This is a genomic window from Cylindrospermopsis sp. CR12 (genome assembly GCF_001432185.1).
In the GTDB taxonomy this organism is placed as follows: domain Bacteria; phylum Cyanobacteriota; class Cyanobacteriia; order Cyanobacteriales; family Nostocaceae; genus Raphidiopsis; species Raphidiopsis raciborskii.
The window spans coordinates 1-56,668 of record NZ_LMVE01000120.1; the positions used below are offsets into that span (position 1 = coordinate 1).

A 56,668-nucleotide genomic window follows, 5' to 3' on the forward strand; every position below is an offset into this window, starting at 1 on the left:
CGTCCTGTATTTGCAAAGCGGATAAGTTCTAATAATTGACCTGATAAAATAGCTTCGGTAAGTTGATCTAGTTTCTTGTAAGCTGCGTTGTCTGACAATTTTTCCAGATCAATACCGGGACTATCAGCGATCGCTCTCACTCGGTAATCATCAGTATAGTCCTCAGAATCGGTTTGAGTAGAATCCTGAGACTCTGATTCACCAGGCTCTTTAGAATCTGCTTTTTTGTTCTTCTGAGGACGCAATATTTGACTTAATTCTAACTTTTTCTCAATCCCTTCATAAATAGATAAAGAAATAGGATCATCTAAATCTTTAGCATGAGAACGAAGCACTTTATAAACCTGTACCAGTTCATGTTTATTTAAAATTGCATTGCCAACAAAATAAGCACGTTTCATAATATCCTTAGGTAATATTTTATAGGGGTGTAAAACTCTTTGAATATCTTTACGCAGTGTGTCTTGACTAAAACCAACAATATATTTTTTCAAGCTTTCAAAAAATATCTCTTGAACTGTTTTATCCTCGTCTTCCTCATGGCGAAAACAAGGGAAGTGTACCAAACAGCGAATAATTGTTATTAATCGTAAAAAGGCATCACTATCAGAATAGGTATGTGCCTCAAATTTATCAATATTTCCTGTATATTCACCAACCAAAATTTCTGATGCTAATCCTTGTTCATTAAGAATTCCATTTTTTTCTAACCATTGCAAATCATTAGCTAAAGCTTCGGGTTGAGCATAAATAGAATGATACTTACGCGACATTAATGCAGATATTTCATCTAAAGAATCTGTTATAGGTTGAACATTACCAACTAACTCCTTTTGTAAAAGATCAGGATTAATTTCATGGAGTAAACCCAACCCAGGGAATTTAATAATTAACGAAATCAAATACATTAATCGTTCAAAATCAATTAAACCAGAATAGTGATGTAAAGTTTTCTTCTGGCTACAATTACGACGATTAACAATAGAACGAGGTAAACTTTTAATCTGTTTTGCAACTAGAGAAAAGTCATATTTGCCATTTACCATTGGCACAACATTTACTTTAGCAAAACCCTCTGCTTCAATGGGTTCAAAGTTTATTAACTGCTTGTTGAAACTCTCAATTATGTTTTTACCAACTTGCCGTTGTCGCTGTTCATTTCTGCGGCAACATTCATCTAAGGGTATTTTTAAATACCAACCCATCCAAGTTTCTGCACCTACACATGCAAACTTTTGCAATATATCCATACGTTGCGATCGCTTAAAATTTGTAGCATCATAAATTACAGAACGACCAGAAGCAACAGCAACTTTAACCCTATTCAATACCTCCTGTTCAATTAAATTCCAATCACCTTGTATACTTTCATCACCAAACAACTCCCCCCGAATTGTATCTGTAGAGATTATTACACAATTAGGATCATATTCCACCCACTGACGAGCAAAGGTTGACTTTCCGGAACCAGGAAGACCGATAAGACAATGACAAATTGGAGACATAAAAGTAATGATTAAAAATCAATAAATATATATTAGGCTAAATTACTAATTCTTAATAATACTTAACGCGAATCACGAAAAATACCTTGAAGATTCCCAAATTTTCATTACCTAAAATTACCAATTACAACAAATCTATAACTAATCGTTACAACTTTTAATTTTGTTGTTCGCGTCAAATTAACACTGCTTAGGTACTTTGATGTTATAAGGAATTCAAACTAGACGCTAACGTTTGTGGGAAAGCTGAAAACCCCTCTCCTGTCTGGATAGCGGATTTAGGTAAATATCAAGTAGTACCAGTGTTTGGTCTTACTGACAACAACAACCCAAGACATAAATTTGTACAAACATTGCGTAATGGTACATCCACACAAGAATTTGCTCAAATTTTCCCCCTCCCCTAGCTTTCTGTTGTTCGCGCCAAGAGGATTTAATTTTGACGGTCGCGTGAAGAATTAGACAAGTAGGCTAGGGGTAGCCATAATTATAGCTATCAACCCAAGAAAAGATTGATTGCACAGTACACGATTGGAGAATTTATCAAAGTTATCATAAGGAGTCTATTATGGAAAATCGTTTATTTGTTTTCTCACCCTGTGGCACAAGTTTGTTGACCAATCAAGCAGCTCAAGAAGAAAGAGGTTTAGTCAGTAAACATGCTAATGCAAAACACATTGAAGAAATACCCTCAGAAGATAGCCTGAAACTGCGATCGCTTGCCAAGAGAGTAGAAGAAAAACTAGCATCTGCTGATCTTGAGTTAGCAGGTAAGATGTCAGCGGAGCTAAATGGCATTATTAAACTTTATAGAAGACCCTGAAATCTTTGAGACTGCAAAGGCTCAAGGAGTAATTTTTATAACGAAAGATAGTGATTTCGTAGATTTAGTTGAGCGACTGGGATCACCACCACAAATTATCTGGTTGACTTGCGGTAATACATCAAATGCGAGGCTAAGAGAGATATTGAGTTCAGTTCTACCAGAAACGCTAGAGTTGCTACATTCTGGTGAAAAGTTAGTAGAGATCAGTGGGATGGCATAACAACTCCAATGCAGCAGTTGACGACTTTTATAGACATTGAGGTCGAGTGTTAGGGCGGGAATACACCTCTACAAATGGAACATTTACTTTTCAAGTATATAAGCAAGTGGATTCATAGTTCTCTAATTCCCTAACTATCTCCTCGTGGACTTGATACATAATACTTGCATCTTCCAGAGAATTAAATTTCTCATCTGTAATGAAGTTTAAACAGCATAGAACTCTTTTCTCCCAATGATCTTTTGTTGTTGTTTCCCAAGCCTTGAAGACTTCTTCTTCAGATAATCCAAGTATGTTGTGAAATATTTTATTTCTTTGGGTTTTTGTAACTTTGTAAAATTTTTTCATATCGTCATTCTTATTTATTTCTAATTTTTTGATTGTCTGGAAAAAAAATTTGTGATCAATTCTTTTTTCAGGTAGCTCCTTTTTATTTTGTTTATCAAAAAACTCTCCTTCTATTGTTTTTCGAATATTATTTGGTAATTTTTCGATTATGCTTCTCTTAAATATTAAACCATTATTTTCAATAATATCATCAGGGTATTCATTTTTAAGCCAGTTAACGATTAGTCCTTCCACAGATCTGAAACTGTGAAATAGTGCTTCCACACTGTTTCCTTGCTCTATTCTTACCACAGCTAAATAGGCAGCTTCATATGCTGGCCACCAGTAATATTTCAATCGCTCTTCTGCTGTTTTCTCAAACTTTGGTAGCTTTTTTAATTCCTCAATAAAACCTTCGGCTTTAGAAGTATTTGATTTAACTTTGAATTCAGAAGTATTCCACTTAATAGCTGCACTTAATAAATTTTTAATGTTATCCATTTTCTCATCCTGGTTATTAGGATCGTCTAATAAATCATCTTTTAACAAATCCAGGACACCTGAATAATCAAAACGTTTCAGTAAGATTTTTGCCTCTTGCAGTTTAAGTCCCCGCAAATAATTGGAAGTATTTATGATTTTTGTACTTTCACTTTTGTATTCATTGGAAACCAAAAATTTCACTTTTTTACCGAATCTTGATAAGCTGAGAAATTGAATTGCAGATGAAATAGCAGGTGTACCAGCTTGATGACTTACATATATATTATTCAAATCTTGATCTTTCATTAGTCCGAGTATACTTGAAGAATTAAATAGTTCTTTCATGATCAGCTTGGGCACTTGATCCCAGCTATCTAAACTTTCTGATTCTGATTTTGGTTGAATTGTGACATAATTAATCTCTGACTGAGGAAATTTACTTTTCAAATATTTCTCGATTATTGGTTTCAAAGTACAAGTATCTTTCCAGTATGGGCTATCTAAACCAGGATCGCCGTCCTCGCAATTCTCCCTAATAAATCTCTGATCTGTCAAAATAACAATTATTTGATTAATATCCTTTTTTTCTTGTTCTAATTTTTGAGAAAAATTATCCAGTAATGGAAAACATAGGTGTTCATGTATGGAATAACCTAATTTTTCGCCAATAGCCATTCCCATAGCTCTTGCTGGAACTAAAAACATATCTTTTTCTTTATCTTCTTCCCCAAATTCATGAGGAAGTTTTTTGGATAGTTCATTCCATCGACATATTCCAGAAATTTTGAGTTGAACATCACTGTTACCGGTTGTCAAGATCCAAATATTACTACTCATAAGCTTCAGTCCTCTCCTATTCTGTATTCCAACCTGTTGTTTTTTTATCTACTGATTACCAACTGTACGTCAAAAGTAAGTAAAAAATGTCTCCCCTACTATAGCACTTTAACTGCCCCAAAGTTTTTCAAAAGTGTTATCATTTTCTAACAATTTGAAGAATTCTGTTTTCAGATCTGGGTTATCTGGAGCAAATATGGTTAATATTTCTACGTATCTACACTTTGTTTGTTTACAATCATGTACTATTTTATCGTTCCGTATAGTAGTATATAGAGGATACATTCTGTGCCAAATTTGACTGATTTTTCTCTTTCCAGAATCAACATATCCGGTTAAATCTGTTCTTTTGATATTATCTCGATGAAACCATTCAATGGCTCTACTATCTTCTCGACCTTCTGCTATTCTTGCCCATACCTGTACATTTTTTGGGTGCCAAGATTCTCGCCATGTTTCTACATATGGACCTGTGGTTCCGGATTTAATATATTGAGGAAAGTATCCTCTTACTGTATCTGGAAGATCGGATAAAAATTTCTTTATATTATTCAATTTTCCATCGTTTACTGTAATGCAATATTCTTCCAATTGAAATGATTTTTGAAAAATCCAATGGCAACCAATTAGTATATCTTTCCTATATGCTGGATAAAAGAGTTTATGATCTGATCTGCGCCATGATCTACCAAAACCACCTAGCAGCATGGAGAACTTAATTAGTAAAGCTAGAAATTGCCGTTCATTTTCTGAACAGCGACCAGCTAAAGTTGAATTAGTATTACTAATTTCTAGTAAACCTTCTAAATCATATCTAATTTCTTGATCAATATCATATTTAAAACTAACACCAAATTTACCAACAGTTGAACCTTTTTTATGAATGTCTGAAGTAATCCCACCCCATAATTCTTCACTTATCTTTTGCACTGTGTATTCGTCAGTTAACCCTGCTAATAATCGTAAAGTATGACCTCTTAATGTCGCTTTAAACATATTAGGACGAAATTCCGAAGAGGCGTTTTGATTTAATAACCTAGAATTTATTCCTTTTCCTTTTAAACCGACCGATATAACAACTTTATTATCAGTCAAAAATACTGTTTCCGAATTTTGAGAATTTTGAGAATTTTTAAATTTACCGTATCCAGCACTGGTTCTAGAACCAATTCCGTTCGATAAAGCATGTTCCCAAATTCTTTGAACTAACTCCCAGTCTAAATCATTTGAATGGTTATATTTAATTTCTGAAATACCAAATATAAAAGTTGTGCGGTACAGTGAAATTTGCAAATTAGCTTTAGTTTTTATGTCATCATACATAACCTGAAATTTTTGTTGACTGTGAATAATATCAAGCAAGCGATCACTATTTGCCCAGGACATATCTACAGGATAGCCCCCATGAAAACGTAAAATTCCTGGCTTTGTTGTTTTTCCGCCAACACATTTTTCTTCCCCACCACAATAATCTAATACTTTGTCTGGTTCAATCTCTAAACAAGCTCTCAAAAAAGCTCCCTTCATACTAGTTCCTGTGTAGTAAGGTACACCTTTTGCACCGATAACAGGTCGAATTATTCCGTCGTCTTGTCCTGAATTTGTAACTAAACGCCAAATTAGTGTATATTCCCACGTATGGACATTTTGTCCAAACTTAGGTATTCTTATTGTTGATGGCTTCTGTTTCCATTTCGGCAAGACTTCATCTGATTTATTAGGTATGGGGGGACATCCTTTGAACCACTCCTCTATCCACTGTTTTGCTGCTGATTTATTTCCAGCATATTGAATCATTCCCCTATCTTTAATTTGAGCTTGATACATTAATGGTACTGAATTATGACTCATTTTTTTGTCCTCACCTATAACTTCTCTCAATTTTTTAGCCACCTAAACTATCTAAATTACCTTTGCTGTAATAATTTGGTTCATTCAATTCTCTTGATCAGTTTCGTTACTTGCTGTAGGTTTGTATCTTTGTGTCCACCAAACCATATAATCACATAGTTGTGTTAGTATTGAAAGTGTAACTTTTCGATACGCTAAAGGAAATTTTTGTGAATCCCATAAATCTTCCGGTGTTCGAGGTACTTGGATACTAGCTTGATGCATAGTTATGACCAATTTGTCCCAAGTATCTGCCCAATATTGAGATTTCTTATTATTTTTATCTTCTTTTAATCGCAATTGTTCACCCCAGAACCTTTCTAAACCATAGTGAACCGTAGAGCGCATTTTGTAAACTTGCTTTGATGCTTCATCATCTTTATATTTTTTGACTAATTCGTGAGCAATCTTGTCTAGATTAAAATCTTCCCAGGACATACTTACCTCGTAATATAACTAACTTTGTAAGATTATTAAATACTAACAGTTTTATTGGATAAATACTGTGACTTCACAGTACCCAAAACCTACGGACTCCAAACCCCCAAAATAAATATTAGCCTTATTAATTCTAGGCTGATCTTGTTCATACTCTCCAGCAAAAGGTTTCCATGTTTCAGGTTTATTTTGACCGTTCTTTTTAATACCAATAGGAAAAACTAAAAAGGTTTCCTCTGGTAATGCTTCAACTCCAAAAAAATTCTTACTACACTTTTGTTCCTTTTCTAAAGCAACACGACTTTGACGGTAGAGTGCCATATCATGAATCATAGAAATTTCATTGTCACGTACTATTATTGCTGGTAATTTTTCTTGATTCGGAAACCAACAGTCATCTATATATTCGTTGTTCTTAATACTCAAAAAACCAAAATTGAAGAATAATTTGTTGTTTGGTAAAGGTACAAGGTTTTTGGATCTAGAATATTCACTAGGTAGAGGTTTTTGCAATCCAGTGATTCTCTTGTAACGCTTCAACAAACGTGGACAGCTTACCCAAACAATTGGTTGACCTGGACAGAATACAGGTAGCCAAATGATAGAAGCATAGTCAAACTTTACTAATGATTCAGTTATTCTACTGTAAATAGCAGAATCGTCTGTATTATTCTCATCATTACGCTCATCTGTGTAAGTGAAATCATTTCCATACCATTTTTTTACCTCTGTTTCTTTTTTGTCTCCCGAGTGATTGTACCGCATTAAAGCTCGGAATCTACCACGAATTGAGCTGCCAGGAATAATACCAGTTTGAGTAAATTGATCTCGAAAAATTAGGTTGATATTTCCCGTTTCTTCTCCCGCTGTTGCTCCTACATGTAATGGTGCTTCTGTTTTAATAATTCCATAACCCTGATGATACATAAACTAAATTCTCCTAATTTTATTATTTACTACTTGTCCACACGAATGAAATAGCATAATCTGTTGAATCAATGAAAACTAGTTTTTTTCAACTCTAGTATTATTCAACACCCTTAATTTTGATTGGTAAACATAAACCACATCCTAATTGTTTAAGAGAAAAGCCCTCAGTGGGGAACCATTCATTAGGAAACCCTGCTTCATTTTCGTCCCCCCACCAAGATTTATTTAAAGGCTCTTCAAATACATAAACACTCCCTGCTGGAACTGCGTAACGTCCTCTTCCTAATCTTCCTCCCCCTTTATTATCTCCCACTCGATAACGGTAAGGTGAAGGTCTATCCGTCAAAATATGGCTAGGTTTAGGAAAAGTTGTCTGATTTGGGTCTGGGTAGCGACGTGAAAACCGATTTGAACCCCAGACTCCCGGTGTGATCAGGGCAAAACTACGCTGAATTTTTTCTTTTAACAGACCTAATATCACGTGATTTGACAAATCCTGTGATTCAATTTCCACCAAATGACCCTCACCTCCAAAACAGTACCACCCCTTCGGTATTTCGTGAGTTGATAAATAAACTAAGCAAAATTCTTGATCATTTTGTATAGCATTTTCTAGAAATAATCCGCTTTCTTCAACACAACGCTCATTTTTAAGTAACCTGGGATGTAGTATAGATACGTATCTCCATGGATCTCCTTTGCTGTGATTCATAATGTCTTTAACACGATTATACCGCCAATAATGAATATCATGCCATTTACAATCAGGCTCCAAAGATTTTTGATCACGATACCACTTGTCATTTTTTATTTCCCACTCATCTGACTTATTGCTTTTTTGATTGATAATTTTTGTCCAAGGAATGGGGATGTAGAAGCGGTGTGGTTGGTCTGGTTTTGACCAAAAAGGTCCGGCCAGATGTAATTTCTTGAGTTCTTCATGCTCAATAAATGGGTTAGTCTTATTGGCTGCAAAGAACAAGCCAGACAAGGTATAAGCGTCTGGAGGAAACTTTGAACCAGAACGTCCTATCAGATTTTCTGATGATAAGAATGCTCCCGCACTGCCATATAAAAATCCTAAAGGGTTAATAATAATTAGATATTTGTACATATTTGCCACCCTACATTAATTAGATCGTTGATCCAAATAATCATATCTATATCTTTCACAAGTGTGTTTCTTTCACCATAAAGAATTGTTGCGGATTCTGTCTGTAGATGTCTTTCGTCCTCAAAATAAATATCAAACAAGGACATTCCTAATAGATATTTACTACGATCTTGACTCGATTTATGTAAATCAATGGCATGACGGGCTTTGAGTTCAGCAAGATCACTATAAATATGATTCCAATTTGGTTTACAGTTATCCTTCCTACCTCTACATTCCCATTTTGGGTAAGTTTTACCATCCCTGTCCCGGTATCGTTTTAAAACATATAGATAATTCCACGGACAAGTCCATTGTACATATTGTCCACTATTAAACACAACTCGAATAGTCACTCTGTCCTTACCAGAAGATTTTGCTATCTTCTGTGTTTCTCGACAATGCTGTAACACATCTCGCTGAGGTACACCCCCTGCTGCCCAGACAAAACCAACACTTAAAGTTATCTTTTGTTTATGCTCATTCCATCGGTCATTCAAAGTCATTAACCATTCATAAACTTCCAACCCTATCTTTTTGTCCGTCTGTTTACTGTCTGAAGTCTTTTTTTCAGTTTGTCTACCATAAATTACCCCTAGGAAATCATCGCCACCCGCATAAATAACTCTCCCTTGAATATTCGGATTGGGATATCTGTTAAAGTCTTCATAAAAATCCTCCCCCCACTTTAGCATTGCTCTACTAAATCTACTTAAACCCACATCTCCTTCATCTTCTGCAATATTTTTCAGATGCTCACCAACGTTATCTCCATCTCCCATGAACCATCCTGTCCACAGATACTCTGTTTTACCATTAAAATTCGATTGACGCTGGATTTCTGTAAATCTTTCTACCACCGACATGCCCAATTCTTCTGCAATACTGGGATACGTAACTAAACGTTTAGTCAGTTCAGGAATACTCAACTTTTCTCTAGGGTCAATAAATTTACCTTGAATTTCTGATGACGTTGGCTCTTCAGTTATTTTTGCCAGATCCGTATAGAATGTTTTAATTTGTTTATTTTCTTCTTTATAGTTGGTATGTTTTGGATTACGCCCTGTTCCACCTAATCCTGGGAAAGCGATTGCATCACTACCACTTAGACTAGAACTTTCTCCAACCCAATTTATTGCAGTCCAATCACGACACAGTTTTTTGGTTTCTAGTTCTTTCATTACGGATATAGGAGAATCTGCCTGAGCCCAAAAGATTTCCCAAGTATGATTGGCCCAATGATTCCATTCATCATCCCAATAATAAGGTTCTAAATGTCGCAGATTACTGGTCAACCATTCCTTACAACAGTTAAGAACTTTTTTCCAAGTTTGTAAAATTGACTCTCTTGCTTTATCTTCTGGGAAATCGCCTTTAAAAAGAATTCGATTAGGAATTCCTCTTTCTATATTAGGAGATCCAGGTGAAATCACTTTGATAGTAGATATCTCCCGCTCAGCAGTATCAATTATATGTCTACTTAGGTACGAAAGAATTTGTGATGCACCATATAAGTCTCGTAACTTCCGAGACTTTTCTATAAATCCTTGTACAGGTGCAAAGGTGACAGCAGTATATATGTATTTTTCTTCGTCATCCATTCTTTTTTACAGCCTCAACAAATGTAAACAAAGACACTTTAGGTGATTACAATCTTTCCCCGCATCTATCTTAAGGTAGATATTTAAAACTTGGAAAGAAATGCGATCGCATTTCTTAATACCTATAGATCCCAGCCTTGAAATGGGTTATGATGTCCACATACCAAGTCTAATCAACAATGATAACCTAGCCTTATTGTTATAGAAAAGGCTTTTACAAACCTTAAAACAAACTCGGAGGGGCAAATTTTCCATGAAAGGGAAACAAGTTTTACTAACAGGTGGAACAGGTGGACTGGGCTTAGGGGTCACACCCACGATTTTGGCTCAAGGTGCATATCTCACCATTCCGTACCGCAATCTTACTTATGTCGAAAGATTAAAAACAATCTTACCCCCTGCGGATATGGCCAGGATTCAATTTATTCCCGTAAATCTTGAAAGCGATTCTTCCGTGGAAGAACTGGTTAATAGCATGACCAAAGTCGACGTCTTAATTCATTTAGTCGGTGGTTTTTACTATGGCAAAACCCATGAATGCAGTTTTGACGATTGGAAACATCAATTTGAATTAAATGTTTACACAACTTTCTTAACCTGCAAATATAGTTTAAAAAGAATGCTAGAGAATGGTTATGGGCGCATTGTTACTGTTAGTTCTCGTGCTGGTTTAGAGCCTGCTGCCAATCTAGCAGCTTATTCTGCATCTAAAGCCGCTGTGATAGCTCTAACTAAGGCTATAGCTGATGAAACTAGGGGCACTAATATCACCGCAAATACGGTTTTACCCAGTGTTATTGATACACCCACTAATAGGGAGGCAATGGGTGTGGAAAAAGCTGGCGAATGGGTCAAACCCGAATCCATTGGCCAGGTAATTTGTTTTTTGGCTTCGGAAGCTGCTGGGGATATCCGGGGTGCTACTATTCCCGTTTATGGCAATATTTAAGGAGAGCGATCGCATGGTTTGGGGATATTTTTTAAAAACCCCCCAATCCTCTCGAAGCAATGTTGAGTGGAGTATCTAATCCAGGCGATCGCATTTCTTAACACATATTTAGATGCCCGACCTAATGATTGTTATTCTTTACATCTTTAAATTTACAGATATGATTAAGTAGTTAACTAAATTATTTTTTCACTACTTGAAGTAAAATTAGTATCCACATTTAGTTGATTCATCGCGCAAATATACAACGCTAAGTTATGTTGAAGCAAGAAGCACAATGGCTAGGAAAAATGATTTATTCTCTTGATCAAGATAGTATTTTTCCATTATTAAATCTTGGAAGTTCCAGTCAAAACTTCCGAGAAAAACAACAACCTTGGATATATCAATTCTTGTTTAAACCTGCTCAGCAATCCGCTGTAGTTTTAATTCCCCACGCCCTGGGTATCCTAGAAGATGTGGAAATTGGGCTTTAATTCCTCTAGAAATAGCGATCGCACAGCCAAAAACATTTTGTTGAACTATCCTTTCTCCGGATTGGTTAGTTTAATAACAAAATTTCTCAATACTTTCAACATAGCCAAATTAACTTCATGTCCCGCATCAAAGTGATGGTACTCAACAGGAACTCCCAAGGATTGTGCAACCTGTTGGCTTTTAATTGCAGCTGAGAGGGGAACAATCTGGTCTTGGGTTCCGTGCATAATCAGAGTTGGGGGGAACTGGCGTTTTTCTATAGTGGAGACTTGAGGATGTAAATAGCCACTCATGACTGCTAAACCGGCTAAGGGTAAGTTGAGACCCACATCTAAGGTCATGGCACCACCCTGGGAAAATCCGGTCAAAATAGTTTTAGACAGGGGAATTCCTGTGGTGGTTGGTAGGGATTGCAACCAGTCTATTAACAATTGACGGCTTACTACTAGTCCTTCATACATTTTGTCGTCTCGTAGATCATACCATGCTCTACCATTATCGCTATAGGGATAGGGATAGGGAGCATTAGGAAGTAAAAACTCATAATCATGTAAGTTAACATGCGGTAATAAGGATGCTACGTCCTCAGCATTGGCACCCCAACCGTGTAAGGTGACAATTAGTCCCAATGGAGTTTTTGTGGTTTGGGCGGAAATTTTAATAAAATCTAAGGTCATATAGACAATCAGAAAAATTAACTGTTATTAATTTTACGTAGTTTTGTCTCCCATAGCAAGACTTTTTTTTATCTGTTCTGCTATAATTTTAGGATAGTTCTATGGATGTCTAAAACTATGAAGTGGCGAGTCATACTTGAACCCGATCCAGAGACCAGGGAATGGGGAATTTGGTGTCCAGAGTTGCCTGGATGCACATCTGCTGGTATCACACAAAATGTTAGTGGTCTCAGGACAAAAGATTGATTTTCAAATGGCTTAAAATTTTCTAAGTTTAAGCTATTTAACATGATAAAATCTCCCGAACTATTTGGTTAATTTGCTCAAACCTATATATAACCTGATCACTGGCTTGAGAAATGGATTTCTCAAAGTTGGCATCTGTTTCAATTTTTTTCATAAATGTTTTATTTAACAAGTCTTTATAATTTATCAATTTATCAATTTGCCCCGGTGTTAACCTACTCAAAATAACTGACCATGCTTCAAACAGAGATTTATTAACAGGGAACCTTGTTTTGCCATTTTTGGGAGGTTTACGGAAAGCGTTACTGCTAAAAATGCTATCTGCTGCTCTCATGGATTTAATGAAGTCTCGTTTCATATCCTTGAGCCTAGTATCCTCTAAATTATTTAACTTCGACATGGCACTATTTAAAAACTCATTTCTTCCTTGAGTATAATCATGATAATCTATCAACCAAAATGCAATAAAACCTATAATATATTCATGATCGTCCATTCTTTTCCTTCTTTTTTCACTGATGTTTATCAACTTCTTAAACTCTGCTAATTCTGAAAACTCCTTCAGAATCCTCAAGGACTTTCCAGGGTACATAGCTTGACGCAGCTCCTGGTTATTCAGTGATACACCACCAGTATTAATTCTTTGAAAAATATTATATTTTACTTCCGGGGGAGTTCCGGACTCAACTAAGCAGACTATTAACTCTGTTTCTTCTATCCTTCTTTGGTGATGACGAGACAATTCATCATATTTTTTGTGTTCTAAATCCCTCAGAAATTGTAAATCAGTTAATCTCAGTTCCTGGTCAAGAATGAATTTTTTAAATGTATTAATTCTTTGAATACCATCTATCACTAACCACTTATCATCAGTAGTTGCATCCACATAAAATGCTGGAAGTGGAATCCCAATTAAAACAGATTCAATTAAACGACTCTTATTTTTGTCATTCCAAATGTCGGCATGACGTTGAAAATCAGGGGCTAAATCAATTTCGTCATGCTGAATTCTTTTTAGCAATATATCTATTGACATCATCTTAGTCTTGATCCTAATTTTTGTAGGATCAAACGGTTCTAGGTTTTCAATCTCATCCTCTTCAACATCTTCATCACTGTCATCATATATCTCCCTAATTGGCAGTTCCATTTGTTGAGTGTTAATACCCTTAGTAATTGTCATAAATTGACGCTCCTATCGCTAAAAGCGAGGGATTCCCTGTTCATCCAGTTACCTTATCTAGGAGGCTTTCACCTAATAGACAGTGGGTAGTCTGTCCGAGGGCTTGAATTTCTGTCCGCCCGACAGTATTTGCTTTTTGAAGTATGTTTTTAGCGGCGTTTTCATCCCTATCCAAAACACAACCACAAGAACAAATATGTGTTCTTACAGACAACGTTTTCTTAACAATATTGCCACAAATAGAACATTGCTGGCTAGTATATTGTGGGTTTACCGCTATTACAAACTTCCCGTGTATTTTCCCAAAGTAGTCTAACCAATCGGTGAACATTGACCAACTTGCGTCATTAATAGACTTAGCAAGTTTTCTATTTTTCACCATATTAAAAACCTTCAAGTCTTCATAAACTACCAAATCGTTAGATTGGATTAACGCTTTTGCTGTCTTTACAACAAAATCTTTACGTTGTCTGGAGACTTTTAAATGAAGACGGGCTACTTTTGACTTTTGTTTTTGACGCTTGTTGCTCCCCTTTTTCTTTAAAGTCTAAGGCATTTATTCCGAATAAACTGCCCTGTTCTAATAGCTTCCAGGATAGCTACTTGTTGCCTTTGTGTCGCTTTGATTTTAAACTCTATGACTCGCATTGAACCGACCTCTCAATGTGTTACATTATAATTGTATCATCTCATCGGTAAAACCGAGAGCCTTCAAGCCGACATTTTAGGTAAAAAGAATTCCAATTTACCAATTTCTCCACCCACCCTGGGTTTGATCTCGATTTTCCAAACCCTTATTTCCCAGGAGATTATGGTACTCAACACTGCTAGACCATCGATCAATTTCCCTGGCCCGCAGAACAGGTACAGGATGACTTAACTGAGCTGTGTGAGCATCTTTAACCATCATACCCAATTCAGTTTTGCTTATTGCATCATAAGCACGAGCTTGGGCAACAAAAGCATCCAGATTTAATCGGGGTGCTAGGGTTGGTGAACCACCAGCTAGTTTCATTAATACTGACATTACCACTTTCGGATTTTGAGTCGCTAATAATGCAGCGCGATCGCAAGTGAATTCAGCACAGCGCACCCATTCTAATAACTGGTTTTGTAGTGACTGAGCTAAAACAACGCCAATGTTGGGTAAAATAGAAGTGGCTAATATTAACAGGTTAGCTGGTGTTAGATAAACACTGTGGTCACATTTAAGGTGTCCGAGTTCGTGACCAATTACGGCTTGTATTTCCTCTGGTGTGAGCATATCAACCAGGGAAGTGTGTAATACTATAAAAGGTTTTTTACCCCGCATGGCAAAAGTATAAGCATTGGGACTAGGATGCTGACGGATATATAATTGTGGTAGCTCAATATCCAAATTCTTACAAGCATCTATTAATAGATAATGTAAATCAGGTAGTTGTTTTTCGCTCACCAAAATACTGGAGGCTATATTTTCTGCATAAAATACCTGTTCAGCAACTGGGCCAAGCAAATTTCTGACCATAATATCTATTCCTGGAATTTGCCGAAGAGTTTTTGTTGCTTCCAAGTCTAAAGGGTGACGGAAAGAGTCTGCTTTTAAACCAATAAGTGGTTTTTTTGCTATTGCTTGTACTGGTGTTTTAACTAAAGACATAGATAGAAAAGAAAATTAACTATTATTAATTTTAGGTACTTCTAAAACTATAGCACCCAGAAGTCCCTTGCGAAAATCACTAATGATAGTCCTAGCAGTACGTTCCACATCTCCTTGATAACGACTTGCTGCTAACACCTCTAAATATGCTTCTCCTGTATGAATAATAGAATCAACACCATAGCGAGAAAGTAGTGGATGGGGTGGTAATAGATGGGGGGAAGTTTCTTGAAACTGATTGACCATATCCACAAAAGCAGCTGCTATTAATTGATTATCGTAGGATGCTTCTCCAATATCATCACAGATGGCTAATTTCACTGCTGCTTGTTGATCTTCTAATCGAGAAGGAATAATTCCCGGTGCGTCTAACAACTCTAAATGTTCAGAAATTTTCACCCAGCGCAATTGACGGGTGACACCCGGACGAGCAGCACTTTCCACAACTCTTTTCCCTAACAACCGATTAATCAGTGCGGATTTTCCCACATTGGGAAAACCAATCACTACTGCACGCACGGGACGAGGTAACATCCCCCTTTGTTTTCTCCTTTCATTCAGTTCTGTTCCTGCTATTTGTGCTGCTTTAGCTATGGCTGTAATTCCTTGACCTTGTTGAGCATTGGCAAAATAGGGCACTTCTCCTTGTTTTTTAAGCCATTCTGACCATATTGATTTCACTTGGGGCAAAATCATGTCTAGTCGGTTAATCACTAGTACCCGTGATTTATTACCTATCCATTCTTTAACTTGGGGATGGTGTGTAGATAGGGGAATACGTGCATCCCTAACTTCTAATATCACGTCTACCCTTTTTAATTGCTCTTTAAGATTTTTTTCCGCCTTAGCAATATGACCAGGATACCATTGGATGATATTTAATTTGTAGTTTTGTGTTATGGACATTGTTTATCAATATTGCTACTGCTGTACAAAATTAAACGATTACCATCTGGATCCTGGGCATAAATCTCCTGACCATGGGAAGTTATGGAAATCTCTCCCGTGGGAGGATAACCTAGAGATTTCAGATCAGAAATGGCATTTTCTAGGTTGCTCACCTCTATACATAAACTTAGCGGATTTTTGCCATGAACTACAAATTCTGATTCATGATCTTTTTGTGGTCTGAAAATACCTAATCTCAGATGGTCAACTTGCCACTCAACATAAACACTAGGTATAAATTTGGTTGGTGGGCTTTCTAGTAACTGCATATAAAAGTTGACTAACTGATCAAAATTTACCGTACCTATCGTTACTAGTATATAGTTATATTTCATCTATGTTGAATGTTGTCGTTTTTCTACTATATATGAACTGGATGAACTTGCCAAATACTATTACCTTGTCTAGACTATTGGGCATACCATTTTTACTGTATGGGCTATATATTCCCACCCAGGGTGCTAGATGGATATGCTTAATTATATTTTTAATAGCAGCACTAACAGATTGGTTAGATGGGTATTTGGCCAGAAAACTGAACCAAGTTACGGATTTGGGCAAATTCCTAGATCCATTGGTGGATAAGTTATTAGTTCTAGCACCGTTCTTGGTATTTGTAGAACTGGGTAAAATTCCCGGTTGGGGAGTATTCATCATCTTAGCAAGAGAATTAGCTATAGCAGGTTGGCGAGTTAATCAAACCACAATTAGCGGAGCTAATATTTGGGGAAAATTAAAAACCATCACCCAAATTCTATCCATAGCTCTACTGATTGCACCATTACCCATAACTTGGCAAATCTATGCTAAATCTGCCTTCTGGCTATCTGTACTTTTAACGGTGATTTCTGGACTAATTTATTTGTTACCAGTGTTAACACCCAAGGATGGAAACTGAATATTTTTGAGGCGCAACTTCCTATTCCAGATCCTTTTCGGGATCGTTCATCCAATGACCAAAGTCCGTTAAAAAGCGATTCTGTAAAATAGATTCTCGAATTGCTTGAGTAAAGCGAATTAATTCGGTAATATTATGAATACTTAGTAAAGTGTATGCCAGAATTTCCTGGGAACGGACTAAGTGAGACACATAGGCACGACTGAAATTAGAACAGGCGTAGCAGTGACAAGTCTCATCTATGGGTGCAAAGTCCTCTCTAAACTTGGCATTTTTCAGGTTCCATCTTTCCCCTTGAACCATAGCAGTGCCATGTCGCGCCCATCTAGTAGGAATAACACAGTCAAATAGATCCACACCTGCTGCAATGGCAATCACCATTTCCCGATAGGTACCCACACCCATCAAATATCTGGGTTTGTTCCTGGGTAATAGGGGAGCTGTAGTCCTAACTATCTGGGCCATTAATTCTGGTGGTTCACCTACACTCACACCACCAATAGCATATCCTGGCATATCTAACTTGGCTAAATCTGTTGCTGCACGGGTGCGCAGGTCTAAATAAACTCCTCCTTGTACAATAGGAAATAATGCCTGGTCTAAACGTTGGTGTGACTTAATACAACGTTCTAACCACCGATAGGTTCTATCCGTAGCTGCGGTGACTTCCTGATAAGTAGCGGGATAGGGGGGACATTCATCAAATGCCATAATTACATCCGCCCCCAAAATATTTTGAATTTCTATGGATTTTTCGGGGGTTAACTTGATCATTTGTCCATCATGAGGCGAACGAAATACTACTCCTTCCTCAGTAATTTTCCGCATTTCACTGAGACTAAATACCTGAAATCCACCGGAATCAGTTAGCATGGGACCATCCCAGGCCATGAATTTATGCAGTCCACCACCACCAGCAACTATTTTCTCTCCCGGTTGCAAGTGCAAATGATAGGTATTAGATAAAATCATTTGCGCTCCCGTATCTGCCAATTGAGCCGGGGTAACAGTTTTAACATTAGCCAATGTTCCCACGGGCATAAATCTGGGAGTTTCCACAATCCCATGGGGGGTAGAAAACACCCCTGCTCGAGCTTGGGTTTGACTACAGTTAACCACCAGTTGAAAAGAAAAATTAGACATGAATATTGGGGTTACAAACAATCAGAACAATCATCATCGATTTCCACATCCCATCTGGTCGAAAGCACTTGGTCCATCATAGCTTCTATCACCCCGTTATTGAACTGGTCATCACACCTTTCTTCTGGAGGGATGAATAAAGGAATCAGACGTAGACAATATTCTTCCTGAATTAGGTCAAGGTAGGTTTCTTGTGCATCGGACTGCTTCAATTCCAAATAGTCAAAACTATATATGTTGAGATATAGCGTGTTATTGGCAACTAATGTGGATCTTTGGGAGTGGGCAAATACCTCCATAACATCTCCATCACCCTCACTGAGTAATTTATCTCCTTGGGTGTAGATGTAATGAACTCGACCTAAATCGCTTAAAAGTTTGTGAATATCGAGTTTATTCACAATAATCCCGTTGTTTACAATACAAGGGGCGGGTGTCCGGATTTCGGGTAGATGATTATTCATAGGGAAATAGGGATTGAGGAAGGGTAAGAATTAGCAATTGGCAATCACACAAAATGTGATTCTTTGGTTGCATGTCTGACCTTTTTACCAGACAACAACCTATACCTCCAAAATATCAACTTTATATGCTAATCGTCCATCTATATCTCTTGATTCTCTCCCCTGTTTTTTGTTAAGTTTTAATGCCTTATCTAAAGATTTCTTTTTAAAATGGCAATTCTTGAGCAAGTTTGGCAACTTTGTCAGCGACAATTTTTATGTGTGATTGCATCTGTTTTGTTTTACACTTCCATCCCACTCCCCCATCTTCCAGGCCTGAAATTCCAAAGGGTAGCCCTTTTTGCTCCTGCTATAGGTTTGCTAATTGGTGCTATTTTGGGTCTTTTGGATATGCTGTTTGATTATTTAGGAATATCAGCATTAACACAAAGTGTTTTGATAGTCATTATTTGGATAGGGATCACAGGAGGTCTACATCTAGATGGTGCTATGGATACTGCTGATGGTTTAGCAGTGACTGATCCCCAAAGAAGATTAGAAGTCATGACCGATAGTGCTACGGGTGCTTTTGGTGTCATGGCAGCTCTGGCTATTTTACTGATGAAAATGGCTGCTTTGACGGATATTTCCCAAAATCGCTTTTTTCTTCTAATGGTTGCTTGTGGTTGGGGAAGATGGGGACAGCAATTGGCTATTTTCCAATATCCCTATCTGAAATCTACTGGTAAGGGAGCATTTCATAAACAGGCCATTCGTCATCAGATGGATTTATTGCCTAGTTGGGTTTTGCTTTTGGGTTTTAACTTGCTCACTTTGGCTTTTAACCAAGGTAACTTTGTTTTGGTTCTATTTACCCTAATTATTGGCAATATTATCTCCTTTATTGTTCCCGCATGGTTTAACCATAAACTGGGTGGACATACCGGGGACACCTATGGTGCAGTGGTTGAATGGACTGAAGCTCTCTTCCTATGCTGCATGAGTAGTTTAACATAGGTAAGGTAGGGGATTATTAGACATTCCCCAACCCTAAACCACATATACTATGGTGCAAGTGCATTACCACGTAATAAACTGCCAATGGTCTTAGCCGTAATTTTTAACTGGGTGATTGGATTAGCTGGAACTACGGTTTTATATAAATAGCTGTCAAAAGTCAGCTTTTGAACATCCATGTCATCACACATTTCTACAAATGCTTCTCTGGTAGCATCTGAGCGGTAGAACACGGTTTGTAACAGGTCCAATACTTTATAGGTAAGTCCGTATTTTTTATCCCAACGCTTAATATAAAGTTTTAATTCCCTTTCACTAGGAATGCGCGCTCCACTATTGGATATTTCTACAATAGTCTCCGCACACATTCTTCCAGATTTAGCAGCAAAGTAAATACCTTCGCCCGAGGATTTGGTGACGTAACCAGCAGCATCACCTACTAAAGCAATTCGACCTACTACCCGACGTGGACGGGGATGTTCCGGTATGGGATGGGCTTCTACCTTAATGATTGTACCTCCAGCCAATTTTTCCGCTGCACGGGCGCGAATACCAGCCTGTAACTGTTTAATACTGGCTTTATTCACATGCATGGTTCCAGTACCCACAGCTACGTGGTCATACTTGGGAAAGATCCAAGCGTAAAAATCTGTGGAAACATCATCTCCTACATACATCTCCGCTAGGTTGTTATAGTATGCCATTTTATCTTCAGGAAGACGAATTCTCTCCTGAAAGGCGATCGCATAATTATAGTCCCCAGCATCCATTTCTTTGGCAATACGGGAGTTGGCACCATCTGCACCAATAATTAAATCCACCTTGAGAGTTTTGGCCACGCCAACAGATCCACCCTCATTGTGATCAACATAATGAATTGTATAGGGGTCAGAATTATTATTAGGTATATCTAATTTATGCACAGTGGCATTAATTAAGTTAGCACCCAATTTAGCGGCCCGGTTTCTTAAAAAACCATCTAGGACCTCTCTGCGACACATTCCTATATATTCTTCTTGGTTGATCAGATTGATATCAACCTCCCGGTTAGAGGGGGAGATCATCTTCATATTCCGTACCCGACGGTCAATAATGTCCGCTGGTAGATCAAACTCACTAACCATACAAAGGGGGATAGCACCACCACAAGGTTTAGCATTATCCAACTTACGCTCAAATAAATAAGTTTCAATCCCTGCTTTAGCTAAAGTTTCAGCAGCAGATGAACCAGCTGGGCCAGAACCCACAACAGCAACTCGTAATGTCAAAGGTTTACTCCTAATCCTTCAATTTACCAGAGAATCCTAGCACACACCTTCCTGGGTTCGACCTTTTCGCTCCTAGGTTTTCACATAATTGCAACATTCCTTCATACTTCGTCATAAATACCTACCCCCACTCCCAGCAAAATTGACCAGTAAAATTGAGAAATTGTGATATGGATATGTGATATAAATAAAATTACATTAATCCTAGTTGCAAACCGTAGATTAGTAAGAGAGGTATCAAGCTAATGGGTATAGTAGTAGAGAACGTGTCTAAATACTTTGGGAGTTTTCATGCTGTTGAGGATGTAAGCTTAGAAATTGCCAGCGGATCACTAGTAGCTTTACTTGGACCCTCTGGGTCTGGCAAGTCCACATTATTGCGACTAATAGCAGGACTGGAAACACCGGACCAGGGTAAAATCTTTTTAACAGGTAAAGATGCTACTTATCAGAGTGTGCAGGAAAGAAACATTGGCTTTGTCTTTCAGCACTATGCACTATTTAAACATTTAACTGTCAGGCAAAATATAGCATTTGGGTTAGAAATCCGCAAGTTGGCAAAAAAGAAAATTCAGGGTAGGGTAGAGCAATTACTAGATCTAGTTCAATTGAGTGGATTAGGAGAGCGTTATCCCTCCCAACTTTCTGGTGGACAAAGACAAAGAGTAGCTTTAGCAAGAGCATTAGCGGTAGAACCTAAAGTGCTACTGCTAGATGAACCATTTGGAGCCCTGGATGCTAAAGTGCGTAAAGACCTACGTGCTTGGTTGCGTCGTCTCCATGAAGAAGTTAGTGTTACCACTGTTTTTGTCACCCACGACCAAGAAGAAGCTATGGAAGTTGCTAATAAAATTGTGATCATCAATCAGGGTAGACTGGAACAAATGGGAACCCCCGCAGAAATTTATGATCATCCCGCATCCGCTTTTGTTATGAGTTTTATTGGTCCTGTCAACGTTTTGCCCAGCTCTGCTCAAATATTTCAAGGTAGTGGTTTTGACTCACCTAACCCAGAAGTGTTTTTACGTCCCCAAGATGTGATTATAGAAAAAGCTGGTAATGGAACCAATACAACTGCGATAGTTCACCGTATCATTCACCTGGGTTGGGAAGTGCAAGTGGAATTGACTTTAGATGATGGACAAACTTTTACTGCCTATTTAAGTCGTGAACGATTTGATGAATTAAGTTTGGAACCAAAAGAACGAGTATATGTAAAACCCAAGGATGCCAAATCTTTTCCTCTCTATTATTCAATTTGACGTATTTTAGGGTGTTTATTCTCCAGCATGATAGGAACTACGTACTAGGGGACCAGATCGCACATGGCTAAACCCCATACTTGTTGCTAACTGACCCAATTGTGCAAATTCTGCTGGAGTCCAATACTTTTGGACTGGTAAATGTTCCCAGGAAGGACGCATATACTGACCCAGGGTGATTCTATCACATCCTACAGCTCGTAGGTCTAGCATAGTTTCAACTATTTCCTCTTGGGTTTCTCCATGGCCCAACATTAAACCCGACTTAGTAGGGACAGCAGCATCAATTTCTTTAACCGTTGCTAATACATTTAGAGAACGGTCATATTTAGCGCCCCGACGCACGGACCCTGTTAAACTGCGTACTGTTTCCACATTGTGATTATAACAAACAGGTTTAGCGTGAACAACAGTGGCTATTCTTTGCTTTTGACCTATTTCACCCACACCTGCACCACCCCAAAAATCCGGTGTTAAAACCTCGATTTGGGTTTCTGGATTAACTAGACGAATGGCCTGCATAGTCTTGACAAAATGTCCTGATCCTGCATCCGCTAGGTCATCACGAGCTACAGAGGTGAGTACAACATACTTCAAATCCAACAATTGTACTGCTTCAGCCACTTTTTGGGGTTCTTCTGTATCTAGGGGCATAGGTGAATGGCCTTTATCTACTTGACAAAAAGCACAAGCTCTAGTGCAGGTAGGTCCCATGAGTAAAAAAGTAGCTGTTTTTTGAGAGTAGCATTCTCCGCGATTAGGACAGCGTCCCTCTTCGCAAATAGTATGAATTTGACGCTGTTTAATAATACGCTGTACGGTAGAGATTTCACTAGCTTTACCCAGAGGAGGACGTAACCAACTGGGTAGGGGGATAATTTTTGATTTTGGTTGACTACAACCTGCACTACTCATATTGAAAATCCTCTATAATAATAGATTAATAGTTCATGTTTATTTTAAATCTATTTCCTGTTCCCCAGACCCACTTGAGTTGAAATCATCAGTTTTTGATCTTTAAGTAGGTGGGTGGAATTAAATATAAGATGAACGTAGGTTGGGTTTAATATGAAACTCAACACCCCCATCGGTTACGCCATCGCCCCTACAAATAATTGTGCCTCCCTACTTAAACCAAACCATGACAGTAAATCATCCTACAATTTTAGCCCTGGACTTTGATGGAGTCATTTGTGACGGACTCCTTGAATACTTTGAGGTGGCGTGGCGCACCTACTGCCAATTTTGTCCATCCCAGGAAGAAATAATACCGGATGATTTAGCTTTGAGATTTTATCGTCTCCGTCCTGTGATTGAAACCGGTTGGGAAATGCCTATTTTGATTAAAGCTATAATTGATGGTTTTTCTGATGATCAGATCCTACAAGACTGGCCAAAAATTGTCCTAGAGATATTAAAAACATCCCATTTATCATCTCAGGAAGTTGGTAAGAAACTGGATGGTTTGCGTGACCAGTGGATATCCACAGATTTAGACGGGTGGTTGGGATTACATAGATTTTATCCAGGAGTGATAGAACGATTAAAGGTTACCATTGATAGTGAAGTGGAATTATTCATTGTTACCACTAAAGAGGGACGTTTTGTCAAGCAATTGTTAGAACAAGAGGGGGTTAATTTACCAGAAAAGGCAATTTTTGGTAAAGAAGTAAAACTTCCTAAATACGAAATTTTACGAAAATTAATTCCTGCAACAGAACATCAACCAGCAAGATTATGGTTTGTGGAAGATAGATTGAAAACTCTACAACTGGTTCAACAACAATCGGATTTAGACAAGGTGGGGCTTTTTTTAGCAGATTGGGGTTATAATACCCAATCAGAAAGAGAAGCTGGACAAAATGACCCGCGCATTCAGTTGCTCCCACTTTCTCGCTTTGTGCAAGATTTTTCTAAGTGGTTAATATCCAGTTCCTGATCCCACCACCTCTTGATGTGAATAATGTTAGATTTAACAAAACTAGCTGGGCAAATGCAGGGTTTAAGCCAGCACCTTTGCTCTGAAGTAGCTGAAAGTAACCGTAAGTTGGAATTAGCAAAGGAAAATTTAAAAAAGGCTTGCGAGTGTCAAGAAGAAATAGTCAAGCGTCAGGAAAAATGGCGCGATCGCATTACTTTTGCCAATGCTACACCCATAGAACCTTTAGACACCTGTATTCAAATTTCTACTCCCCCAAAAGTACATACTATAATTGCTACGGACGGTTCTCAAATTGCTCCTAACCATCATGAAATTGCCTATTGCTACTTACTAAATATAGGGAGAGTGGTTTTATATTATGGACAAAATCGTCATCCCCTGCTAGACAGTTTACCAGAGATATTTTACCGAGAAGAAGACCTATATATTGCTCGTCAATGGGGTTTAAAAACCGAAGAATGGATGAGTCATTGTCGAACTACTTCGGAAATTACGGTACTTTCTGACCTAGCCTGTAGCATAAAAAACGAGCATCCTTCCCTAGCGATGGTAGATGGCTCCCTAATCTATTGGTTTTTAGAACAGCTACCACTAGAAGCCAGAGATCAAATTTTACCACCTATCTTAGAAGCTTGGGGAAAATTACGTCAAGCAGGAATCCCCATAGTTGGATATCTAAGTGCAGCTCGTAACAACGAAGCGAAAAATCTATTGCGTTTATTAAACTGTCCCTATCCTGTTCCCGACTGTATTAACTATTGTCCAGATCAGCTTGATTACGTTCCCTGTAAAAAATTTGAAGGTTTGCGAGACACCACATTATGGGCCACCCAACTCCAACCTGGTCAAAGGAGCGCATTATGGCGAAGCAATTCCCGGATTCTACAATTATATGATGATCAAGTCATTTACTTTTGTTACTTGCATGTAGGCACAGAAATCGCCCGAATTGAGTTTCCAGCATGGGTAGTAAATGACCCTGGGATGATAGATCAAGCTCTGGGACTAGTATTGGCACAAATACAAAAGGGGTATGGCTATCCAGTAGCGATCGCGGAAGCACATAATCAAGCAGTAGTTAGAAGTGGGGATAAAAATCACTTCTTCGCCCTTTTAGAAAGGGAGATGATTAAAGCGGGAATTAAAAATGTTAGTATTTCCTATAAAGAAGCCAGGAAGAGGGGGAGTATTGCTTAACATTGTCCCCATTTCCACCTCCCTATCTAAACATTAAATCGGAATAACATCACATCTCCCTCTTGCACAATGTATTCCTTACCCTCACTTCTGACCAGACCCTTTTCCTTAGCAGCATTTATAGATCCATAGGTAACCAGATCATCATAAGCAACGGTTTCTGCGCGAATAAATCCCCGCTCAAAATCAGAGTGAATGACACCCGCTGCTTGAGGTGCGGACATTCCTGCATGAATAGTCCAAGCGCGGGTCTCCTTGGGTCCAGAGGTGAAATATGTCCGTAGACCTAAAAGAGCATAGGTAGCACGAATCAAAGATTTGAGACCACCCTCTTGCACACCTAAAGATGCTAAAAAGTCAAACTTATCTGCATCAGGTAATTCCACTAACTCAGCTTCCACCTGAGCGGAGACTATTACCACTTGAGCATTTTCCTGTGCTGCAACTGCTCGTACCTTCTCCACAAAGTCATTACCTGTAGCTAAGTCATCCTCAGCTACATTAGCAGCATAGATAATCGGTTTACTAGTCAGCAGTCCTAGGTTTTTAATCACCCCAGCTTCTTCTGGAGTTAAACTGACTTGACGAACCAATTTACCTTCGTTGAGAGCTGCTACTAATTTGTCTAAAACCGTAATTTCAAATTGTGCATCTTTACTAGTCCTTGCCAGCTTGCGTGATCTTTCTATGCGTCTTTCAATTTGAGCTAGATCTGACAAACCTAGTTCCAAATTAATAATGTCAATATCCCGTACTGGATCCACCGAACCACTAACGTGAATAATATCATCATTTTCAAAACAACGGACCACATGCACTATAGCATCCACTTCCCGGATGTGAGACAAAAATTGATTTCCCAACCCTTCACCCTGACTAGCACCCTTCACCAGACCAGCAATATCCACAAATTCAACCCGTGCAGGTATAATTTGTTCAGAGCTGGCCAGTTTGGCCAGGACGTTTAACCGATCATCCGGTACTGCAACAACGCCTACATTCGGTTCTATGGTGCAAAATGGAAAGTTAGCAGCTTCCGCTTTAGCGTTAGCGACTACAGCGTTAAATAGAGTTGATTTTCCGACGTTGGGAAGTCCAACTATTCCAGCTTTTAGCATTGTAGATTTGTAGATAATTAAGGTAAAAATTCCCACAACTGGAAGCTGGAGGATTTTTGCTTCCTGGGAACTTTTATGAGTTCCTTTTGTAACTATATCCCCAGCAAGCATTTTTAGGTTTGATATTCCTGTGATCTAGTTTATGCTTTATTTAACCCTCTAAATATTTTGCTTTTAATTTTAATTTCAACTACTATGATTATGCCATCACCCATTAACCTTGGAACTATTCTCCAAAATCGCTACCATATTATTCGTCTTTTGGGACAGGGGGGATTTGGTAGAACCTATCTAGCAGAAGACCAAGGACGTTTTAACGAACTTTGCGCTATCAAGGAATTGGTTATTTTAGAACCAGATTCATACGAGGGTAAAAAAGCTCAAGAATTGTTTGATCGGGAAGCATCCATACTATATCAAATTGATCACCCCCAAATTCCTAAGTTTCGAGAAAAATTTGCCCAAGACCAACGGTTGTTCCTAGTACAGGATTTCGTGGGAGGGAAAACCTACCATACTATCTTAAATGAACGTCGTACTCAAGGTCAAAGTTTTACTCAAGCAGAAGTGCTATATTTATTACAATCCTTATTACCGATTTTAGAGTATATTCACAAAGCTAAGATCATTCACCGGGATATTTCCCCCGATAATTTAATCTTGCGCAGCACAGACCAAAAACCTGTGTTAATTGATTTTGGTGTTGTTAAAGAAGTAGCAACTAAATTGTCAAATTCTTCAACTCATCAGGCTACTACAGTAGGTAAACTAGGATATTCCCCCATAGAACAAGTCCAAACCGGAAAAGCTTATCCTAATAGTGATTTGTATGCACTGGCTGTTACAGCTATAGTTCTCCTCACCGGAAAAGAACCAGCAGATCTATTTGATGAAACTACTTTTGTTTGGAAATGGCAGCACTGGGTACAAGTTAGTCCCAAGTTCGCTCAGGTGTTAAATCGCATGTTAAGTCGTATGCCAGGCGATCGCTATCAAACTGCTAAGGAAGTTCTTCTTGATTTAACTAATTTAGAAGTCTCAAGTCCGTTAAACCCTGGGGATCCTAATCTATCCTATTTACCTACTCTTGCTATTAGTCATCCATCTCCCACCCCAACTAACTCACCTGAACCAGTAATATCACCTCATACTAATAGTTCTATTTTAGACAATACTTTGGCCATGGTCGCCATTGGTGGTTTTGTAGTTATTTTGGCGGGATTTAGTTCCTGGTCCCTAGTTAATTACCTTCGTGGTCAAAGGTTATCTCCCCCCACCACACCCCAGAATTTTGATTCTCCTGTAATTCCCAGATCTACCCCCAATTCCACATTTACACCCACACCTAGCAAAACGGAACCACGGAATTTAGCATGGGATTCATCTAATAATGCTAATGAAGAAGGAATAATCAAATTTGGGGAAGTAATTGAATACAGTTTTAGAGGTAGTCCAGGACAAAAGCTCACCATAGCAGTTAATGAGGAAAGTGGCGTTTTATTAACTATTCTTACTGCTGACGGTCAACCCCTCAGCACCGATGCTCAACAAGTGACCAGCTATGAAAGAGTCTTGACAAGTAGGGGTAGGTTAACCATCCAACTTACTTTGTCTACAACAGTTTCTGAAAGTAACTATAGTCTATCTGTCGCTTTAGAAAATCCCATTAAACGAGCTCCTATTCCCCCTAGAAATACCATTCCTCCCAGAACTACCATTCCCACCCCCCTGGAAACTATTATTCCTACCCCTACCCCTATTCCTACGGAAACTCCCGTTCCTACCCTAACCCCCGCTCCCTTAGAAGATCCTATTCCCACCCCCACAACCACACCTATTCCTACACCCATTCCCACACCTATTCCCACAGAAGAACCAACAATTGTGCCAACTATTAGTGAGGATGGGGTTTAATTCTGCGGTATTAAGAAGTTCTCCACGCATCTCACAAAGATTTCTACCCCAATTGCTAAAGCTATTTCATCAAAGTCAAAGCGGGGATGGTGATGGGGGTAGTTTAACTGTTTTTCAGGATTAGCAGAACCTAAAAAGAAATAACAACCTGGAACTTCTTGCAAGAAAAATGACATATCCTCACTACCCATAATTTGACATTCAGGGATAATATTCCCAGGTGTTTCTACCACTTGTTCTGCTACTTTTCTCACCAATTGTGCCATCCCCCCATCATTGATTACAGGGGGATAAAGATGTGTATATTCTAACTCGTAATTAGCTCCATGACTTTCACAAATCCCCCGGATAATTTCCGTGATTCTCTGCTTGAAAAATTCTGCCAATTGACCATTAAAATACCTCACTGACCCGCTCATTCTCGCAGTATCAGCAATTACGTTCATCCTTGTACCAGCATGAAGTTCACCAATGGTCACCACTGCTGAATCCAGGGGGTTGACATTCCGAGCTACAATAGTTTGTAAAGCACTCACAATCTGAGCTCCAACCACAACCGAATCAATGGTCTGATGAGGTAAAGCTCCATGTCCACCCCTACCTAAAATTGTACAGTTAAAAAAGTCCACCGCCGCCATAAAAGGACCTGGACGCACTCCCACAGTGCCCACCAACAGATCATTCCATAAGTGGAGACCAATAATAGCATCCACATCGGGATTTTTTAATACTCCCGCATCAATCATTGGTTTAGCTCCACCAGGTCCTTCTTCTGCTGGTTGAAAGATGATTTTTACCTGACCACTAAAGTCTTGACGGTGTTTTTGTAGGTAATATGCTGTTCCCAATGCGATCGCAGTATGTCCATCATGTCCACAGGCGTGCATTATTCCATCCCGTTGGGAACAGTAGGATACCTTATTTTCTTCTTGAACTGGCAATGCGTCCATATCAGCACGAATGGCTAAAACCTTACCAGTGGCGGATTTTGCTCCTGTGATTGTAGCCACAATACCAGTTTGGGCAATACCGGTTTGATGCTCTATTCCCCAGGATTGTAACTGATGAGAAATAAACTGAGCGGTTAGTTTTTCTTGAAACCCTAATTCTGGTTTTTGATGTATTTTACGTCTCCATTCTATCAGTTGTGGTAACAGTGCACGGATTTGTAAGCGTACCTTAGGTAGATTTTGAGTACCAGAATTAGGGAGAGTAGAAATCATGGTTATAGTCAAAATTAGGAGTACGGGAAAATATTAGCACAAATTTTAGTATAGGTCAATGATACCTGGGGAATCTCTACCATTTCCAATTATAAATTACGAGTATATTTATGTTTTACCCCCGTGGGAAAATATTCCCTATCACCTGTAGCTTTTAATTCTACTTGTGGTCTTTGATATTCCCTAGGAACATAATTTGCAAACTCACTATTTAAACGTAACAATTGAGCAAGAATAGAATTAGTGATCTCTATAATTTTCTCCTCACTTCCCTCTAACCCTGGTGCTAACTCCACGACCACGGATAAAAAGCGATTTTGATCTTGATCTTCTTTTACTTGTAGCACAAACTTACCCGTTACCCATTCTCTAATAATTGGTTGTTCTAATCCCACACTCACATTTTCAGGATAAATATTTGCACCAAAATAAGAAACAGCAAAATTGGAACGTCCAAAAACATAAACGAATGGTAATTGGTGTATTCCTCTATTTTTACCTAACTCAGCAACCGGATCAAAACCCCACTCAGCTAAAAATTTAACCATTCCTTCATAAGTAATTAAACCCCCATGATCTAAAATATTATATCTAATTAGGGGAATACCATTGTTACCGGAAAATATGAGTTGACTATCTTCGACCTCAAAAAACCGACTACAAGGATCGTACTGTACCAACGTCGGTAACCGAGATTCACCAAATAATGCTTTTGCTGCTGCTGGGTTGGCTGCTAAAAATCTTCTAATACAAATACTTAAAGGTGTTTCGTTTCCTAAAACTCCTGCATCTGCTGTTCCATACATTGAGGCGAAATCATAGCATAACTTTTCCGTTCCTATCCTTTCACCTACTAAACTTCGCCATTCTTCGCTAAATACTTCCCCCGCCATTACCAATTTAATTTTATATTGTTTCCACTGCAACCCATTGGCGATTCCTGTATCAATGACATCTTTTAAAAATGGCGGATATCCCAATAATACAACTTGTTCAAAATTACTGCCTAATTCTTCTACAACTCGCAATATTTCGGTTTTGTTATTTCCAGGTGTGATTACTGTAATGGGATAACCTTTAGTTGCTAAATATCTACAACAATTAGTTGTGAACATTCCCCCTACCCATGTTCCCAAGGTAAAGCAAACTATTGCTAAGGTACTTTTATTGTCCGCACTAAAACTGTCATGAAAAATCTGCTCAAACCGGGTGGCTATTTGCAATTCATCAGTGAAGAACCGGGGCCAAAATGTGGGTTTTCCCGTTGAGCCAGAGGAGGCCGCGATCATATCACAGCCTCCTAACATGCCATCCTCACATAGTTCTGGCAAACTGTAAACAGAAATATAATTTTCTTTACAAATCACCGGTAATTTTTGGAAGTCCGCCAAAGTTTGAATTGTTTCCCCGTTGATCTTATGTGTCGCTAAAAACGATTGATAAGCTGGTACGGTGCTGGCTACGGTCTTAAATAGGTTAGTTGCTATTTCTTGATGTGTAGTCTTTTCATGCTGTCTCAGTGTTTCTTCTAGGGGAGTAGAAACGAATTTTTCTAGTTGTTCAATAGCTTTTTTCGTTTTTAGGTTCATAATCATCTAGGAGAGTAAATATTGAACGGTTTAATGCGATCGCGGATTTCCATGATTGAAATTTCCTTAATTACTCATTTCCAACATCCTTTGTATGGGTTTTAATGCTTGAACACGAATTTTCTCTGACATGGTAATTTCTGGAGTCCGGTTGTTCATGGCTAAATATAGCTTCTCTAAGGTGTTTAATCTCATAAATGGGCACTCGTTGCAATTACAGTTATTCTCAGCAGGAGCAGGGATAAAGTGTTTGCCCGGTGCTAATTTTTGCATCTGATGGATAATTCCTGGCTCCGTAGCAACTATAAACTCCACAGCAGGGCTTTTTTGACAATAATTGAGGAGCGCAGCAGTAGAGCCAATATAATCAGCATGACGCAAAACACTGCTCTCACATTCTGGATGGGCGATCGCCTGGGCGTGAGGATGTGCAATTTTTAACTCAACTATTTTCTTTTCAGAGAAGGTTTCATGTACAATACAGCTACCCCGCCATAAAAGCATATCCCTTCCTGTTTGTTGGCTTACGTATTTTCCCAGATTGCGATCAGGAGCAAAAATTATCCCTTGGTCTTTAGGTATTTGCTGAACAATTTTGACCGCGTTGGAACTGGTACAGATAATATCGCTCATAGCTTTTATTTCAGCGGAGCAGTTAATATAGGAGATAACTATATGATCTGGATGAGCGGCTTTAAATGCTGCAAACTTTTCCGGAGGACAACTGTCAGCGAGGGAACAACCAGCGTTTAAGTCTGGTAACAACACTAATTTATCAGGATTAAGGATTTTTGCCGTTTCCGCCATAAAATGAACACCAGCAAATACAATCACATCCGCGCTGGTTTTTGCTGCTGCTTTCGCTAGTTGCAGAGAATCTCCAATAAAATCTGCTATATCCTGTATATCTGGTTCTTGATAGTAGTGAGCTAGTATTACTGCATTTAATTCAGTTTTTAAATTCTCAATGGCAGTAAATAAGTCCAAGGGTGGTTTGCTCTGGGTTCGAGTTAGTGTGGTTGTAAACACAATTAGGAACTACTTTTGATTACAAATTATTAACTTAGTTAATTATAGTAGTTTTTACCAAAAATGGTGAATGGTCAGGGAAATTTTCAGTTAAAATATGAAGGATTAACCTACTAAAAACTCTCTTCCATTTTTCGTGCCAGTTCCACATCTAAATTACTGATAACATTACCGAGATCATGAGTAGCGAGATTAACCACTACTTTGTTATAAACATTAAACCATTCTGGATGGTGTCCTAGAGTGTCAGCATAAACACCCACCTTGACCATCCAACCCAAAGCAGTAGCAAAGTCTCTAAACTGATATTCCTTGGATAACTTACCCCCTTGAACTTGCCATCCGGGCAAACTTTTAAGAGCTTGGGCTATTTCCATTTCGTTAAGTTTGTGTGCTGTCATGGTGTGAATCTACTATAAATTTACTAGAAATTAAGGCTTATACGTGAGTGTGGGCTTCTCAACGACTCTTCTCTAAAACTATAGCGTTTTAATCGCCTTAATCCCCATTTTTTCCTCTAATCTGTTTCCTGAATCTGTAGTCTAATGGTATGCTCAGTAGCGCCATTAAGTTTGATTTCCATCATTTCACCACCTAGGGGTTCAATACAACCAAGTAGAGAACGTAAGTTAGGTGTACTTGCCCCCGTATCAACATATAATCTATCAGCCAAATTACTAATCCGTTTCCAGACCAAATACAACTTAGCTATATTTTGCTCCATTTGGGACGCTTGATTCACCAGGTCAGCAGCAACACTTAAACACCCAACTCTTTGCGCTTCTTCCAAAGCAATTTCGATATCCACATTCTCCTCTGCTAACGCTTGAACTTGAGCTGCTGATTTGAGATATCTAGCTAACTGTCTAGCCTCTGTTGTTGCCTGCTTTAAAGTGTCCACATCAGGACTCACCTCTATTTCTCTTTGTAAGACCTTCTGATGTGATTCTGGTAGTTTCTCCATTTCCTTAACTAGGGGAGCTATATACCTAGCAGGAAGGCTATTATCCGCAGCTTTCTCCCTCACTGGTGTAGGTAATAATTCCGAGGACATGGCAGTCCATTCATCAGTCAATTGACGAACTTCTCGACGAGTAATGCGATCGCCCTTTTGAGCTGCTTCACTGACCATTTGCTGTACTTCTGGGGTTGCTTTAGCAGTTTCCACAAAAGCCCGTTTACTAAAATTATTGACTTTACCCGGGTCGAGCTTGCCATCTTGTATTAAAGTATCAGCACTATTAGCCAGTTGAATCCAGTGATATGCTTGACTTTTGCTAATTTCCCTTTCTTTTAACCATTGGAGAAACCCAGTTCCCCTGCTGTCTCCACCTTTTTTTTCCCGGTCACGGATGGCACGTAAAATCCGACCCCGCCAGATTTCTGTCTGGAGGTCAAAACGGTCACATACCTGCCAAACTACCTCTAACCTCTCTAAAAAGTCAGTTTCGTCAATTTCTTCATCTTCTGGATCTGGTATTTCAAAGTCTAAATCTACAGGTTGTTGCAGTACAGCTGCAAGGTTATTCATAGGGTCAGTATCTTGCACGATCAATAAATATGGATAAAAATTTACGTATATCTGGAGATTATAGCTGACTATGTTGTCAAAATTCTCGAGACTGGGAAAATAAAAAGTATCAAAATTCGACTAAACAAAAATGAACCAGATTAACTATTTACGTATTAGTTTAATAGACCGCTGTAATTTTCGTTGTGTCTACTGTATGCCAGATGATACGGAACTAAACTACATTCTCAAAAAACAACTGTTAACCAATGATGAACTATTAACCCTAATTAAAGATGTATTTATTCCTGTGGGATTCAACCGGTTTCGTTTAACCGGCGGTGAACCCTTACTCCGTCCCGGGGTAGTGGACTTGGTAAATAAAATTGCCCATTTCCCCCAAACCCAAGATTTATCCATGACCACCAATGGTTTTTTATTAGCGCCCCTAGCACAGGATCTCTATAATGCAGGACTAACCAGAATTAACATTAGTCTAGACTCCCTTAACCCCCATACCTTTAATTTAATTATTGGCCATCATAGTTCTCACGGTTGGGAACAAGTTTGGTGTGGGATTCAATCCGCTGACAAGGTCGGATTTAACCCCTTAAAGTTAAATGTAGTGGTCATTCCAGGTGTCAACGACCATGAAATTCTCAACCTAGCTGCTCTAACCCTAGACAAAAACTGGCATGTTAGATTCATTGAGTTTATGCCCATTGGTAACAACACTCTATTTAGCGATCGCGGTTGGGTATCCTCCGCACAATTACGAGATCAGATTCGTCAGCGTTGGGGTTTGATAGAATCACAGGTTTGTGGTAATGGACCTGCAGATGTATTTCAAATTCCCGGAGCCAAGGGAACCCTAGGTTTTATCAGTCAGATGTCTGAATGTTTTTGCGATCGCTGTAACCGGGTGCGTCTTTCCGCTGATGGTTGGTTGCGTCCTTGTTTATTGAATGAATCTGGACAAATAGACCTAAAAACAGCCCTGCGATCAAGTCAGACCATGGAGCAATTACAGCAACAAGTAAGGGAGTTATTAAACCTGAAATCAGAAATTAACTTTAAAGAGAGGAACCCAGGTACACTTGGCACTTACAGTCGTACCATGTCCCAAATCGGTGGATAAAGCAAGCACCAAAACTACTTCAGATAAGTAGTTTTGGATAGCCTCAAAAGCCAAATTATGCCTGACGTGAATAGTATTCCACAACCAGCAGTTCATTCACCTGCAGTGCCACCCATTCCCGCTCAATCACACCATTGACCTTGCCAGCCAACTTGTTCTTATCGAATTCCAGATGATTAGGAAGATTAGCCAATCCAGGATACTGCAAATTATTTTCTACTAATTTTCTGGATGCTTCCTTATCTTTAACCCCAATTTCCTCTCCTGGACGACATTGATAACTGGCAATGTTGACCACCCTTCCATTTATCGTCACATGACCGTGACTGACTAATTGTCTTGCTGCTGAGATAGTGGGGGCCATTCCCAATCGAAAAACTGTGTTATCCAAGCGCATCTCCAATAACTGAAGTAACACTTGTCCAGTAGATCCAGTGACTCGTCTGGCTTTGCGAACATAGCGTAACATTTGCTTTTCCGTCAAACCGTAATTCAATCGGAGTTTTTGCTTTTCTTCCAGACGGATAGCATACTCAGATCTTTTCTTACGGTTTTGACCGTGTTGCCCGGGTGCGTAAGCACGTCTGGCACTTTTGCGAGTTAATCCTGGTAATTCCCCCAGACGGCGCACAATTCTGAGGCGCGGACCTCTATATCGAGACATGAGTTTCCTTATCTAATCCTGTTTAAACTTTACCTAAACAATCCATTATCACATAAATTCTAGCAATTAGCCAAGAACTAGAGAAAATTGAGTCACATGATGACTTATTTTTCTGAATATTATAGCCTACAAAACCAAATATCTCCGACCTTCTGGGTCGGAGACTTTCACAACCATAGCTATTGAGAATCTAATCATCCTGTTGACCAAAAGCCATTTGTAAAACTACGGGTTTACCACCCTCCTGATGGTATCTATCTGCCCACACCCGGATAATTTCGTCCAACTCGTCCATGGCAGCTTGAATTTTTTCTGGGGCTATGTCTAACTCTTCTACAGCACGCATAGCATGACTTTTTCTTTCTGCCCAGTCCTTCATCATGCGGAAATAGCGCGCAGTATCTTCAATCATCGTATAAGTACGCTCCTGGTCATCTGCTGGAGCATAAAAGTGACGAGTCAGAACATAAAATGGCATTCCCCAGGGAGAGTCAATCCGGGTAACCGTACCCGAGTAGATTAGTCGGCGCTTGATGTGTTCTGCCAGTGCTTCGCTCAAAGGCATTTGATGCTGCTGTGGCAACTCTTCTTGAGAGCGTTTGTGGAGGAATTCAATTAGCTCTAAAAATTCAAAGGAAGTTACCAACTGAGCATCAGGCAGATTTGCGGGTAATTTGCGCTCAATCTGTTTTTTCTCTTCAGTTGTGAGACTTGAACCGGGAATGCGGGATTTTCCGGGTTGCCAGGAGTATTTTTCCATCCACACATGGGGTAATTGAATCAAATAACGAGGTTCTTGAGAACCTAGCATTTTCAGCAACTTACCTTCTGTCAGGGCCTCCCTGATCTCTTCCACAATGATTTTGACTCGTTTAGGCTCCAAATGGTGCAGGTGACCAGTCATGCGCAGGTTTTGCCCCTGCTCTAAATAGGTCATGTAAATTGCACACTTTGCCGCCGTTGCTGCTGCATCCAAAAACGCTCCATGCCTATGTCCACTCGTGCGCATGGCACTGAAAGCCAGATAAAGCATGATCTGATCCATTGCACTTGGACCAAGACGTTTGATCAGATCTATGTCGTTATTCATATTCACAGACAAATGAGTGACACGTTTACAAAACAGTTGGTAATTGAATTCAAGTTAGCTATTGTACAACAAAATTAAATTTTTGTCTTCAACCAGATGAAAGATCTGCCAAACTTCCATGATCTTAACAAAATTTTGGACAAAATTTTATAAACAACTTTGTTGTTTCTAGTTTTTGGGTTCTACTTTTGGGAATAGGGGCCTTAAAATAACTTTGAAACCTCGTTCAGCCAATAGTTTCACGTGTTTACAAGATTAAATCTTAGGGCTCGGTCGATTGTGCATTTTCTCCCAGCTAATAACCGCTGCTCCACCCGTGACCAATATAACTCCTATCATCTGGGGTAAATCCAAATTTTCTCGAATCATTAGTCCGGCCAAGACCACAGTAAAAATGGGAATAAAAGCTCTAAATAGAGTATAAAAATGTGATCCCAGCTTGTTAGTGCCTAAACTTTTTAACAACCAGGCACCAAGGGTGAGAACAGCCAACATAAAAGCGCTGAGGACTAATTCCAAGAAGCCAGATGATTTCAGTACGATATTCCAGTCAGCTGGTAATGGTACTAATAGGCAAAGAAAGCTTAGTAGTAACATAGTAGCAAAGTTAAGAAAAGCAAAAGAGACAGGATGTATTGCAGATGCAGACAACCTAGAAATAATTACGTAGCTGCCAAAGGCTATTCCGGAAAGAATTGCAAAAATACTTGCCAGGGTATTGGTAGTGGTGGGACTGCTAAGGATGAATAATTGACCGCCTAGGATACCAAAAATAGCACCAATCTTGACCGGACTAGGACGTTCACTCAAGAGGAACCAAGCCAATATTCCGGTCACTAGGGGATAGACAAAAAATAAACTCATGGCTACCCCTACGGTTAGCTGACTAATAGCAACGTAAATAAACAACTCAGACAAGAATAGACATCCACCACTTAAAAATGATAAGATTAGTAATTGTTTTCCTGTAGTATGTTTGCTATTGTTTCTGTTAGGTTTCCCAAACAGATTTTTAATTTCTTGCCAAATTGGTGGATGGAAAGTAGGAGCCAAAAGCAACATTAAGGGTAGAACTACCAGAAATCTCAGCATTAATAAAAGGAAAATATTACCCAAAGTTGGTAATAGTAGACCCCCTCTCTGGAACTCTCCTAAAAGTTGAGAACCATCCCAGAAAAATGCCCGGATGATTACATTATAAAGAGAAGAGACAATTGTGTATAAACCTAACCACAGAAACCCTATTTGTAATGATGAGATATGTCTATTATTTTTGGGCAATTTTCGCTCAAAAGTAGGTTCTTGATATGGTGTATTTATGGGAGTATGTGGCGTACTTATAATTGTATCTACAGAGAAATGGGTAGTTGTTTTGTTTGCTAAAGCATCAGGAATTAAATCGGTTACTTCCTCGACTGTAACTTCTTCAACTTGTTTGGGGGGTGATTCTATATTGCTGTCAAGTATTAACTCTGGGATTGAAGAGTAGGAGCTTTGGGGATCTGACACATCTTTCGATAATTCTTGAGGTGGTCCCAGCTGTAGTACGGTTGGCGATCCTCCCGTCACAAAGACCTGAGAATTTATTTGTTTAGCTTTGTCTAACTCAGTTTGTAACCGACTAACATAAGCTGTTAAAATTTGTTCTCCTTGTCGTTGTTGATCATAGATTTTTAAAAACTGTTGGGAAAGATGACCTTGATAATTCTTTAATTCCTCCTGTAGGGAACTAAAAGCGACTGTCAAATTATTATCTAAATTGTTAACTATCTCCGTAATATTCTCACTTATCTGACCAGCTATTTTGGCATTAACTTCTGCCCATTTCATGGCTACTTGGTCAGAAGATTCTGTCTCTACTAACTGTGCTTGACTAACCAAAATCTTTAGGGAAGACTGCAATTGAGAAGATATGTGCTTGGACAAAACTTCCGCTAGTTGGCGAATTAAAACTTGTTGTTCGGTAATTTGTCGTGTTTGTTGTAATTTTTCCTTTTCTTCCGTTAATCTTTCAATATCCTTAGCTAAACGACTTTTCTCACCTTCTAACCGCTTCACATCATCCTGTAAAGCTCGTAGAACATTCTGTTGGAGATTTTCTAAATCCTCCACCATGTCCCAAAGGGCGTTTTCTGCTGACCTAGATAGGTCATTTCTACTGCGTTGGTTTTCTGGTCGCTTTTCAAGTCGCCCCATTAGTTTCTCACCTCTAACACCTTGAAGAGTTATTAGTTTTTTGTCATTATCACTTATCACCTATTATTTGTCAGTTATGGAACATTAAGTAGGTGGGTGGAATTAAACATGAACGTAGGTTGGGTTGAGGAACGAAACCCAACACCCCCATGGGTTACCCTACCACTAACCCATCCCACAAATAATTGTGCCTCCCTACTTACTCTTGAGTAGTGGGGGTTCTATATACTCAAAATATATTCCAAGATTTCTCGTGAGATTTCAGACAATCCGGATAATAATGAAGATTAGAGCACTGATAAAGGCACTAACGGGAACTGTAATTAGCCAAGCTGCGGTGATTCCTCGAATGGTGGAAAAGTTAATTAAACGAGGGCTTTGGACTAATCCAACTCCTATTATACTACCTATGATCCCATGGGATGTGGATACGGGTAAACCTAGGCGAGATGCTAACAAAACAGTGGTAGCAGTAGCTAATTCAGCGCAAAATCCTGCACTTGGTTGCAGAGGGATAATATGTTGACCAATGGTGGTGATCACTTTTCTACCCCAAATCCCTAATCCGCTGACTATTCCTACACCTCCTAAAATTATTACCCACCCAGGAACGGTGATTCCATGAATGGGAACTTTCTGGGTTTGGTCAATGTAGGAAATTACTGCCAAAGGAGCAATTGCATTGCCAATGTCGTTAGCACCATGGGCAAAAGCAACAAAGCAAGCACTTAAAAGTTGAAACTTGGCAAATAATCCTTCTATCAAGTTGTGGATGGGGGATGCTGAAATTTGCCCGGTGGTATTTTCCACCTGTTTCCAACTATATATTGTCAGAACAATAATGCCAAGTACAATAGTAAAAATGGCAATACTGTGTGGAGGGATCTGTAAGCCCACTTGTTGATCGAAAAACCTGGTTATTGGTTCCGCTAAGGGAACCAACACTATGGCTCCAAATACACTCAGAACAATCACACTTAGCCAGGGAATCCATTCCTGTAATCTTTGCTGGGAGTTGGTTGGGGATAATATGTAATTCTGGATGATACTGTAAAAAATACCAGCTATACTGGCACTCACTATAGGTGTCAATACCCAAATCAGGGTTATGGTTCTTATGGCTTGCCAGTCTATATTGTCTACACCCGTTGCTACCCAGGTAAAGCCGGCAATAGCACCAACTACCGCATGGGATGATGATACAGGTAAAGATAGGGCTGTGGCTAGTTGGAGCCATAATCCTGATGATATAAGCACTGCCATCATCCCTAACAACAGGGTTCTGGGTGTGGTGATAAACAATTCCGGATGGGCAATTTTCGTCCCCAGGGTTTCTGTCACACCTCTCCCAAATAATACAGCACCCGCAAATTCTAAAACCCCCGCTATGATCATGGCCTGTTTTAGTGTAACTGCTTTTGACCCTACGGATGTTCCCATGGCATTAGCTATATCATTAGCACCCAGGTTAAATGCAAGATAGAATGATAACAAGCTGGCAATAATCAATTGGTTCATTTCATGGGTAAATTAAGATCTTATAGGTTTCTGCTGTGGGTGCGATCGCCTGCTCTACTGCTTGATGTAATTTTTCTAAAGGATAGCGATCGCTAATTAATGCCTGAACGTTAATGCGGCGACTAAAAACTATATCTGCTGCTAGACTTTGTAACCTATAGGAGGAACTGTAACTTCCTATTAAGTCTATTTCTCGACGATAGAGAATATTGGGGTTAATGGGTATTTCCACCTCGTCGGGGAATTCGGCAAAAAAGAGTATTTTGCCACCCTTGCGGGTACAGTTCAAGGCTTGAAAAAAGGCTTTATCACTGGGAACTGCCAACAATGCCACATCAGCACCCATTCCTCCCGTCAAGTCTTGGACTTTTTTAGCCAAGTCTGGATCACGAGCATCAAATGCTGCTTCTGCTCCTATCTCCATAGCTTTTTCAATTCTGGATGGTAAAAGATCCGTGGCGATCGCCCTAGCACCAAAATATTGCACCAACATAATAAACATTAACCCAATGGGACCTGCTCCAGTAATTAACACTGTTTGTCCTGGTGCTATTTGAGCTTTTTTTACAGCTTTTAGACAGCAATTAGTAGGTTCTACAAAACTGGCTTCTTCAAAACTAATATGGTCGGGAATGGGGATTAAACCCCCGTTTTCCACAATATGACCTGGCACCTTCACATATTCGGCAAAACCCCCTCCACTGGGGTTAAAACCTGCTGTGGTAGAAATATTTTTATAGACATCGCATACAGAAAAATTTTCATTCAGGCAATAGGCGCAGCGCATACAGGGTATATGATGCATCACTGCTACCCGGTCTCCCACTTGCCAACCGTTGACCTGAGAACCCACTGCAGCAATAGTGCCAGCGGTTTCGTGTCCAAAAATCCGTGGGGGTTCATACAGAGGATAACGGATCTTTTTAATATCCGATTGACATAAACCCACCACTCTTACTTGCACTAATACTTCCTCTGGTGCTAAATGAGGAACTGGAACTTCCTCATAGGATAACTGATTTACGCCTCTAAATACTTGTGCTTTCATTGCTATTTTTAGTTAGTTTAGTTAGGTTTCAGTCGGGAATTAGTGAGCAATCACCACTCCCCAACCATTCTCGTTTAAGCCGTAACCTCTTGAGTTGTTTTTTGATTTATAGCTGCATATAGCCTATTTAAAGCATTCACATAAGCCTGAGCAGAAGCTACAATTATATCTGTATTAGCTGCATGACCGGAAAACACGCGGGACTCGTAACGCAGACGAATGGTTACCTCTCCCAAAGCATCAATTCCAGCTGTCACGGATTGTACAGAAAATTCTATCAGATCATTAGGCACATTCACCACTCGATTGATAGCCCTATAAACCGCGTCTACTGGCCCTGTACCTATGGCCGCATCAGTCAGTTCTTGACCATCTGGAGTGCGAAGAGTTACGGTAGCAGTGGGTCTAGCATTGCTACCACAGGAAACCTGCACCAACTCAATTTTAAACAAATCGGGAACTTGTTTAATTTCATCATTAACAATAGCTTCCAAATCCCAATCTGAGATTTCCTTCTTTTTGTCTGCTACATCCTTAAAACGAATAAATGCCCTATTGAGATCATTTTCCGACAATTCAAAGCCCAACTCTTTTAATCGGGATCTAAAAGCATTCCTGCCCGAATGTTTACCCAATACTATTTGGTTGTCAGTTAATCCAATCGATTGGGCATCCATAATCTCATAAGTGAGTTTATTCTTGAGTACCCCATCTTGGTGAATACCAGATTCATGAGCAAAAGCATTAGCACCCACTATGGCTTTGTTGGGTTGTACCAACATTCCCGTTAAATTGGAAACCAATCGAGAAGTCTTATAAATTTGTCTGGTGTCAATATTGGTTAAAGGTGCTTCCGAATCAGCTGGTCTACCAAAGAACGGATTAAAGTATTGTCGTCTGACATGAAGACCCATGACCAATTCTTCTAGAGCAGCATTACCAGCTCTTTCGCCAATACCATTAATAGTACATTCCAGCTGTCTAGCACCATTCTTTACTGCTTCTAAGAAGTTAGCAACCGCCAGACCCAGGTCATTATGTCCGTGTACAGAAATGATAGCTTGGTTTATATTGGGAACATTTTCCTTAATCCCCCTAATCAAATTGCCAAACTCTCCGGGGGTGGTATAACCCACCGTATCAGGAATATTAACCGTGGTTGCACCAGCAGCTATCACCTCAGTTAAAACCTCATACAAAAATTCTGGATCCGATCTACCAGCATCCTCGGGGGAGAACTCCACATCATTAGTGAAGCTCTTGGCGTATGCTACCATGTCTCGAGCTATAGATACAACTTCTGGGCGAGTCTTCTTCAGCTTGTACTGTAGGTGGATATCAGAAGTAGCGAGAAAAGTATGGATTCGACCCTTAGCTGCTGGTTTAATAGCCGCAGCTGCTGTTTTAATATCATCCTGTTTAGCTCTAGCCAAACTACAAATAATCGGACCCTCTGGCAAACCTACAGTCTCAGCAATTTTGCTCACTGCGGCAAAATCACCCGGACTGGCAAAAGCAAAACCAGCTTCAATCACATCTACCCCCAAACGTGACAACTGTTTGGCTATAACCAGCTTTTCTTCAATGTTTAAGGTAGCTCCTGGACACTGCTCTCCATCTCGCAGCGTGGTATCAAAGATGATAATTCTATCCGCTTGATTGTTCATTGGTTTCGATTTGGTTTTAAGTTAACTAATTGGTAAAGGTTAAAATACCTTGAACTTTATTAAAAGGAATGTAAGAGTCAGTTTAAAGAATGTAGAATTAATAGTTTAAAACTAGCTGATGTATAATTAAATTTCAAATAACCAGCAAATTTATCAATTGGCGGTTAGGGACTTGGCCTGGTTGGACTGATCCATTGATTCCCACTCATAGTTACTGACTCCTTATTCATATCTAACTGTTGCTTTTTGACACTGCCTAGATTAGGTGTAATTCTACTAAGCTTCGGTTTTTTCTATTTGATCTCTAATATCGTTCAGGTCTATATATCTATCAGTAGCATTACGTAACTCTCGGGCAATCATGCCCTCTGTCGACACAACGGTAATATGGGTATTTTTAGAGCGTAACAGCTCAATTGCCCTTTCAAAGTCACCATCTCCACTAAATAAAACTACTCGGTCATACTGATCGACGGTATTGAACATATCCACAACAATTTCAATATCCAAATTTGCTTTTTGTGAATAACGGCCAGAAACATCATCATAGTATTCCTTGAGGATTTTCGTGCGTACCGTATATCCCAGACTAATAAGTGCATCCCGGAAACCACGTTGGTCTTGAGGATCTTTTAAACCAGTGTACCAAAAAGCATTGATTAATGTTGTTTCAGGTTGTTCGTTCTTAAAATATTCTAACACTCGTCGCGGGTCAAAAAACCAGCCATTTTTTTGTTGAGCATAGAACATATTATTTCCGTCTACGAAAATAGACAGACGACTCATGGGCAAAACCATAGAAATTTACACCTAAATAATAAATAAGAATGTAAGTTTAAACAATAGATTATAGCAATTCTTAATTAGAGGGAAATCAGCACCGGGGATCACGGAACAGTTTGACCTGGGACAAAACAGCAACCCAGTCAGGAGAAACAACATAAAAGGGGAGTTAGTTAATTAGATTCCAACTCAGGAAGTCTCCCCATTTCTACTGTTCCCCGGGATCCATCAATGCGTACTTTTTGACCATCTCGTAATAAGTCAGTAGCTCCATGTATATCCATGACCGCAGGAATGCCATATTCCCTGGCCACAATTGCACCATGGGAAAGTTTGCCACCAGTTTCAGCAATCACCCCACCAGCACGAACTAAAATGGTGGCCCACCCAGAATCTGTGTAGGGTACCACTAGAATTGTCTGTTTATTAATTTCCCCTGCTTCCTGAAAATTGCGCACTATCTTCACTTTTCCTATGGCTTGTCCCCGACTGGCTGGAATTCCTACTAAAACTCGGTCAGAAACATTCACTGGTTTAGTTTTAGTCATTGGATAGGGTGGATTGTTGCCATAAACCACCGCCGGAATTTGGCTGATTTCACCATCTTGCCCAAACTGCGATCGCCTGCTGGCTAACAATTTTACTAATTGTTCTGTCAATTGCGGATCTACATCAACAACTAAACGTCTAATCTCACCTAGGTTTAAATAGAAAATGTCTCCCGGTGCTGTTAATAGATGAGATGCTAACCAGGTCTTTTCTAAAGCCAAGAATGTCCAGCGTAATTCGGCCAGAAGTCGAGAATAAACTTCCGTAACTATTCCTTTTAAGTTGACACGATTTTGAACATTGCCCTCCTGGCGTTTTGTGGATCCCTGGTTACTGATAACTTCATGGGTTTCTAGGATCTGTATGAACATCTGCCTAAACAAGTCCGGTTGTTCCTTCCACCTAGGCACAGCAATATCAGTTGCTACTTGACTTAAATAACCATACTCTTCTAAAACCTCCTGGAATTCTTCTACAATCCCTTGACCTGAAGTGGTTTGTGCCAATTGGTCAAAAACTCTTTGAGGTTCTAAATCAGGCAATAGATCTTTTGCTGCTATGGCTAGACGTTGTAAAGAGTGCAATGATGATATTTCAGGAGCATTACTGTGATCAATTTCTTCATCTTTGACACGGAATAATTTCTGGCGGATAGCAGCACTTAAAGGGGATAAAATACTATAGTAGGTAACCTTTTCCAATAAATCCAGAATTTGGTCCACCCTGTTCAAGAGTTGAGATGGTGATAATTCCCCCAAAGACTCATTAGCCAATTGTGTCATTCCGGGAAGAAAGAGTCGGGAGTAATCCAATTTGAACTGCTTTTCTAAAGCAATTTCCCGTTGCAATAGTTTGAGTAATCCCGGTAAGTTCTTGAAAGTCGAAGCTAGGGGGGGACGACTTATTTTCCCACCCCTGGTTAAAAACTCTAAACTTTCTGGCGGTAACCCCATGGCCAGGAACACCTCACCCAACAAGGAAGCATTAAAGTAGGCTCTGGAGTAGTGAAGCGTAGCCATTTTAGTAAAGTCTAGACCAGAAGCACTCTCTCCTAAAACTATGGTAAATAGTTTTCCCCATACTCCACAGGTTAAAGGTAAATTAATCGACCAAGTTAGGGGACGAATCACACCGGGAATCACCTCAGCCGCTATTTTTCTTGTCCAGATGGGCACTAGAGTAGTAATTGGTCGAGCTTGCAAGACCCACAGGGTTTGCCCATCGTAACTCCACTCTATATCCTGGGGAATGCCATAATAATTGTCTTCTACCCTTCTGGCCAGATAGGCTACTTGTTTGATTAATGACTGAGGAATTTTTCCCTCTCCCTCAAATTGCACCGTAGATAATTTATCTTCCCCCAACACAAACAGACGATATTGTTCGGGTGTTACCTTCCCAGAAACTACTTGCTCTGGAGTTCCTACCACAGCCTCAATTACTACTGCATCCCCCTGTTGAGAAATGGGATCACGACTAAATGCTACCCCCGAATAAACACTTTGTATCTGAGGTTGGATTAGTACAGCCATACCCACATCCTTTACCCCTAAGTCCTGTCTATACTTTACCGCATTCTCACTATTGTAGGATCTCTTAACCTCTGCGATCGCCAGACTTAAACCTTGCTTGCTAGTAACATTTAGCACTGTCGTATATTGTCCGGCTGCGGATGCCTGTTGGGAGTCCTCACCAATAGCAGAAGAGCGAACTACCAGGGGTGACAATGGAGATGGTTGGAGGAAATTAATCAACTGGCCAGGATCGTCAAAAGGAGCTAAAACCCAACCTTTAGGTACGGAGTAACCCCGGCGCTTAACCTGTGATAATGTAGCGGATTTAGCACCAAATACCTCCGGATCTAACACATCATCTAAAGTAATAATAGTTGGTTTACTACCACTTAAATACTCCATTATTGGTTTAACTAGCAGCTGTGCTCCCTGGGGTGGTAATTCCAGGTCATCAGGGATTTGTTGATAAATCCACCCCATTAAACCGGCCAAAGTAAAGGCGGCAATAATTTTACTGAGGTCTTGACCATGGAGGAAGGCCACCAGCACAGGAAATAGAATCAGCACCCCAAATTGGATTACCTGTCTAGAACGGAGAAGGAGAAAGCCAATAGCTGCTGACAAAGTGACACATCCTGCTATCAATGGGTCATGGAGCAAAAATCCCCAGGACACATTGGTAGTTCCTGCACCCCTGGTGAAAGTGTATCTACCTATGACTAAAGCAATGAGAGCAATTAATTCCCAAAAGGATCCTTGGGGGAAGAATATCCGAGTAATTAACACAGCAGCGATTCCCTTCAGAGCTTCCGAGATCACTGCTAAAACACCTACCACTCTTCCTCCGTGATAAAATGCTGCTGCTACACTAAGATTACCAGTACCCACTTGTTCTAATCGCCTACCCTTGATTATTCCGGTTATCCAAGCAATGATTGGCATTGCGCCCAAAAGTGGACAAGTAATTAAAATAACTAATAAACCCCAAAACTGAGACATTATATGAATATTTATTGATTTATTGTTGTGTGTAATGTATTCTTACTTGAAAACTAGGTTAGGTTTTGGCAAGGTAAGTACCTGTAGCTCCCACCATCCGCGTCCTAGAAAGTATGGAAAAGCTACAGGCCTAGTCGAAATCTTAATAGACTTAGCCCAATGCGTATGCTGATCTCAAAGCCCAGATAATGAGTATTGCTATAGAACCTAATACCAATACAGTAGATACCATTACTAGCTTGGGAGAGTCCGCACCCTCAAACTTCATAATTCCGCGATTCAAGTCGGACATACTTTTATGGCCCTCCTTTGTTAGAGTTAGAGTCTGTCCGAATTGATTGTAATCCTTCCTTTGACTAATTGGGGTTAAATTTAGGTTATTTTTATTAAAGTAGTCAATAAAATGTCCGCGAATGCGGACATATATCAGGGCTTGTTGTTACTTTTGTTGGCTACAATCATGGATGGAACATGATGCTTTTATATTTGACCACTAGGAACAAAAAGTCAAGGGTTTAGTAGTGTTTAATTAGACATAATTACAGCAATTATGAGAATTATGCAATTTATAAACTATACTGAGTAGCGCCTTGATGTATAAACCCAAGTTTTCTCTGGAGGAGATTCTATTTTTTTAGTATGGGAAGAGCCAACAATAATTAAAGTTCGCATATCCGCATCCCTAGGTTCTAACTCCTGTAAACTTATGACCTTTAAGATTTGTCCTGGTCTGCCAATATTACGTCCTAATATTATGGGGGTATGAGGTTTTCTGTATTGTAATAATATATTCTTAGCTGCTGTCAATTGCCAAGTTCTGGTTTGGGAAATTGGATTATAAAATGCAATGACAAAATCCCCCTGAGCAGCATGAGTAATTCGTTGAGCAATGACTTCCCAGGGCTTTAAAATATCCGAGAGAGAGATAACACAAAAATCATGACCTAGGGGGGCGCCAACCGCAGCAGCAGTGGCCTGCATAGCAGAAATACCTGGAGCAACTTCAATATCAATGGTTTGCCATTCTGGTTGGTCATATTGACCTTTATCTAGCACATCAAAAACTGCTGTAGCCATGGCATAAATACCTGGATCTCCTGAAGAAACCACTGCCACATATCGTCCTTGAGCTGCTAAATCTAGGGCTTTTTTGGCGCGGGATTCTTCTTCTCGGTTGTCTGATTCATGTATGTTCTTACCATCAGCTAGAGGACCAATTAGATTGATATAAGTTTTATAACCGACTAAATCAGTAGCACTGTGAAGAATTTCCTGTACTTGAGGAGACATCCATTGCATTCCTCCTGGTCCCGTACCGATAATAGTCAGTTTTCCCCTGGGTTGCCCAATAGTTTCCGGGTCAATAATTTCTTGAGAAATACCCAGGGTAATTGGAGAAAATGGTGAATGAAAGGATGTATGATAGGCTATGGTCGCACCAACCACCGCTTCATGAAAACTGCATCCTTGATCAGTTAGTTCTTGGATCTGATTTGTGGTCAGAAATCTCACCGGTAAGCAAAAAGTTTTGCTAATATCCTGCAAAATAGCGTTATTAGCTAAAGTAAGAGGAGCAATTATCACTGCCAAGGCGTGGGGAGAAATTTCTGATGTTGTCAATAATTCATAAATATGGTTGAGTGTTTGTGAATGAAGGGAGGATAAAATAACTGCCACCCTTTGTGGGTGATAGACTAAACAATTAGATGGGGGAATTAGGTTTTTTTCCGTAACTTGAATAGTTAATTCTCCCCTGTCATCAATGGGCAAATTACTCCCACTCAACCAAGGAGCTATACCCTGTAATTTAACTTTTGCTCCTGCTAATAAATCAGCTATAAATTTTTTTCCGTTGTCTGGATTAACTAAATAATAACCCCTGGGTGGAGATAATAAAGCGGTGCGAAATCTTAAATCTCCCGTAGTTGTAATGGCAGGTTTTATATTTAAACCGGCTCCTATTTGCCGTGCTAGTTCGTTTACTCCAGTTAACCCACCCAATAGAGGAACCACTGCGCTACCATCTTCCGCCACAGCTAGTAAAGGTGGTTCTTGATTTTTATGGGTAATTAAAGATGCCACCGTTCTAATTAAAATACCCGCAGCACATATACCAATTATGGGGGTTCCCGTCACAAACAATTGTCGCAGGGTATCTCCAAAATCAGTAAAGCTCACATCCACATCAGAGGTACGATTGGCTAAACCATATATTTTGGCACCCGGTATAACGCCAACAATTTTTTTTGCCACTATGAGACTATTCTGACTGAGAATTATAACCACCGGTTTTGTTGTGTTTTTTTCCAATCTATCCATAATATTATTGTCACAATGTAATTTGCTGTAATTAGACAAAATCAAATTTAATCACATTTAGTCTGTAAACTACAGTCTTTGTTTAGTAGGTATGACAATCATCGAAAAATAAGGTACTCCTTCAGGGTCTACCTCATCCAGTGGCACAATTCTCTGTTGTGTAGTAGTTGCGCGTTCAATATACTTTGCTCGGGAACTTAGTCCCAATTGATGCAGCACATCCCGGATTTTGACAAAATGACGACCGATCTTCATAATAGCAGCAGCATCAGCGGAAAGAAGTTGACTAATTAACATTTCTCTAGGCAGCGTACCCGGTAAAACCTTCAAAATATCATTATAATAAGTAAAAGGTACACCCAAAGAAATCGGACAAGCCATTAAAGAAGAAATCCCGGGCACCACCTCCGTCTGATACTTATCTGAAAGTCGAGTAAATATATACATAAAAGATCCATAAAAAAACGGATCTCCTTCGCATAATACCACCACATCCCGACCAGCTGCCAAATGTGACCCAATAGGTTCAACCTCGCGATCATAGATATCTTTAGCCTTTTCCGGTTCCAGAGCGCGGGGAAGATGATATAAAACCTCTATTTGATTCCCAGGTAAGTAGGGAGAGACAATTTTTCTAGCAATACTTTCTCGATCTATAGCTGACTGATAGGCAATAACAGAAGCAGAACGTATTAAACGCAATGCTTTTAATGTTAACAGTTCCGGATCTCCAGGACCAACCCCAACTCCATACAAACGACCTTTTAAATTCATGTTTCTTCCTCGCATGCTAGCGCATTAATAGCAGAAGCGGCGATCGCACTTCCACCCCGTCTACCATGTAAAGTTAAAAATGGCACACCACGACTGTTCTCCGCCAGGGCGGCCTTAGATTCAGCAGCGCCGACAAAACCCACAGGAAAGCCTAGAATCAGAGCTGGACGTGGCACTCCTTCATCCAACATTTCTAGCAATCTAAATAATGCCGTAGGAGCATTACCAATAGCCACAACCGCACCATCAAGATGAAATCGCCATAGTTCCAGAGCTGCTGCTGAACGGGTATTGCCTAACCGTTTAGCTATTGTGGGCACTTCTGGATCATTCAAAGAACAAATAATAGCATTCGTAGTAGGTAATCTTTTTTTAGTGATTCCCTGTGCAACCATCTGACAATCACATAAAATAGGTGCGCCAGAAGCCAAAGCCTTTTTGCCTAAATTTACCGCATCTAGTGAGTACGCTAAGTCTTTTACTATATCCGTCATACCACAGGCATGAATTAAACGCACAGCTATCTTTGCTACATCCTCCGGAAGACTATCTAATTGTGCTTCCGAGCGGATAATGTCAAAAGATTTTTTGTATATTTCTCCAGCATCTCGTATATAATTATACATAAACTATACATAAAATAGAAAAATTGCAAGATTAAAAACACTAAACTGAGAGTTGAGTGAAAAACTCCTTGAGTTGAGATATATCATAACGATTGGCAAACTCGGTAAAGGACTCTTGAGGACTCAGACGATTAAGTATATATACTTTGAATATATTTTCCATGAGTTGAGGTAATTGGGCAAAGGGGAAATTTTCATAAATTGGGCGGTAAATATTATTACCAATATACACTTGATATGCTGGGACAGATTGATTTTCTTGCTCAATGTTGACCCCAAGTAATGTAATATCACTTTCAGTGTGTTGGGCGCAAGACTTAGGACAGCCAGTGAAATGAATATTAATATGGGAATCTAGATTTATATGGGTTTGTAAATATTCGCTTAATATCAAAGCATGGGTTTTTGTGTCCGTAGCAGAAGAGGAGCAACCACTGCTTCCGGAACAGGAGACCAACCCACTTTTTATGTTTGTAGGTGAGTAGTCAAGTTGCAAATCATGAATTTCCGAAGTTACCCAAGAAAGGTGTTGTTGAGGAATATTAGTGAGCAGTAAATTTTGCCAAGGGGTTAGTCTCAGTTCACCGGAGCCATATTGGGTTGCCATATTAGCCAATCGGCGAACTTGCCAAGTTTGTAATCGCCCCAGAGGTAAAACCAGACCAATATAAAACATTCCTGATTGTTTTTGGGGATGAATACCCAAATGGAAAACCTGGTCATGTTTTTGAGAGTTAAATTTGTGGTTAGGCAAAAGATTTGGAGAAGGAGCATGGGAGACTTGAAATTCCAGATCCCTTATCTTTTCTAAATCAAGTAACCTACTTTTATGTAAAAGCACCAACACTTTATGTAAGAAACATTGCCATCCCACATTATTAATTACCTCTCGTAATCGGGGTTTGTGTTTAGCAAAGCATTCTTTAGAGAGCAAAGTGTATTCCAGATAGACTTGTGCCACAGATCCCAACACGGGTATACATTGTTCAGGAGTCAACCAAAGAGAGAAATTTGGGGAAAAATTTTCCTTTCCAGTGGCACAAAAATAAAAAATGGGATATATTAGTTGATGTCCCCATTTCCCCGTAGGAAAGAACTTAGGTTCTTTCCTACCCCCCCCAACAAGTAAAGGAGTAGCATCCAGAGCAGTAAGAGATATGTCATTGGGAAAACTGGCGATAGATACTTTACCACCACCATCAAAACCCACACTAAACTTAGCTGAAAGCTCCCCTAGTTGGGGTTGATTATTAATATATTGCTCCCAATCTTGAATGAGCGGGCGAACATCTATTAACTCTCCTGGGTCTATACCAGCAGTAGGGCTAGTCATGATATTGCGGAGATGGTCTATAGCGGGATTAACAGCAGCCATACCAGAAGTTTGTAGGGTGTGCAGGTCATCCGTACTTATTTCCCGCTGAATTTCTCGGATTTGTAAGTTAGCGCGATTAGTAATATCAACATAACCACCCCCATAATCGTCAGCCATATTAGCGATCAGATGAAATTGTTGGCTATTTAAAATGCCACCAGGGGTGCGGATGCGACAGAGAATGCCATCTTGGGCAAAAGTGTTATAAAATAGACCGGGACAAGCTGTAAATGGACTTAACAAAACAAATCTCCGTGCGACGCGGGGACAGAATAGGTGGAGGTTCTTAGAAGTGGCATTCTGACTTGTGCAATTTTTAGATTTTAGACCTTGAGACCAAATAGGTAAGGCGTCTAGAATCGTTGGTTGCTCAACAGCTGCGGCACAGTCCCGGAATTTCACCGGAGTTTCCCACATCTAAGAACTTGTGCGAACTGGCAATTCAAAACTTCAGGAATTAGTTTTATTGCGATACTTTTTTGCTAACTAAGTAGGGAGGCACAATTATTTGTTAGGACGAGTTAGCGGTAGGGTAACCCATACTGATTAACTAGCTGATTGCCATTGTAACACAATTATTTTATTTTTTCAAGACTTTCTACGATTTTGCGGAAATGCTATATCTCCCCTTACGAATTACGAATAGCCACAGCTAGGAAAAAAATATGCCTCGCCAAATACCCTGAGTTATAGTATAATCATACCCAAATGTACATACCTTAACAACAATTACCTCTGTGGGAGTAGTATATATAGGCGATCGCGCAACGGGTAAGACACACTTAGCCCTAGAATTAACCAATCCGAGACATGAACATGTGAAAGTTACCAGTCCAGACTATGACCAACTTAAGTTATTATTACTAGATGAAAACTCCATGTCTAAACCTACGGACACACTAAAGCCCTATCAAAGGTATTTAGAAATGAATGTTCAACTGCCATCTGGCAATAAAAGGGTTGAATTAGACTGGATTGACACCGGAGGGGAAGTATGGCGGGGAAATTGGCAAAGGGATAATTCTGACAAATGGAAAGACTACTTAGAACCCATTCGTCAGAGTGAGGGGATATTACTCATTCTTCCACCCCATAGGGGAATGACCTTTCAACCTGGTGTAGACACCCAAGAATTTCCCACAGAGCAACAATGGTGTAATCGTTTTGAAACCTGGGTGACATTTTTCTGTGACCAGTGTCCCCAAATTAGACATTTAGCCATTTGTCTCAACAAAGCCGACTTATTTTGTGATCTATCCCAAGAGGGACAGAAACTGGCCTATAGACCTTATAATAGTCCCTGTAATTGGCAACAAAGACATGAACACGTACTAAAAAAATATTTTCGTCCCGTGTATTCCCAAATCCGGAGATTAGGTGAAGGTATGAGCAGTCCATCCGTAAAATGTTTTATCACATCAATTTACCATCGAAGCTTATTAGAACTACCTTGGATTTACTTAGGCAGTTTTTTAGGTAAATAAGATAACTTTGTTGACACTAGGCAAAAAACATTTTAAAAAAGGTTACCCAACTAAAAAAGAACTAAAAAGGGGAAGAGTATGAGTAATATCCATATAATTGGGCCCCAGGCCGCAGGTAAAACCACATATTTAGCAGCTTTAGCCTACCAACCAGAGACATCGAGATCACCCGTGAGACAGGCCAATATTAAGGTAAAGACATTAAATGAAGAAACCAGAGAACTAGTAGACAAAGCAGAAAACATAATTTTAGAAGGAGCTTCTTTAGAACCCACCCAGAAATATGTCAAAACCATTGATGATTTAAAAGTTTACTCATTTTTAATTGAAATCAAGAGAAAATGGCGGAACCTAGAGAGACTACAACTAACAGTAAGAGACTACCCAGGAGAAGTTTTTAAAGAGTTAGAATCTGGTTCTAGGGATCCGATACATGAAGAATTTATAAACGAGTGTTTGAGCGCAGACACCCAGGGTTGTTTAATCCTGCTAACCGAGTGGGAACAAGGGATGGACAAATTTTATAAACGAGTATTCAGAAGATTTATAGCCCTGATGGATGAACAACAAAGATTGCAAAATTTGCGATTAGCCATAGCCATGAGCAAATGTGAGAGAGGGGAATTATGGCCTGGTAGATTAGATCCTGAAAGCGACCTATTTGCCATTCACTTTCCAGACACACTACGCTTGTTAAGAGACAATATTCCCCCGAAAAACCTAGAATTTTATGCCATATCCGCCTTTGGAGTTTTAAGTAACAAAGATCCCCGACCCAACCGTAAAGAAGAACTAGGAAAAAAAGACAGATATTCTGTTTTAAGAGATCCCGACAGATGGTCACCATACTGTTTAGTATCCCCCCTTTATTGGTTAAGTACAGGTAAGAGGATCCAAGGATATGTTTAACTTCTTCAAAAAGAAAGATAAAACATCACAGGATAGTGCCTCAGTGAGACTAATAGGCGATCGCACTGCGGGGAAGACCACCTATATGGCATCCTTAGCGAGGTGGCCAAATGCCAACCCTGAAAGTTTAGTGCAAGCAGTAACAGCCATAGACGAAGGGGGACAGGATCTAATCAGCAAAGCACAAAACATACTAGAGCAGGGACTAGAACTAGAAAGTACCCAACTATCCTCCAACGTATCAGACGTTAGAGATTGCACCCTGCAAATCACCCTAAAAGAGAAAAATCAACTACTGAATTTAAACGTCAGTTGTAAAGACTACTCAGGGGAATTTTTTAGAGACCTATTGCACCAAAACAATTCCCAACTAGAGGAATATTTAGAAGATTGCGTCCAGGCCAATGGTATTATATTTTTAGTTGATGGTAGTAGTAGACGTAAGGATTCAGAGTATGTGAATGGGTTAGATAAGTTTTTGTTACTATTAGATCGGAATGATATAGCGGGGAGTAAAAAGAGGATTGCTCTAGTATTAAATAAATGTGAACAACCGGACCTATGGGTAAACCGAAATAAACCAGAATACCTAGCATCTGCGAGATTTCCCCAAGTGTGTAGTAGATTAAAGGCCTGGCAAAAAATGGGAGGGGGGAACATAGAGTTTTTTACAGCATCAGCATTTGGCATGTTGGGTACTAAGTACCCGGAACCCAATGTAAACTTATTGACCAGAGGGAGATCAGGAGTGACAGCAGTGATTAGAAATCCCAAATTATGGAGACCCTTTGGTTTAATTGCTCCCATTTATTGGCTATGTAAAGGTTCTCGTCATCCACAACTAGATAACGGTTAAAAATATGAACTCATCCGACAATAAAATCTACGAAATCCACGAATTTAGTACAGGTATTCAATTTGAGCAGCGAGGTAATAGTTGGGTTTCTACAGGGTTTACTGGGCGATATATGAACAGCACCATGGGGGAGGAGATTCCCAAAGTGGTAGAGAGGTCAATTGCCAATGAAGAATTTGCCCTAGCGGAAGGATCATCCACAGAGAAACCAGCAATAATTGCCAGAATATTAGGGAGCGGGGATGATATTTGGTCAGTGATAGCAGTGGTTACCAGGGGGAGAGATGAAGTAGGGAGGAGTGCAGCTTTTCACCGTTATTTTTTATGTCAGGGAGATCATAAACTGAGGGTGATATTAGCCTGGTGGGAACAAAATAACCGACCAACATTTAACCCTCTGGATAAACAAGATGAAGGTAGTCCCCATATATTTGAAGGGAAGATACCACAACCACCAGATTTAGAGCAAATATTGCCATTATTCAAGGTACAAACTAAACCAGAGGAAGAGCAAAGATTATCATCCCCCGCACAACAATCTGAATTTACACAGGAACTCTCACAACCATCACATGTACAAACTGAACCGCACGGAGAGCAAAGATTGTCATCCCGTGATCAACAACCTGTATCTACATGGGGATCCCAACAATCATCTGAACCACAGGTGGGTGGACACCAATCTACACAGAGAGTTCAACCATTATCATTCGAGATAGGAAAGCCATCAGGACAGCAAAGATTATCATCCCCCGCACAACAATCTGAATTTACACAGGAACTTTCACAACCGTCAGATGTACAAACTGAACTACAGGGACAGCAAAGATTCCCATCTCCTGCTCAGCAACCTGTATGTACATGGGGATACCAACAACCCTCTGAACCACAAGTGGAGGAATACTCCCTATTTGAGCAATTAAGTCCCATAGTTTTAGAGCCAAATGTCCAGTATGATTTATATACCATCAACGTATTAGCAATTAACAAATGGAACTCCTGTAAAAATGGACTACCAGTATGTTGGGCATTTGACGTAGAAGCACTAGTCAAACCAGAAAGATTTCAGGTGATTAAACCAGCATCCCAAAAAGCAAGAGATGGAATAAACAGAGCGATCGCAGCTGGGAGTAGAGTGGTCAGAAATGCAGTAAACATTGATGAAGCAGCATTAAAATCTGCTCTCAGGAGTTTAGCAAATAGTTCTCAAGTGAAACCCGAATCGGTAGAAACCATTATAAATGGGTTAAATAATAAAGATGTCACCCGTGAATATT

At 39.6% G+C, this 56,668-nt stretch carries 48 protein-coding genes and 2 pseudogenes; 15 read left to right on the plus strand and 35 right to left on the minus strand.

What is annotated here, in order from left to right; genetic code table 11:
- Nucleotides 1-1,505 (minus strand): ATP-binding protein (locus ASL19_RS13465; RefSeq protein ID WP_057178732.1); only part of this gene is annotated, 1,505 nt, incomplete at its 3' end.
- 568 nt (nt 1,506-2,073) lie between these two features.
- Here ASL19_RS13465 and ASL19_RS13470 point away from each other — a divergent pair.
- Both ASL19_RS13470 and ASL19_RS13475 read left to right on the plus strand, forming a co-directional pair.
- Nucleotides 2,074-2,328 (plus strand): hypothetical protein, encoded by a 255-nt coding sequence (locus ASL19_RS13470; protein ID WP_057178733.1) that lies wholly within the window; start codon nt 2,074-2,076, stop codon nt 2,326-2,328.
- Entirely contained in the window at nt 2,297-2,551 is a 255-nt protein-coding gene (locus ASL19_RS13475) for a DUF5615 family PIN-like protein (protein WP_072149143.1), read from the plus strand. The genes ASL19_RS13470 and ASL19_RS13475 overlap by 32 nt, the downstream gene beginning before the upstream one ends.
- Before the next feature lie 90 nt (nt 2,552-2,641).
- Here the strand turns inward: ASL19_RS13475 and ASL19_RS13480 are convergent, their stop codons facing one another.
- The 6 genes from ASL19_RS13480 to ASL19_RS13505 form a co-directional block, all read right to left on the minus strand.
- Complete coding sequence (locus ASL19_RS13480; RefSeq protein ID WP_057178734.1) at nt 2,642-4,198, minus strand: hypothetical protein; 1,557 nt, start codon at nt 4,196-4,198, stop codon at nt 2,642-2,644.
- Between the two features lie 108 nt (nt 4,199-4,306).
- A complete protein-coding gene (locus ASL19_RS13485; RefSeq protein ID WP_057178765.1) occupies nt 4,307-6,049 on the minus strand; it encodes a hypothetical protein in 1,743 nt (580 codons plus the stop codon).
- 84 nt (nt 6,050-6,133) lie between these two features.
- Nucleotides 6,134-6,526: a hypothetical protein gene (locus ASL19_RS13490; protein WP_057178735.1), complete on the minus strand. Its 393-nt coding sequence runs from the start codon at nt 6,524-6,526 to the stop codon at nt 6,134-6,136.
- A gap of 51 nt (nt 6,527-6,577) precedes the next feature.
- Nucleotides 6,578-7,453 (minus strand): RAMP superfamily CRISPR-associated protein, encoded by an 876-nt coding sequence (locus ASL19_RS13495; protein ID WP_057178736.1) that lies wholly within the window; start codon nt 7,451-7,453, stop codon nt 6,578-6,580.
- Between the two features lie 100 nt (nt 7,454-7,553).
- Complete coding sequence (locus tag ASL19_RS13500) at nt 7,554-8,570, minus strand: CRISPR-associated protein (RefSeq protein WP_057178737.1); 1,017 nt, start codon at nt 8,568-8,570, stop codon at nt 7,554-7,556.
- Nucleotides 8,555-10,210: a type III-B CRISPR-associated protein Cas10/Cmr2 gene (locus tag ASL19_RS13505; protein ID WP_057178738.1), complete on the minus strand. Its 1,656-nt coding sequence runs from the start codon at nt 10,208-10,210 to the stop codon at nt 8,555-8,557. The genes ASL19_RS13500 and ASL19_RS13505 overlap by 16 nt, the downstream gene beginning before the upstream one ends.
- Before the next feature lie 253 nt (nt 10,211-10,463).
- Here ASL19_RS13505 and fabG point away from each other — a divergent pair, with 253 nt between their 5' ends.
- Complete coding sequence (gene fabG, locus ASL19_RS13510; protein ID WP_057178739.1) at nt 10,464-11,159, plus strand: 3-oxoacyl-ACP reductase FabG; 696 nt, start codon at nt 10,464-10,466, stop codon at nt 11,157-11,159.
- 257 nt (nt 11,160-11,416) lie between these two features.
- Nucleotides 11,417-11,635 (plus strand): hypothetical protein, encoded by a 219-nt coding sequence (locus ASL19_RS13515; protein WP_057178740.1) that lies wholly within the window; start codon nt 11,417-11,419, stop codon nt 11,633-11,635.
- 45 nt (nt 11,636-11,680) lie between these two features.
- On the opposite strand, the gene ASL19_RS13520 is transcribed toward ASL19_RS13515, so the two are convergent.
- From ASL19_RS13520 to ASL19_RS13550, 6 genes and pseudogenes are all read right to left on the minus strand, one after another.
- Nucleotides 11,681-12,313 (minus strand): alpha/beta hydrolase, encoded by a 633-nt coding sequence (locus ASL19_RS13520; protein ID WP_057178741.1) that lies wholly within the window; start codon nt 12,311-12,313, stop codon nt 11,681-11,683.
- Nucleotides 12,314-12,596: 283 nt separating this feature from the next.
- On the minus strand, nt 12,597-13,742 hold the full coding sequence (locus tag ASL19_RS13530; RefSeq protein ID WP_057178743.1) for a DUF262 domain-containing protein: 1,146 nt from the start codon (nt 13,740-13,742) through the stop codon (nt 12,597-12,599).
- A gap of 40 nt (nt 13,743-13,782) precedes the next feature.
- Nucleotides 13,783-14,271, minus strand: a pseudogene (locus ASL19_RS13535) (RNA-guided endonuclease InsQ/TnpB family protein); the annotation flags it as partial.
- 216 nt (nt 14,272-14,487) lie between these two features.
- The gene (locus ASL19_RS13540; RefSeq protein ID WP_057178744.1) at nt 14,488-15,381 is read right to left on the minus strand and encodes a M48 family metallopeptidase; all 894 of its coding nucleotides are present in this window, start codon (nt 15,379-15,381) and stop codon (nt 14,488-14,490) included.
- Between the two features lie 15 nt (nt 15,382-15,396).
- Nucleotides 15,397-16,287 (minus strand): ribosome biogenesis GTPase YlqF, encoded by an 891-nt coding sequence (ylqF, locus tag ASL19_RS13545; protein WP_006278829.1) that lies wholly within the window; start codon nt 16,285-16,287, stop codon nt 15,397-15,399.
- Nucleotides 16,278-16,664, minus strand: a complete 387-nt coding sequence (locus ASL19_RS13550; protein ID WP_006278830.1) for a hypothetical protein — start codon at nt 16,662-16,664, stop codon at nt 16,278-16,280. Before ASL19_RS13550 ends, ylqF begins: the two co-directional genes overlap by 10 nt.
- A 41-nt stretch (nt 16,665-16,705) precedes the next feature.
- On the opposite strand from ASL19_RS13550, the gene pgsA reads away from it, so the two are divergent.
- Complete coding sequence (gene pgsA / locus ASL19_RS13555; protein WP_057178745.1) at nt 16,706-17,227, plus strand: CDP-diacylglycerol--glycerol-3-phosphate 3-phosphatidyltransferase; 522 nt, start codon at nt 16,706-16,708, stop codon at nt 17,225-17,227.
- A gap of 21 nt (nt 17,228-17,248) precedes the next feature.
- On the opposite strand, the gene tgt is transcribed toward pgsA, so the two are convergent.
- Both tgt and ASL19_RS13565 read right to left on the minus strand, forming a co-directional pair.
- On the minus strand, nt 17,249-18,370 hold the full coding sequence (gene tgt / locus ASL19_RS13560; RefSeq protein ID WP_057178746.1) for a tRNA guanosine(34) transglycosylase Tgt: 1,122 nt from the start codon (nt 18,368-18,370) through the stop codon (nt 17,249-17,251).
- A gap of 11 nt (nt 18,371-18,381) precedes the next feature.
- Complete coding sequence (locus ASL19_RS13565) at nt 18,382-18,834, minus strand: hypothetical protein (protein ID WP_040010116.1); 453 nt, start codon at nt 18,832-18,834, stop codon at nt 18,382-18,384.
- 210 nt (nt 18,835-19,044) lie between these two features.
- On the opposite strand from ASL19_RS13565, the gene cobS reads away from it, so the two are divergent.
- Entirely contained in the window at nt 19,045-19,830 is a 786-nt protein-coding gene (gene cobS / locus ASL19_RS13570) for an adenosylcobinamide-GDP ribazoletransferase (protein ID WP_057178747.1), read from the plus strand.
- A gap of 47 nt (nt 19,831-19,877) precedes the next feature.
- Here cobS and chlP read toward each other — a convergent pair whose 3' ends face one another.
- Nucleotides 19,878-21,098 (minus strand): geranylgeranyl reductase, encoded by a 1,221-nt coding sequence (gene chlP / locus ASL19_RS13575; protein WP_057178748.1) that lies wholly within the window; start codon nt 21,096-21,098, stop codon nt 19,878-19,880.
- Nucleotides 21,099-21,343: 245 nt separating this feature from the next.
- Between chlP and ASL19_RS13580 the strand changes: the two genes are divergently transcribed.
- Nucleotides 21,344-22,360 carry a sulfate/molybdate ABC transporter ATP-binding protein gene (locus ASL19_RS13580; protein WP_006278836.1) on the plus strand — a complete coding sequence of 339 codons (1,017 nt, stop codon included), beginning with the start codon at nt 21,344-21,346 and terminating at the stop codon, nt 22,358-22,360.
- A 15-nt stretch (nt 22,361-22,375) separates the two neighbouring features.
- Here ASL19_RS13580 and lipA read toward each other — a convergent pair whose 3' ends face one another.
- Nucleotides 22,376-23,275: a lipoyl synthase gene (gene lipA / locus ASL19_RS13585; RefSeq protein ID WP_057178749.1), complete on the minus strand. Its 900-nt coding sequence runs from the start codon at nt 23,273-23,275 to the stop codon at nt 22,376-22,378.
- 226 nt (nt 23,276-23,501) lie between these two features.
- Here lipA and ASL19_RS13590 point away from each other — a divergent pair, with 226 nt between their 5' ends.
- Both ASL19_RS13590 and ASL19_RS13595 read left to right on the plus strand, forming a co-directional pair.
- Complete coding sequence (locus ASL19_RS13590) at nt 23,502-24,299, plus strand: HAD family hydrolase (RefSeq protein ID WP_040010123.1); 798 nt, start codon at nt 23,502-23,504, stop codon at nt 24,297-24,299.
- Between the two features lie 24 nt (nt 24,300-24,323).
- Entirely contained in the window at nt 24,324-25,499 is a 1,176-nt protein-coding gene (locus tag ASL19_RS13595; RefSeq protein ID WP_057178750.1) for a DNA double-strand break repair nuclease NurA, read from the plus strand.
- A gap of 26 nt (nt 25,500-25,525) precedes the next feature.
- On the opposite strand, the gene ychF is transcribed toward ASL19_RS13595, so the two are convergent.
- On the minus strand, nt 25,526-26,617 hold the full coding sequence (gene ychF, locus ASL19_RS13600) for a redox-regulated ATPase YchF (protein ID WP_057178766.1): 1,092 nt from the start codon (nt 26,615-26,617) through the stop codon (nt 25,526-25,528).
- 201 nt (nt 26,618-26,818) lie between these two features.
- Here ychF and ASL19_RS13605 point away from each other — a divergent pair, with 201 nt between their 5' ends.
- Entirely contained in the window at nt 26,819-28,531 is a 1,713-nt protein-coding gene (locus ASL19_RS13605) for a serine/threonine-protein kinase (protein ID WP_057178751.1), read from the plus strand.
- Here ASL19_RS13605 and ASL19_RS13610 read toward each other — a convergent pair.
- From ASL19_RS13610 to ASL19_RS13630, 5 genes are all read right to left on the minus strand, one after another.
- Nucleotides 28,528-29,754: a M20 family metallopeptidase gene (locus tag ASL19_RS13610; RefSeq protein WP_057178752.1), complete on the minus strand. Its 1,227-nt coding sequence runs from the start codon at nt 29,752-29,754 to the stop codon at nt 28,528-28,530. The genes ASL19_RS13605 and ASL19_RS13610 overlap by 4 nt on opposite strands.
- 89 nt (nt 29,755-29,843) lie before the next feature.
- Nucleotides 29,844-31,349, minus strand: a complete 1,506-nt coding sequence (locus ASL19_RS13615; RefSeq protein ID WP_057178753.1) for a phenylacetate--CoA ligase family protein — start codon at nt 31,347-31,349, stop codon at nt 29,844-29,846.
- Nucleotides 31,350-31,409: 60 nt separating this feature from the next.
- The gene (gene nadA, locus ASL19_RS13620) at nt 31,410-32,372 is read right to left on the minus strand and encodes a quinolinate synthase NadA (RefSeq protein WP_057178754.1); all 963 of its coding nucleotides are present in this window, start codon (nt 32,370-32,372) and stop codon (nt 31,410-31,412) included.
- 113 nt (nt 32,373-32,485) lie between these two features.
- Nucleotides 32,486-32,773 carry a 4a-hydroxytetrahydrobiopterin dehydratase gene (locus ASL19_RS13625; RefSeq protein ID WP_057178755.1) on the minus strand — a complete coding sequence of 96 codons (288 nt, stop codon included), beginning with the start codon at nt 32,771-32,773 and terminating at the stop codon, nt 32,486-32,488.
- Nucleotides 32,774-32,889: 116 nt separating this feature from the next.
- On the minus strand, nt 32,890-33,903 hold the full coding sequence (locus ASL19_RS13630; RefSeq protein WP_006278846.1) for a hypothetical protein: 1,014 nt from the start codon (nt 33,901-33,903) through the stop codon (nt 32,890-32,892).
- 130 nt (nt 33,904-34,033) lie between these two features.
- Here ASL19_RS13630 and moaA point away from each other — a divergent pair, with 130 nt between their 5' ends.
- Nucleotides 34,034-35,020, plus strand: a complete 987-nt coding sequence (gene moaA / locus ASL19_RS13635) for a GTP 3',8-cyclase MoaA (protein WP_057178756.1) — start codon at nt 34,034-34,036, stop codon at nt 35,018-35,020.
- Nucleotides 35,021-35,075: 55 nt separating this feature from the next.
- Here the strand turns inward: moaA and rpsD are convergent, their stop codons facing one another.
- The 12 genes from rpsD to ASL19_RS13700 all read right to left on the minus strand — a co-directional run bounded on the left by rpsD (nt 35,076) and on the right by ASL19_RS13700 (nt 52,559).
- Nucleotides 35,076-35,684, minus strand: coding sequence for a 30S ribosomal protein S4 (gene rpsD / locus ASL19_RS13640; protein WP_006278848.1), 609 nt, complete (start codon nt 35,682-35,684; stop codon nt 35,076-35,078).
- Nucleotides 35,685-35,874: 190 nt separating this feature from the next.
- Entirely contained in the window at nt 35,875-36,774 is a 900-nt protein-coding gene (hetR, locus tag ASL19_RS13645; protein ID WP_006278849.1) for a heterocyst differentiation master regulator HetR, read from the minus strand.
- Nucleotides 36,775-37,029: 255 nt separating this feature from the next.
- Entirely contained in the window at nt 37,030-38,970 is a 1,941-nt protein-coding gene (locus ASL19_RS13650) for a DMT family transporter (RefSeq protein WP_057178757.1), read from the minus strand.
- Between the two features lie 261 nt (nt 38,971-39,231).
- The gene (locus tag ASL19_RS13655) at nt 39,232-40,479 is read right to left on the minus strand and encodes an inorganic phosphate transporter (protein ID WP_082604704.1); all 1,248 of its coding nucleotides are present in this window, start codon (nt 40,477-40,479) and stop codon (nt 39,232-39,234) included.
- Nucleotides 40,480-40,489: 10 nt separating this feature from the next.
- Nucleotides 40,490-41,536, minus strand: a complete 1,047-nt coding sequence (locus ASL19_RS13660; protein ID WP_057178759.1) for a zinc-dependent dehydrogenase — start codon at nt 41,534-41,536, stop codon at nt 40,490-40,492.
- 74 nt (nt 41,537-41,610) lie between these two features.
- Nucleotides 41,611-43,203: a 2-isopropylmalate synthase gene (locus ASL19_RS13665; protein WP_006278854.1), complete on the minus strand. Its 1,593-nt coding sequence runs from the start codon at nt 43,201-43,203 to the stop codon at nt 41,611-41,613.
- 276 nt (nt 43,204-43,479) lie between these two features.
- Entirely contained in the window at nt 43,480-44,001 is a 522-nt protein-coding gene (locus tag ASL19_RS13670) for an NYN domain-containing protein (protein ID WP_006278855.1), read from the minus strand.
- 158 nt (nt 44,002-44,159) lie between these two features.
- A complete protein-coding gene (locus ASL19_RS13675; protein WP_057178760.1) occupies nt 44,160-47,048 on the minus strand; it encodes a glycerol-3-phosphate acyltransferase in 2,889 nt (962 codons plus the stop codon).
- Nucleotides 47,049-47,621: 573 nt separating this feature from the next.
- The gene (gene cobJ, locus ASL19_RS13685; RefSeq protein ID WP_057178761.1) at nt 47,622-49,367 is read right to left on the minus strand and encodes a precorrin-3B C(17)-methyltransferase; all 1,746 of its coding nucleotides are present in this window, start codon (nt 49,365-49,367) and stop codon (nt 47,622-47,624) included.
- Nucleotides 49,368-49,436: 69 nt separating this feature from the next.
- The gene (locus tag ASL19_RS13690) at nt 49,437-50,141 is read right to left on the minus strand and encodes a precorrin-2 C(20)-methyltransferase (protein WP_006278860.1); all 705 of its coding nucleotides are present in this window, start codon (nt 50,139-50,141) and stop codon (nt 49,437-49,439) included.
- On the minus strand, nt 50,138-50,767 hold the full coding sequence (locus tag ASL19_RS13695) for a precorrin-8X methylmutase (protein ID WP_057178762.1): 630 nt from the start codon (nt 50,765-50,767) through the stop codon (nt 50,138-50,140). The genes ASL19_RS13690 and ASL19_RS13695 overlap by 4 nt, the downstream gene beginning before the upstream one ends.
- A 40-nt stretch (nt 50,768-50,807) precedes the next feature.
- Complete coding sequence (locus ASL19_RS13700; RefSeq protein ID WP_235529007.1) at nt 50,808-52,559, minus strand: hypothetical protein; 1,752 nt, start codon at nt 52,557-52,559, stop codon at nt 50,808-50,810.
- Between the two features lie 320 nt (nt 52,560-52,879).
- On the opposite strand from ASL19_RS13700, the gene ASL19_RS13705 reads away from it, so the two are divergent.
- The 4 genes and pseudogenes from ASL19_RS13705 to ASL19_RS18705 form a co-directional block, all read left to right on the plus strand.
- Complete coding sequence (locus tag ASL19_RS13705) at nt 52,880-53,626, plus strand: hypothetical protein (RefSeq protein ID WP_057178763.1); 747 nt, start codon at nt 52,880-52,882, stop codon at nt 53,624-53,626.
- Between the two features lie 78 nt (nt 53,627-53,704).
- Complete coding sequence (locus ASL19_RS13710) at nt 53,705-54,535, plus strand: hypothetical protein (RefSeq protein ID WP_057178764.1); 831 nt, start codon at nt 53,705-53,707, stop codon at nt 54,533-54,535.
- The gene (locus ASL19_RS13715) at nt 54,528-55,391 is read left to right on the plus strand and encodes a GTPase domain-containing protein (RefSeq protein WP_006278865.1); all 864 of its coding nucleotides are present in this window, start codon (nt 54,528-54,530) and stop codon (nt 55,389-55,391) included. The genes ASL19_RS13710 and ASL19_RS13715 overlap by 8 nt, the downstream gene beginning before the upstream one ends.
- 4 nt (nt 55,392-55,395) lie before the next feature.
- Nucleotides 55,396-56,668: pseudogene (locus ASL19_RS18705) on the plus strand (hypothetical protein); the annotation flags it as partial.

Bases quoted from the DNA above. Each gene is read 5' to 3' on its own strand.
- ASL19_RS13470 (WP_057178733.1), top strand. From the start codon at position 2,074: ATGGAAAATCGTTTATTTGTTTTCTCACCCTGTGGCACAAGTTTGTTG.
- ASL19_RS13475 (WP_072149143.1), top strand. From the start codon at position 2,297: ATGGCATTATTAAACTTTATAGAAGACCCTGAAATCTTTGAGACTGCA.
- ASL19_RS13480 (WP_057178734.1), bottom strand. From the start codon at position 4,198: ATGAGTAGTAATATTTGGATCTTGACAACCGGTAACAGTGATGTTCAA.
- ASL19_RS13485 (WP_057178765.1), bottom strand. From the start codon at position 6,049: ATGAGTCATAATTCAGTACCATTAATGTATCAAGCTCAAATTAAAGAT.
- ASL19_RS13490 (WP_057178735.1), bottom strand. From the start codon at position 6,526: ATGTCCTGGGAAGATTTTAATCTAGACAAGATTGCTCACGAATTAGTC.
- ASL19_RS13495 (WP_057178736.1), bottom strand. From the start codon at position 7,453: ATGTATCATCAGGGTTATGGAATTATTAAAACAGAAGCACCATTACAT.
- ASL19_RS13500 (WP_057178737.1), bottom strand. From the start codon at position 8,570: ATGTACAAATATCTAATTATTATTAACCCTTTAGGATTTTTATATGGC.
- ASL19_RS13505 (WP_057178738.1), bottom strand. From the start codon at position 10,210: ATGGATGACGAAGAAAAATACATATATACTGCTGTCACCTTTGCACCT.
- fabG (WP_057178739.1), top strand. From the start codon at position 10,464: ATGAAAGGGAAACAAGTTTTACTAACAGGTGGAACAGGTGGACTGGGC.
- ASL19_RS13515 (WP_057178740.1), top strand. From the start codon at position 11,417: ATGTTGAAGCAAGAAGCACAATGGCTAGGAAAAATGATTTATTCTCTT.
- ASL19_RS13520 (WP_057178741.1), bottom strand. From the start codon at position 12,313: ATGACCTTAGATTTTATTAAAATTTCCGCCCAAACCACAAAAACTCCA.
- ASL19_RS13530 (WP_057178743.1), bottom strand. From the start codon at position 13,742: ATGACAATTACTAAGGGTATTAACACTCAACAAATGGAACTGCCAATT.
- ASL19_RS13540 (WP_057178744.1), bottom strand. From the start codon at position 15,381: ATGTCTTTAGTTAAAACACCAGTACAAGCAATAGCAAAAAAACCACTT.
- ylqF (WP_006278829.1), bottom strand. From the start codon at position 16,287: ATGTCCATAACACAAAACTACAAATTAAATATCATCCAATGGTATCCT.
- ASL19_RS13550 (WP_006278830.1), bottom strand. From the start codon at position 16,664: ATGAAATATAACTATATACTAGTAACGATAGGTACGGTAAATTTTGAT.
- pgsA (WP_057178745.1), top strand. From the start codon at position 16,706: ATGAACTTGCCAAATACTATTACCTTGTCTAGACTATTGGGCATACCA.
- tgt (WP_057178746.1), bottom strand. From the start codon at position 18,370: ATGTCTAATTTTTCTTTTCAACTGGTGGTTAACTGTAGTCAAACCCAA.
- ASL19_RS13565 (WP_040010116.1), bottom strand. From the start codon at position 18,834: ATGAATAATCATCTACCCGAAATCCGGACACCCGCCCCTTGTATTGTA.
- cobS (WP_057178747.1), top strand. From the start codon at position 19,045: ATGGCAATTCTTGAGCAAGTTTGGCAACTTTGTCAGCGACAATTTTTA.
- ASL19_RS13580 (WP_006278836.1), top strand. From the start codon at position 21,344: ATGGGTATAGTAGTAGAGAACGTGTCTAAATACTTTGGGAGTTTTCAT.
- lipA (WP_057178749.1), bottom strand. From the start codon at position 23,275: ATGAGTAGTGCAGGTTGTAGTCAACCAAAATCAAAAATTATCCCCCTA.
- ASL19_RS13590 (WP_040010123.1), top strand. From the start codon at position 23,502: ATGACAGTAAATCATCCTACAATTTTAGCCCTGGACTTTGATGGAGTC.
- ASL19_RS13595 (WP_057178750.1), top strand. From the start codon at position 24,324: ATGTTAGATTTAACAAAACTAGCTGGGCAAATGCAGGGTTTAAGCCAG.
- ychF (WP_057178766.1), bottom strand. From the start codon at position 26,617: ATGCTAAAAGCTGGAATAGTTGGACTTCCCAACGTCGGAAAATCAACT.
- ASL19_RS13605 (WP_057178751.1), top strand. From the start codon at position 26,819: ATGCCATCACCCATTAACCTTGGAACTATTCTCCAAAATCGCTACCAT.
- ASL19_RS13610 (WP_057178752.1), bottom strand. From the start codon at position 29,754: ATGATTTCTACTCTCCCTAATTCTGGTACTCAAAATCTACCTAAGGTA.
- ASL19_RS13615 (WP_057178753.1), bottom strand. From the start codon at position 31,349: ATGATTATGAACCTAAAAACGAAAAAAGCTATTGAACAACTAGAAAAA.
- ASL19_RS13625 (WP_057178755.1), bottom strand. From the start codon at position 32,773: ATGACAGCACACAAACTTAACGAAATGGAAATAGCCCAAGCTCTTAAA.
- ASL19_RS13630 (WP_006278846.1), bottom strand. From the start codon at position 33,903: ATGAATAACCTTGCAGCTGTACTGCAACAACCTGTAGATTTAGACTTT.
- moaA (WP_057178756.1), top strand. From the start codon at position 34,034: ATGAACCAGATTAACTATTTACGTATTAGTTTAATAGACCGCTGTAAT.
- rpsD (WP_006278848.1), bottom strand. From the start codon at position 35,684: ATGTCTCGATATAGAGGTCCGCGCCTCAGAATTGTGCGCCGTCTGGGG.
- hetR (WP_006278849.1), bottom strand. From the start codon at position 36,774: ATGAATAACGACATAGATCTGATCAAACGTCTTGGTCCAAGTGCAATG.
- ASL19_RS13650 (WP_057178757.1), bottom strand. From the start codon at position 38,970: ATGGGGCGACTTGAAAAGCGACCAGAAAACCAACGCAGTAGAAATGAC.
- ASL19_RS13660 (WP_057178759.1), bottom strand. From the start codon at position 41,536: ATGAAAGCACAAGTATTTAGAGGCGTAAATCAGTTATCCTATGAGGAA.
- ASL19_RS13665 (WP_006278854.1), bottom strand. From the start codon at position 43,203: ATGAACAATCAAGCGGATAGAATTATCATCTTTGATACCACGCTGCGA.
- ASL19_RS13670 (WP_006278855.1), bottom strand. From the start codon at position 44,001: ATGGTTTTGCCCATGAGTCGTCTGTCTATTTTCGTAGACGGAAATAAT.
- ASL19_RS13675 (WP_057178760.1), bottom strand. From the start codon at position 47,048: ATGTCTCAGTTTTGGGGTTTATTAGTTATTTTAATTACTTGTCCACTT.
- cobJ (WP_057178761.1), bottom strand. From the start codon at position 49,367: ATGGATAGATTGGAAAAAAACACAACAAAACCGGTGGTTATAATTCTC.
- ASL19_RS13690 (WP_006278860.1), bottom strand. From the start codon at position 50,141: ATGAATTTAAAAGGTCGTTTGTATGGAGTTGGGGTTGGTCCTGGAGAT.
- ASL19_RS13695 (WP_057178762.1), bottom strand. From the start codon at position 50,767: ATGTATAATTATATACGAGATGCTGGAGAAATATACAAAAAATCTTTT.
- ASL19_RS13700 (WP_235529007.1), bottom strand. From the start codon at position 52,559: ATGTGGGAAACTCCGGTGAAATTCCGGGACTGTGCCGCAGCTGTTGAG.
- ASL19_RS13710 (WP_057178764.1), top strand. From the start codon at position 53,705: ATGAGTAATATCCATATAATTGGGCCCCAGGCCGCAGGTAAAACCACA.
- ASL19_RS13715 (WP_006278865.1), top strand. From the start codon at position 54,528: ATGTTTAACTTCTTCAAAAAGAAAGATAAAACATCACAGGATAGTGCC.